Below are 55,520 nucleotides of genomic sequence, written 5' to 3' on the forward strand. Positions count from 1 at the left end.
GAAAGCTGAGCTTCAGGGGCAGCAGTCTGAAGGCAGGTAAAGCGTTCAGAGGAGAATATGAGGGACTGAAAGAGACGATGGAAGACGGATGTTATGAAGTGTGGTGGTACAGCACGAAAGTGGGGGTGATCGACCTGAAGAATAAGTCGATCACCATGGGTAAAGGATGTTAAAAAGTGTTCACCATGTCTGCGAACACCTGTCTACCATGTCCCCGGACTGTACATGGGGAGAGGGCCGGGGTGAGGGGCTGAAGGGCCACAGAAAATTTACTTAGCCTCGGCCAGCGCCTTAGCCCTCTCCTCTTCTTCCTTCTGCTGAAGCTCGGTTTCCAGCATCTTCTTCTCATACACCTTAAAGAACGGGTAATAGATCGCGAGCGAAATAAAGAAGCAGATAAACACCAGCCCACAGGCAATCAGGTTCCAGTTGGTGGTGATCAGCGCCCCTAGCGGCGCCGGAACGGTAAACGGTGGCTTCACCATCATCCGTGGGATCAGCCCGCTAATGGTGAACAGATACACCACCACGGTATTCACCATCGGCGCCAGAATAAACGGGATCGCGAGGATCGGATTCATTACGATCGGCGCGCCGAAAATCATCGGCTCATTGATGTTAAACAGCCCCGGGATAAACGACAGTTTACCCAACTGCTTCAGGTAGATAACCCGCGAGCGGATAAACAGCACCACCAGCGCAAGCGTTGAGCCGGTGCCACCCATCTGCGCATACCACTGGAAGAACTGCTCGGTGAAAATGTTCGGCAGCTCATAGGCGCTCACGCCGGACTGGAACAGCTCCATATTCTGCACAATGGCCTGATCCCACAGCGGGCGGATCAGCGGCCCCATCACCGCATGGCCGTGGATCCCCAGCACCCAGAACACATCGATAAAGAACTGGGTCACAATCCCGCCAAACAGGTTGGTGCCGGTCATGAAGCCCTTCAGCGGCATAATGATGTAGCTGATGATGGCGTTGATATCGATGTTCAGAAAATGACGAGGGATCCAGAACACCAGCACCACGGCAAGCGTCGGGAACAGCGCCGAAAACGAGCTGGCGACCACCGGCGGCACGCCCGCGGGCATTTTAATTTCAATATTGCGAACTTTGATAAACCGGTAGATCTCAATGGCAATCAGCGAAGAGATAATCGCGCCAAACAGCCCCTGAGAACTCAGCGAAGTGATGGGGATGTAGCGCCCCGCCACCGCCTCACCCGACACGGTTACGCCCTGCTTAATGTTCACCGGCACAATCATCAGCAGCGTCGCCAGCATCGCCAGCAGGCCGCTGGTAATGTCATTCAGCTTGTAGCTTTTGCCGAGGAACGAACCGATGGTAAACGCGGCATACAGCGACATCAGCCCGACGGTAAAGCGGAACGGCACGTCCAGCATATCGCGCCACGGCGCAATAAAATCCATGTAGCCCTTAATCGGGATGTTCAGCAAAATCACGAAGAAAGAGCCGACGATGGTCAACGGCAGAATCGAAATAAGCCCGTTGCGAATCGCCTGCATATGCCGCTGGTTGCCAATAGCGTTCGCCACCGGCATCAGCTTTTCAGCTAACTTATCGAAGCCCGACATGATCTGCCCCCTCAAACCCGTTGTGCTCAATCACGGCCCGGAACCAGCGCCCGGACTTTTTCAGCGAACGCTGTTGGGTGGCTAAATCCAGCCGGTAGAAGCCGTAGCGGTTTTTATAGGCGTTCTGCCACGACCAGCAATCGATGAAGGTCCACATCTGGTAGCCCAGGCACTGGCTGCCCTCCGCCATCGCTTTGTGCAGCCACGTCAAATGTTCCTGAAGAAACTCAATGCGGTAATCGTCCTGCACTTCGCCGTCCACCATGAACTGTTCTTCGTCCATGATGCCGATGCCGTTCTCGGAGACAAACCACGGCAGGTTGCCGTAACGCTCTTTCACCAGCATAGCGATGTCGTACAGCGCAGGCGGGTAAATCTCGATCCCGCGCGAGGTATTCATCCGCCGCCCCGGCATCACGTACTCTTCAAAAAAGCGCTCCGGCACAAAACCGTGGGGTTCTTCAAGCAGCGTCTCACGCGCTTTAACCCGGCGCGGGCGATAATAGTTGATGCCCAGCAAATCGATGCGGGTCGCGGCAATCAGCTCGCAATCCCCTGGCGCCGTCTTCGGCAGCACATCGTATTCTTTCAGCAACGCCACCAGCTCAGCAGGGTAGCGCCCAAGCAGCATCGGCTCGTTAATGCTGCGCGTATAGAACAGGTCAGCCATCTCCGCCGCCCGCAGATCTTCCGGGCTGTCGCTGCGCGGGTACACGGGAATGACATCCATGATGATGCCAATCTGCCCTTCAAGATCCAGCTCGCGCCAGGCGGCGACCGCTTTGCAGTGGGCGATAACAATGTGGTGCAGCACCTGAGCCGCACGGCGGAAATCCGTCACGTAAGGATAATGGCGAGGATGCAGATAGCCCGCTTCGGCGGGAATAAGCGGCTCGTTGAAGGTAAACCAGTAGCGCACCCGGTCACCGAACAGGCGGTAGCAAATCCCCGCGTAGCGAGCGAAAGCGTCCACCACTTCCCGGTTCTCAAACCCGCCCTTGGCCTGCAGCGCCAGCGGCATATCAAAATGGTAGAGATTGACAAAAGGCTCAATGCCCTGGCGAATCAGCTCATCAATCACATCGTTGTAAAACTGCACGGCAAAAGGATTAACTTCCCCGTCGCCGTCGGGGATCAGGCGAGACCAGGAAATCGACGTACGGAAAGCATTCAGGCCAATGTTTTTCGCCAGCTGAATATCTTCCCGCCAGCGCTGATAAAACGTGGAAGTCTCGTCGGAGGTGACGCCGTCATAAAAACGGGCGTTAAACTCATGCGAGGCGAAATCCCAGATATTATCCCCCTTACCATCGCCCTCAACTCGCCCCTCTGACTGCGTGGCGCTGGTCGCCGTACCCCACCAAAATTTTTCAGGAAAGCGGTATTTCATACGGCCCCCTAGTCAGCAGTTTTCAGCAGCGACAGTGCGTGATCCAACACCTTGTCACCCTGCATTGAGCCGTAATGCATCATGTCGATGGCCGCTACCGGAACGCCGTGGGGCGCTGCCGCCGCGCTCAGGTTTTGCAGTTGGAATTTCACCTGCGGCCCGAGGAGGATGACATCAGCCTCCTCGATAATTTGGTCAAAATCGGACACCGGCACGGCGGTGATTTCCACCGCCACATCACGGCTTTGCGCGGACTGCTTCATTCTTTCCACTAACATGCTGGTGGACATCCCCGCAGCACAGCATAAGAAGATTTTTTTCATCACTTTTCCCTCAGAGAATCAATGCAGTGTCCGCGGTATGCGGCCAAATATATTCTGGGTAGCGGTGAAAAAAGCCACAAGTGAGGGTGGGCACAGATTTGCTTTTAGCGGCTGGTACTTTTGGCGAATGAACGCCAGAACTTACATTAAAAGTAATAATAAACAGACGGATAAGAATGTTACTTTTCTGGTGGCGTTCGTCTTTTAGCGCGGTTTTATTCACGAGAATGGTGGGGCGGTCACAGGCAGACGTTCATCTTAGTATTGCACCATGCCCTCACCCCGGCCCTCTCCCAGAGGGAGAGGGGAAAACAAGTGCCAGATAACAAGGTTTATTCCCTCACTCCATCATCAAATGGGAACAGCAGCTTCAGCCTGTTTTATTTATCCCCTCTCCCTTCCAGGGAGAGGGTTAGGGTGAGGGTAAAGAGCTACAAACTCCCCACGCCACCGTCGACCAACAGATCGGTGCCGACCACGAAGGCTGATTCGTCAGACGCCAGGAACACAGCGGCTTTTGCCAGCTCCAGCACGGTGCCGAGACGCCCAATCGGCACAAGATCGCGGATAGCTTCCCGCAGCGTGTCGGCGGCTACGCCATTGCCCAGTTTGCCCAGCGCCGGGGTTTCCGTCGGGCCAAGGCTCAGGCCGTTCACCCGAATGCCACGCGGATGCAGCTCCCCGGAAAGCGTACGAGCCAGAGAAAGGATCCCTGCTTTGCTCGCCGCATAGGCGTTAGTCTGCGGCAGGCCGATACGAGCGCTGACCGAACCGCACAGAATCACCGAAGACGGGTTAGCCAGCAGCGGCAACAGCGCCTGGATCAGGAAGAACGGGCCTTTGAGATTGATGTTCATCAGTCGGTCATACGCCTGTTCGTCCCAGTCTTCCAGCGAATGGTGAGTCACATCCCCCGCATTAATGTAGAGCACATCCAGCCGCGGCCAGAGCTGCTTCAACTCTGCCGCCACCGTACGCTGCCCGGCGATATCGCCCGCATCGCTTTTCATCAGGTGCACATTGCCCAAAACCTCTTTGGCTGCCTGTAGCCCCTGTTCGCTCCGCCCGGTGATCGCCACCGTTGCGCCCTCGGCAATAAACTGCCGCGCCGTTTCAAGTCCAATTCCGCTGGTACCGCCGGTAATTAAGGCGTACTTGCCATTAAGTCTGCCCATTGTCGTGTCCTTATAAAGGGTTGGTGAGGGCATTATTTCCGCTATAGTATCCTTTAGATAGTAGGCACCAAATGGATACTAAGGAACCACAAGGGGCGCATTAGCGTGTGCCGGGAGCCAGCATGACAAAAAATTTTTCAGCCCTGCCACCGGCGGGCAGCGACTGCCCGATGGTGAATTTTGTGAACCTCATTTCAGGTAAATGGGCCATTCCGATTCTGTACCGCCTGATCCTGCTCAACGATCCGGTGCGGTTTAGCGACCTGCAGCGGGCGGTCAGCCCCATTACGCAGAAGGAGCTCACCCGCCAGCTTCGTCAATTTGAAGCTCGCGGCCTGGTGGTGAGGCAAGTTTTTGCGGAAGTCCCGCCGCGAGTGGAATATCAGATCACCGCGCTCGGTAAATCTCTGCGCCCAACGCTGGATTCACTCGCCGAATGGATGAGGGAGAATGCCGGTGAGATGGAACTGTCTCTTCCCTGAGAACGCTAAATCAGTTAGCCAAAAACTTCATCGACCAGCGCGCTGCCGAGGCGCATGGCCGAACAAATACGCGGCATCCCCAGCGCCACGCCCTGCCAGCTCTGGGTCACCGAGTAACAGATCGGCTGGCGTTCAATGTCGCAGCCGGCGCCGAGCCAGGTTAAAGCATCTTTATGCTCCAGCAACCCCGGAGACGTTGGCGTCGCCAGCCAGTCATGGAAATAGTGGCGGGTGCGGGGGGAAGCATTCACTTCTTCCGCCAGACGGCTGATGGCGAGGCTGCGCACATGCTCAATCAACGCCTCCGCCTGCTCGGGCGTCCCCAGACGAACAGCATCACCAAAGGTGCCCCAGCGCAGCTCTTCCAGCGCGACGTAGCAACGCGCCGCCGGAGAAAATGAAAAGTAGTGCCCGCTGCGCCAGCGGGAAAAAATCTGCTCGCTGTGGACCATGCCCTGATGAACAAGATCGCTGTGCTGAAACTCTTCTTCCAGCCGGGTAAGCCGCTGAGAAAAGTGCTCGCGCAGGGCCTGAAGCCGCTCGCGAGCCGCTGCCGAATGGTGTGCCGTGCGGGCGGAAACCGGCTCCAGCTGAGCAATTCTCTCGCTTATCTGGCTGTTGGCTAAGTAGCTTTTTGCCAGATCTGCCGACAGCTGGCCAAGGCTTATCAGCGACGCGTCAAGCTCGTCCTGCGGCGGTGTTCCAGCCATCCCGGCCTGTCGCCGGGCCACGACGACGAACAGCGCCAGAAGCTGCTCATAAAACGCCTGGCTTTGTGGGCTGCTCCACGGCTGGCGGGCAACATCAATCCCCATGGCAAAATCGACGACAAATTTTTCGCTAAGACAGCTAAGGGTTCTTATTGGCCCTTCCATTAATACACTGCTCATCATTGCTCCGCTGAGAAAAGCGTCTGGATATCATCGCGCAACAGGCGGGTATCCTCGTGAATGTAACGTGCCGTTCTGACACTCTGTTCCAGCTTGCTCTGGAGAGAAAACAGCACGCTGTCGTTCTGCTGCTTCGCGGAAAGACTCTGGCGTAAATTGCTGTGAATAGCGTCCAGTGCGCCGGCAAAATCGGCGAAAAACGTCGCCATCCCGGCCGTGACGGAAATATCCACCTGCGCGGTAATGGCCTGGTTTATCTGGCCCAGGAAAGTCGACACATGGTCATGCAGCTTTTGCTGTAACTTATCCAGATCAATCACGTAGCGACTATGGGTGGCTGCGTAATCTTCCCAGCCCCAGTCCACGCCGTTCAGCCAGCGCGCCAGCACGCCCCGCATCCCGTTTTGCGGCTGCATTTCCGACATCGCCACTTCCTGGTTTTCGATAACGTTGGTGAACGCCGAGTGGGTATTAAAATTAAGCTGGCTGGCCTGGAACGCAGGCAGGCTGATTTGGGCGCGGAAGCCGGCTACTTTCAGGCCGTCGCTTACCCGCTGTTCAATCGGTTTCAACGCCGACTGCAGCGTATAGCCCAGGCTCGCCTCAAGGTTGCTGAGCAGCGCCCCAAGCTCCCCGCTTAGCGTCTGCTGGGCGGCAAATAAAATGCTTTCACTGGACGCGCGAACCTTGTGCAGCAGGGTGCGGGCCGTCGCTTCATCTTCGCCCATCAGCTTGTCGCTGCCCGGCGAAAAATCCACGTTTCGCGTTAAGGTATGCGGGTATAACGGATGCAGCTTCTCAGCGCCCAGCCGCCCTTCCCGGAAATAAGTTTTCAGGTCGCTATGAATCTGCGTTTCAAAGCGCTGCACAAAATCGCCTATGCCGGCGAGGGCATCGCTGACCTGCCGCTGAATCACCGCACTCACCGACTGCTGAGTCTGCAGCAGCAGTTGAATATCCTGCTCCAGTTGCCGAATATTCTCCTGCAGGCTGTCGTTAGCCACCTGCAACCCCTGGCAGCGGAAACTCAGGTAACGTTCAGCGCCCTCGGCATAGTCCAGCAGCTTGTGGCACGCCGCGCGCAGCGTGTAGAGAGAAGCGTTGGCGTGCGCGGTATGCAGGATAGTCCCAATGGGTGACTCAAACATCGAGTCTTCCCACAGCAAGTCCGCCGCATGGCGCAGATGCTCAATATCCGCCAAATCCGCGCTGCGCCAGCGCCGGCCTAATGCCGCTTCCGCAAAGTCCTGCACCCAGCGCTGCTCTTCGGGGTCGGGCAAACGGCCATGCGTGGCCAGCTCATAGCGGGCGCGGTTGGCAAGGTAGCCCCACATGCTCGATACCGGGAACACGTTTTCCGGCGCAATGCTGTCCTTCATCAGCGTCCCGGCGATCATCGCCTTCACCTGAGCGGCATCGTCGCCGTTGCGGTCCTTCTGATCGAACTTGTTCACCAGCGCATACAGCGGCACCGATTTGCTGACGCCAAGCACCGCCTCACGGACTTCTTCGTCGGAGATGGACTTAAGCTGCGTATAGTCCATCACCGCCAGCACGGCAGAAGCCTGCGCCAGCTGCTCTTTAAGCATTTTTTGCAGGTGCGGCTGCCCCGCTTCGTTCGGCCCAGGCGTGTCCAGCAGCGTCAGCTGGCCGTGGCCGTTTTTGAGGCCGGCCAGATGCACAAACTCCACCTCAATCACCGGCACATGCTCAATAGCGGCGTAGGCTTTGAAGGGGAAAGCCACATCCAGCACCCGGCACAGGCGCACCAGATCGTTCAGGCTCTTCAGGCAATGGAAAATAGGCTGTGCGCCGAGATAATGGCGCTCAAAACCTTTTCCGTTGGCGATCCGGGCGATAAGCGCCTCCATATCCCGGTCCACTTCCAGCTTGCGCGCCAGCGCTTCCCGGCTGGTGATCAGCAGTTTCTCCTGCAACTCCCCCATCAGGCTCTCTATCGGCTGCACATAGGGAAAATGCAGCACCGGATCGCGCTGACCCGGCGTGTGGCGGATCAGCGTCGGCAGCGCCGTCATGGGCCGGTTGCGGTTAGGCAGAACCTCCGTGCCCACGATGGCATTAATGGTGGTCGACTTCCCCGCCTTCATGGTGCCGACAATCGCCAGAACCATTTCATGTTGGGTTATTTTACGCCTTTCGTTTTGCAGCATATCTTTCTGCAGTTCGATTCCGCGTGGGCTAAATTTCAATGGATGTACCGTCGCCACAGGGTTCGTTAAAGCGCTATTTTGTTCATTTTGCAAAGCCAGCGGAGCGACTTTTAAAGCGCTAAGGTTTTGCAACGCTAATTGCAAAAGCCGCTCGGCTTCCTGACTCAATTCAAAAATAGTTTGTGTGTGCATAAAAAATCTTTCCTTAACTCAAATTACCCGGCTTTATCACCGCCATCGTTTAGTTGTAATCATGGCAATACCGGTTTTTATAATTACGTGAGGGAAATAATTTATTAATTAACATTACACCATGCCGCGATCCTGGCTTTTAAGTCGCTCTGCCAGACCTGCGGAGATATAATGGTGAGATGCGGTATCCAATACTGCACCAGCGGAAACAATTGTTCTGGCGAAGCAATATGACTCGCCAGAAGTAACTCTCCGTTATCAAGCTCTCTGACGGTTTTTTGAAAAGGTAATAGCTTGCGCTGTTTAAAATGTTCAGCCGCCTGCGCCGAAACCTGTAACAGCACTTCCGTTTTTACCCTTTCCCCACCAGGATCATCCCGATCGTCAAATAATGGATAAAAAATAGCTTTACGCTGTGGGCTATTTTCATATTCATACCCTACAACCAATAAATCTGGAATAGCGCGCAGCGTAATATATTGATTATGGCTCTTTATGTCGTACCATGGATAAAACGCAGCAAGCCCTACGCGTTTAGTAATGCGTAACAGGTCGTTTACGTTAAACTGTCCTTTTAAATGCGAAGAGAGACGCTTTTTCCCCTCGCCGACGTCCTCCAGAATAGCACCAAGCCGGTTCAAATCACGATACGCAGTTCGCATATCTACATCAAAACGCTGGCGGATAATATCAGCGGAAAGGGTTTCCCCCTGATAAAGACTTAAGACGATTTCGGCCAGTCGATCTGCAACTTTTACTTTCGCGCCTTTCATTCTCATCGGTTCCTGCCTCTGTATCGGTACATCCATAGGCCCAACCATACCCCTGTCAAGTGACAGGAGGTGTCAGCGCAATACGCTTTTTTTTATTTTTTCAAACAGGTATAGCGCAGCAGCCCCTGCTGGCAGACTTGCTCGAAGCAAAGTGAAACTAAGTTAAATTAGCCTTATTTAACGGCAATTAAAGCCTGAACTTTAAGTTAAATTTGGTGCTTATTTCTTTGAATGAAAGGTTTTTTGCACTTTATGGCGGCCAGAAAGCCCGCCGGGCATAGGTTTACGGCAATAATCCCTGCAAATGTAGGGATTTGATGTATAATCTCAGCACTTTTTCGCGATTCAGCATATTTTTACGGCCAAATCGCTATTTTTCATTACTTTATCTCACCTTGAGGATCAGATAATGCAACTCCCTCATTGCCCGAAGTGCAATTCCGAATACACCTACGAAGACAACGGCATGCTGATTTGCCCGGAGTGCGCTCATGAATGGAACCCGGCCGCGGCGAGCGAAGAAGACGCCGCGCTGGTTGTAAAAGATGCCAACGGCAACCTGCTGGCCGACGGCGACAGCGTTACCGTCGTGAAAGATCTGAAGGTCAAAGGCAGCTCTTCGATGTTAAAGATCGGCACCAAAGTGAAGAATATTCGCCTGGTAGAGGGCGACCACAATATCGACTGTAAAATCGACGGTTTTGGCCCGATGAAGCTGAAGTCCGAGTTTGTGAAAAAGAACTAATCTCCCCCGGCAGGTGGTCTTGCCGCCTGCCCCGCCTGGCTTACCTGCCCCGCACAACCTACACTTCTTCTGCACTCTCCTTACAGAGGATTCGGTTATGCCTTTAGGACCCTACATCTCATTAAACGGTCGCTGCGCGGAGGCCATCGCCTTTTACCAACAGGCTTTGGGCGCCGAACTGACGTTCAAAATTACCTTCGGTGAAATGCCCAAAGAAGCAACCAATGCCGAGGGCTGTAGCGGCGCGGGCGTCTATTCTGACGACAGCGTTATGCACGCAAATTTGCGGGTAGCCGGTAACGATTTGATGATGACCGACGCCAGCATGAGCGGGGAAAAACCACAGCACAGCGGCTTTTCACTCTGCCTTGCCAGCCAGGATCCGGCAGAGGGTAAACGCTGGTTTGACGCACTCTCCGCTGGCGGCACCGTCACCATGCCCTGGAGCGAAACTTTTTGGGCAAAAGGCTATGGCTCACTGACGGATAAGTTCGGCATTCCGTGGATGGTCAACGTCGAAAGATAAAGAGGCATATTCTTTTATTCTTTTTGGGTCCGCTAATCCGGGCCCTTTATTTTTACCAATGGTTAAAAATTCAAGAAAATCAAAGCAGCTTATATATTCATTTTTTTGATGCCATTTCATTATTCCTTTTTAAAGAATTTATTCCTGACAAAAAGAGCCAACATGCCAGCACGCAATCGGTATAACCGGTAAATTAATCATTCCGAGTCTAAGCATATTATTTCAGGAATAAGACAATATATTTAAAGAGAACCATCACCAGGATATAGAATATATTAGATGATCAATTGCAAGCGCGCGTAAACATTGTTTGCTGACGATCGCTTTGACTTAACCTTTCCCCGCCATCTACCGGTTTTTTCGCTTTAACAAGGCAACTCCCTGATTCCACAAAAAACAGGGCAGCCAGCCAACCGCAAACTTCAACTCTTCATCGTACAGAAACCAATCATTAACAAAACCGTCACTTTCCCCCGGCACCATGAGGCAACTTTTGAAGGAGGCCCGTGATGCAAACGACTCTTCACCTCATCAAGCAAAACCTATGCACAGCCCAGCAGCCGTGCGTGCGCATTCGCTTTATCTGATTTGAGAGGCTTTGACTGTTATGCACTTGTCCAGACATCCGACCAGTTACCCCACGCGCTATCAGGAGATAGCCGCCCGGCTCGAGCAGGAGCTGCGCAACAACTACCGCTGTGGCGACTATCTGCCTGCCGAAACTCAGCTGGCCGCCTACTACGAAGTCAACCGCCACACGCTGCGCCGCGCCATTGACGAGCTGGTTAATAAAGGCTGGGTTCAGCGCCGCCAGGGCGTCGGCGTCCTGGTGCTGATGCGCCCATTTGACTACCCGCTGAACGCCCAGGCGCGCTTTAGCCAGAACCTGCTGGATCAGGGCAGCCATCCCACCAGCGAACGCCTGCTGGCGGTAATTCGCCCGGCCTCCCAGGACGTGGCGGATGCGCTGGGGCTGGCCGAAGGGGACAACGTTATTCACCTGCGCACCCTGCGCCGGGTGAACGGTATCGCGGTGTGCATCATCGACCACTACTTCGCCGAGCAGGCCTGGTGGCCCGCGCTGCAAACCTTCAGCCACGGATCGCTGCACGATTTCCTTCAGGCCGAGTTAGGTATTGCCCTGACCCGCGCCCAAACCCGCATCAGCGCCCGTCGTTCCCAGGCCAAAGAGAGCCGCCTGCTGGAAATTCCCAACATGGCGCCGTTGCTCTGTGTTCGCACCCTTAACCACCGTGAAGGCGAGGCCAAAGCGACGGAATACTCCGTCAGCCTGACCCGCGCCGACATGATTGAATTCACCATGGAGCACTAAATGGACACCAGCCATTTCAACAATGAGCAGCGCCGCGAGTGGATGGCGGTGCTGTCACACAGCCAGCCGCAGGAGCTTCTTGAGCGCTGGCGCAGCCTGAATATTCAGGCGGACTACACGCTTATTCGCGCACCGGAAATCGGCCTGGTTCAGGTGCAGGCACGCATGGGCGGCACCGGCCAACGCTTTTTCACCGGCGACGCCACGCTGACCCGCTCGGTGGTCAAGCTGGCGAGCGGCACCTACGGCTACAGCTACCTGCTTGGCCGCGACAAACAGCACGCCGAATGTTGCGCGGTGATCGACGCCCTGATGCAGGAAGCGACGCATTTTCACACGCTACAAGAAACCCTAATTGCACCGCTGGCGGCCAACCGTGAACAACGCCTTGCCGCTCGCCGTGCAGAAGTTAACAGCAGCCGCGTGGACTTCTTCACGCTGGTACGCGGAGACAACGCATGACTTTAATGACCGCTTTTACCCTTCCGGTGCAGGATGCCCAGCAGAGTTTTCGTCGCCTGCTCAAAGCGATGAGCGAGCCGGGCGTGATTGTCGCGCTGACTTCGCTGCAGCAGGGCTGGCTGCCGCTGAATGTGGCGACCACCAGCGTGCTGCTGACGCTGGCCGATAACGACACGCCGGTGTGGATCGACGCCACATTGGGCAACGATATTGCCGCGCAGAACATTCGTTTTCATACCAATGCGCCGCTGTGCGAACAGCCTGACCACGCGCAGTTCGCCGTGGCCAGCGACGCTATCTCTTCCGAACAGCTGAACCTGCTGGCTCAGGGCTGCGACATCGCCCCCGATACCAGCGCGACGCTGATTCTGCAGGTGTCCAGCCTGAGCGGTGGGCGCATGCTTCGCCTGACCGGCGCGGGCATCAACGAAGAGCGCATGATTGCCCCACAGCTGCCGGAATGCGTTCTGCACGAACTGACCGAACGCCCGCACCCGTTCCCGCTGGGCATTGACCTGATTTTGACCTGTGGCGATCGCCTGCTGGCTATCCCACGGACCACCCACGTGGAGGTGTGCTGATGTACGTTGCCGTCAAAGGGGGCGAGAAGGCAATCTCCGCCGCCCACGCCCTGCAGGAGCGCAACCGACGCGGCGATGAAACGCTAAAAGAGCTTAGCGTCGCGCAGATTGAGCAGCAGCTTGGCCTGGCCGTTGACCGCGTGATGACGGAAGGCGGCATCGCCGACCGGGAACTCGCCGCGCTGGCCATCAAGCAAGCCAGCGGCGACATGATCGAGGCGATTTTCCTGCTGCGTGCTTACCGCACCACGCTGCCTCGTCTTGCCGTCAGTGAGCCGCTGAACACCGCCGAAATGCGCCTCGAACGCCGTATCTCCGCCGTTTATAAAGACGTCCCTGGCGGCCAGCTGCTGGGCCCAACCTACGACTACACGCACCGCCTGCTGGACTTCACGCTGCTGGCTAACGGTGAAGTCCCTGACGCCGGACAGGCCGACGAGCAAAGCGCCCCTGCCCCGCATGTATTCAGCATGCTGGCGAAGCAGGGTCTGGCCAAAGTCGAAGAAGACGACGGCGCACAGCCGGACGACATCACCCGCAACCCGCCCGTTTACCCGTGCTCGCGCTCTTCTCGCTTACAGCAACTGGTGCGCGGCGACGAAGGCTACCTGCTGGCGCTCGCCTATTCCACCCAGCGCGGCTACGGGCGCAACCACCCGTTTGCCGCCGAGATCCGCAGCGGCTACGTAGACATCGAAATTGTGCCGGAAGAGCTAGGTTTTGCGGTGAACATCGGCGAACTGCTGATGACCGAATGCGAAATGGTGAACGGCTTTGTTGCCCCGGCAGACGAACCGCCGCACTTCACCCGCGGCTATGGCCTGGCGTTTGGCATGAGCGAGCGCAAAACCATGGCGATGGCGCTGGTTGACCGTGCGCTACAGGCCCCGGACTACGACGAAAACGTCGCCGGCCCCGCGCAGGACGAAGAGTTCGTGTTATCCCACGCGGATAACGTGGAAGCGGCAGGCTTTGTGTCCCACCTCAAACTGCCTCATTACGTGGATTTCCAGGCCGAACTGGAGCTGCTTAACCGCCTGATAAAGGAGCGAGCCAATGGCTAACCTGAGCGGCTATAACTTTGCCTATCTGGACGAGCAAACCAAACGCATGATCCGCCGCGCAATGCTAAAAGCGGTGGCGATTCCAGGTTACCAGGTGCCGTTTGGCGGCCGCGAAATGCCAATGCCTTACGGCTGGGGCACCGGCGGCATTCAGTTGACCGCCAGCCTGATTGGCGAGTCTGACGTGCTGAAAGTGATTGACCAGGGCGCGGACGACACCACCAACGCCGTCTCAATCCGCAACTTCTTCAAGCGGGTGACCGGCGTGAACACCACCGAACGCACCGAAGACGCGACGCTGGTGCAGACCCGCCACCGCATCCCGGAAACGCCGCTGGTAGAAGATCAGATCCTGATTTATCAGGTGCCGATCCCTGAACCGCTGCGCTTTATCGAACCACGCGAAACGGAAACCCGCACCATGCACGCGTTGGAAGAGTACGGCGTGATGCAGGTGAAACTGTACGAAGATATCGCCCGCTTCGGCCATATCTCTACCACCTACGCCTACCCGGTGAAGGTGAACGATCGCTACGTGATGGACCCGTCGCCGATCCCGAAATTCGATAACCCGAAAATGCACATGTCCCCTGCGCTACAGCTGTTCGGTGCCGGACGCGAAAAACGCATTTACGCCGTGCCGCCGTTTACCCGCGTAGAGAGCCTCGACTTCGACGACCATCCCTTCCAGGTGCAGGAATGGGAAGAGCCGTGCGCGATTTGTGGGTCACGCCACAGCTACCTTGATGAAGTGGTGCTCGACGACGCGGGCAACCGCATGTTCGTCTGCTCCGATACCGACTACTGCCGCCAGAACAGTGAGGCCTCTCAGTCATGACCAGCCCGTTACTTTCGGTGAATAACCTCACCCACCTCTATGCGCCCGGTAAAGGCTTTATGGACGTGTCGTTTGACCTCTGGCCCGGAGAAGTGCTGGGCATTGTGGGCGAGTCCGGCTCCGGCAAAACGACGCTGCTGAAAGCCATTTCCGCCCGCCTTGCGCCGCAGGAAGGGGAAGTGATTTACCTCGACCGTTCGCTGTATGACATGTCGGAAGGCGAACGCCGCCGCCTGCTGCGCACTGAATGGGGCGTGGTTCACCAGCATCCGATGGACGGCCTGCGCCGCCACGTTTCCGCCGGGGGCAACATCGGCGAACGGCTGATGGCCACCGGGGCGCGCCACTACGGTGACATTCGCGCCACCGCCCAGCGTTGGCTGGAAGAAGTTGAGATTCCGTCGGCCCGTATCGACGACCTGCCGACCACGTTTTCCGGCGGGATGCAGCAGCGCCTGCAGATCGCCCGCAACCTGGTCACCCATCCGAAGCTGGTGTTTATGGATGAACCGACCGGCGGGCTGGATGTGTCCGTGCAGGCGCGCCTGCTCGACCTGCTGCGTGGTTTGGTAGTGGAGCTGAACCTGGCCGTGGTGATAGTCACCCACGATCTGGGCGTGGCTCGCCTGCTGGCCGACCGCCTGCTGGTGATGAAACAGGGCAAAGTGGTGGAAAGTGGGCTGACCGACCGCGTGCTGGACGACCCGCATCACCCGTATACCCAGCTTTTGGTGTCCTCCGTCCTTCAGAATTAGGTACTCGCTATGACCAGAATACGGGTTGAAAACCTGAGCAAAACCTTTGTCCTGCACCATCAGCACGGCATTCGCCTGCCGGTGCTGGCCAACGCCTCGCTGGAAGTCAAAGGCGGTGAATGCGTGGTGCTGCACGGCCACTCCGGCAGCGGGAAATCCACCCTGCTGCGCTCGCTCTACGCCAACTATTTGCCGGATGAAGGACACATCTGGGTTAAGCACAACGACGAATGGATCGACATCGTGCAGGCCCCGGCGCGCGAAGTGCTGGCGGTACGTCGCCAGACCATCGGCTGGGTGAGCCAGTTCCTGCGCGTTATCCCGCGTATTTCCGCGCTCGAAGTCGTCATGCAGCCGCTGCTGGATTTGGGCGTGTCGCGCGAAGAGTGCGAGGAAAAAGCCGCCAGCCTGCTGACCCGGCTCAATGTACCAGAGCGCCTGTGGCACCTGGCCCCGTCGACCTTCTCCGGCGGCGAGCAGCAGCGCGTGAACATCGCCCGCGGCTTTATTGTTGATTACCCCATTTTACTGCTTGATGAGCCTACCGCCTCGCTGGACGCCAAAAACAGCGCCGCCGTGGTGGCTTTGATTCAGGAAGCAAAAGCGCGTGGAGCGGCCATTGTCGGCATCTTCCACGATGAAGCTGTACGTGAACAGGTGGCCGACCGCCTGCATACGATGTCCGCGATGGAGCCCCAACATGATTATCAATAATGTTCGCCTGGTGCTGGAAGAAGAAGTGGTCAGTGGCTCACTGGAAGTGGCCGACGGTGTGATTCGCAACTTTGCCGAGACCCAAAGCCAGCTGCCGGGCGCGCACGACGGCGGCGGCGGCTGGCTGCTGCCGGGGCTGATTGAACTGCACACCGACAACCTGGATAAATTCTTTACCCCACGGCCAAAGGTTGACTGGCCGGCGCACTCCGCCATGAGCAGCCACGACGCGCTGATGGTGGCGAGCGGCATCACCACCGTGCTGGACGCCGTTGCCATCGGCGACGTGCGCGACGGCGGCGACCGCCTGGAAAACCTCGAAAAAATGATCAACGCCGTGGAGGATACGCAAAAGCGCGGCCTCAACCGCGCCGAACATCGCCTGCATCTGCGCTGCGAACTGCCGCACCACACCACGCTGCCGCTGTTCGACAAGCTGGTTGACCGCGAACTGGTTTCCCTCGTTTCGCTGATGGACCACTCCCCGGGCCAGCGCCAGTACGCAGAGCTGTCCAAATACCGCGACTACTATCAGGGTAAATACCATCTCACCAACGAGCAGATGGATCGCTTTGAAGAAGAACAGCTGACGCTGGCGGCCCGCTGGTCGCAGCCAAACCGCCAGGCCATCGCCGCCCGCTGCCGCGACCGCAATATCGCCCTCGCCAGCCATGACGATGCGACGACCGCCCACGTGGTGGAGTCCCACGAAATCGGCAGCGTGATCGCCGAATTCCCGACCACGGAAGAAGCCGCCGAAGCCTCTCGTCGCCACGGCATGAGCGTGCTGATGGGCGCGCCAAACATCGTGCGCGGCGGCTCTCACTCCGGCAACGTGGCGGCCAGCCATCTTGCTCAGGCCGGGCTGCTGGATATCCTTTCCTCGGATTACTACCCCGCAAGCCTGCTGGATGCGGCCTTCCGCGTGGCGCACGACGACAGTAACAGCTTCACGCTGGCGCAGGCGATTCACCTGGTGACTCGCAACCCGGCACGGGCGCTGAACCTGGCCGACCGGGGCACGCTGGCAGAAGGGAAACGAGCGGATCTGGTGCTGGCGCACATGCACGGCGACCATATCCATGTCGATCACGTCTGGCGCCAGGGAATTCGGGTGTTCTGATGAGTAAACTAATCTGGCTGATGGGCCCGTCCGGCTCCGGCAAAGACAGCCTGCTGAGCGCCCTGCGCCAGCAGGAGCACGCACGGCTGCTGGTGGCGCACCGGTACATTACCCGCGCCGCCGACGCAGGCTGCGAGAACCACATTGCGCTAAGCGCAAACGAGTTTGAGCAGCGACAGCAGCTGGGGCTGTTTGCTCTGAGCTGGCAGGCGCATGAGCACTCCTACGGGGTCGGCGTGGAAATGGATATATGGCTCGAAGCCGGATTTGACGTGGTGGTGAACGGCTCGCGCCAGCACCTGAAACAGGCGCGGGAACGCTATGGCGATGGGCTGGTGCCCATCTGCCTGCAGGTTTCGTCGGACGTGCTGCGCCAGCGGCTGGAACAGCGCGGGCGGGAAAACGCAGAGCAAATCGAGCAGCGGCTGCAGCGGGCCGCGCTTTATTCGCCAGAGGGAGGCGATTGCCTGATACTCAACAACGACGGGAGTCTGCTACAGTCTGCCGCATTGTTTATGCGACTGTTAGCCCAGCACCGCTCGAACGTTATCCCTCTTCACCGCAAGGAGCCCCGCCATGTCTGATGTTGTTAAATTGAAAGCCGCCGCTATCGAAGACAGCGACACCGTTTACCGCATGATTTGCGAGCTGAAACAGGCTCAGGCCGACCGCCCCGGCTTTAACGCCTGCTTCACGGAGAACCTGCGCGATCCGAATATCTTTTATCAGCTGGCGTGGCTGGGGAATAAAGCCGTGGGGATGATCAGCCTGCACCTGCAATACCATCTGCATCACGCCCGCCGCATCGGCGAGATCCAGGAGCTGGTGGTGCTGGAAGAAGCCCGCGGCCACGGCGTAGGCAAACAGCTGCTTGCCTGGGCAGAAGCAAAAGCACGCAAAGCCGATGCGGAGCTGACGGAGCTTTCGACCAGCACCAGCCGCAAAGACGCCCATCGTTTTTACGAGCGTGAAGGCTACCGCGCCACCCATATCCGCTTTACCAAACCGGTGGAGACACCTGATGACGCTCACGCTAACGCTTAGCGGCACCGGCGGGGCGCAGCTTGTCCCGGCCTGGGGCTGCCGCTGCGCCGCCTGTTCACGAGCCAGAACCAATCCAGCCCACCGCCGCCGCCCGTGCAGCGCGGTACTCAAATATAACGATGCGATTACGCTGATAGACGCGGGGCTGCCCGACCTGATGGACAGCTGGCAGCCGGAGGATTTTCAGCAGTTTTTGCTCACCCATTACCATATGGATCATGTCCAGGGGCTGTTTCCGCTGCGCTGGGGCGTGGGCGGGAAAATCCCGGTTTACGGCCCGCCGGATGAGCAAGGCTGCGACGATCTGTTCAAGCACCCCGGCCTGCTGGACTTTAGCCATACCGTCGAGCCGTTTGTCGCCTTCACTCTGCAGGCGCTGCGCGTCACTCCGCTGCCGCTGCTGCACTCAAAGCTGACGTTTGGCTATCTGTTTGAAACGGCCTACAGCCGTCTTGCCTGGCTGAGCGATACGGCGGGGCTGCCGGACAAAACCCTGAAGTTTCTGGCCGCCAACCGCCCGGAAGTAGTGGTGATAGATTGCAGCCGCGAACCCCGGCCTGACACGCCCAAAAATCATTGCGACCTAACCACGGTGATCGCCCTGAACGAGCAGATTGGCAGCCCGCGAGTCGTGCTGACCCACATCAGCCACCAGTTTGATGCATGGCTGATGCACAACGTATTGCCTGAAGGGTTTGAAGCCGGTTTTGACGGCATGGAGATCGTGCTGGACTAGCGATCGTCGTCGTCCTGCAGGCGGCCCTCTTCGTCATCCAACTGCTGGCGCTCGCGGTCGAGCTGATTCTGCCGTTCATCAAGGCTGCGGCGTCTGTCCTCCAGCTGGCGATAGCGGGCTTCGTCCTGGCGGCTGAGCCGACGCTGATCTGCCGAATCATCACTGTCATCATGATAAACGCGGTCGCTGCCCGGCTTGTAGGCATCGCTAAACGCCTGCTGGATATTGCCAATCGCGTCATCAATCACGTCGGCCTGCGCGAACGGCGAGGCCAGGTACAGCGTGCCGAGCAGCAGCGCGGCGGCATAAGATTTCATCGGTCAGTCTCCAGGATGGACTGGCCTCAGCGTAATCAGGCGGCCTCATATGCAGTAGCGGAGGAATCTCAAATTCTCGGCGATTCCAGCGCGCCAATGGCCTCGACTCGCGCCTGATGCCGCCCGCCTTCAAACTCCCCGCTTAGCCATGCATCGACGATCATTTTAGCTAAATCCAGCCCCACCACGCGGGAGCCGAAAGCCAGCACGTTGGTATTGTTGTGCTGGCGGGAAAGCAGCGCGGAATAAGGTTCGCTGCAGACCACCGCCCGGATACCGGGAAATTTATTGGCGGTGATCGAGATCCCCACGCCGGTGCCGCAAATTAAAATGCCGCCCTCGACTTCGCCATTCACCACGGCTTCTGCCACCGCTCTGGCGTAGAGCGGATAATCGGTGCGCTCACCGGACCAGGTCCCCTTATCCAGCACCTCAATCCCTTTCTCCTGAAGATGCGCCACAATCTCCGCCTTCAGCAGGAAGCCTACGTGGTCACAGCCAAATGCAATTTTTTTCATTTTATCCTCACCGTTGCCGTTACTTTACGAACCCGACAGCTTTCGTGATTTAAGACCGGTTCACTGCCCAATTAATCGGCAAAACTGCCGGGTTCGTGGCCATTTCTACACCGATTCTCTTCACAACACAATGCATCAACTTGTCAACCTGGCGTCATAAAACGACTTCCACTAACGAGAAAAATTAAATTAATTCATTATTTTTCATGCAAATAAATAAATTTACGCATTCACCTTACTTCACAAAAAGTAAAACTTTATGAATTAATTATTTTTGTGAAGTATGCAGCATATTTTCTGCACATGCTGTGGTGTTATAGTGGCGTCTTCACTCTACGGACACGAGAGAACAGGATGAGTCAGTCAGATATTGATTCACAGCCGCCGTTCGGCATCGGCCTTGCCCCCTGGCTGCGCATGAAGCAGGAGGGGATGACGGACAACGAAAGCCGCATCGTCGACTGGTTGTTGAAGCCCGGTAATCTGAGCGATGCCCCGGCCATTAAAGACGTTGCCGAAGCCCTTGCGGTGTCGGAAGCGATGATCGTTAAAGTCTCGAAGCTGCTGGGGTTCAGCGGCTTCCGTAACTTGCGCAGCGCGCTGGTCACCTACTTTTCCGAGTCAGAGCAGGTATTGCCCACCGAGCTTGCCTTCGACGAAGCGCCGCAGGATGTGGTCAACAAGGTGTTTAACATCACCCTGCGCACCATTATGGAAGGGCAGTCGATCGTCAACGTGGACGAAATCCACCGCGCGGCGCGCTACTTCGCGAAGGCAAAACAGCGGGATTTGTACGGCGTGGGGGGTTCAAACGCCATTTGTAACGACATTCAGCATAAGTTTTTGCGCATCGGTGTGCGCTGCCAGGCTTACCAGGATGCCCACATCATGATGATGTCGGCCTCGCTGCTAAAAGAAGGTGATGTGGTGCTGGTGGTATCCCATTCGGGGCGAACCGGTGATTTAAAAGCGGCGGTGGAGCTGGCGAAAAAGAACGGCGCCAAAATAATTTGTATTACTCATAGCTATCATTCGCCGATTGCCCGGCTGGCTGACTTTATTATTTGTTCGCCCGCGCCGGAGACACCTTTATTGGGCCGTAACGCCTCGGCGCGTATATTACAATTAACGTTACTCGATGCATTTTTTGTTTCAGTCGCACAACAAAATATTGAACAGGCAACATTAAATATGCAAAAAACCGGCGCAATTGTGGATTTCTTTTCCCCAGGGGCGCTGAAATAAAAAAGAGATCCCGCCTCAGCGGGATCTGACTGTACCCTACACTGAGAATATTATTATGAATAAATATCTGAAAATATTCAGCGGCGCTGCTATGGGCCTGATGTTATCCACCAGCGCTTTTGCGGCTGCCGATTATGCGGTGGTATTAAAAACATTATCCAACCCTTATTGGGTGGATATGAAAAAAGGTATTGAAGATGAAGCCAAAACGCTGGGCGTTAGCGTAGATATTTTTGCTTCACCTTCGGAGGGGGATTTCCAGTCGCAATTACAGCTTTTTGAAGATTTAACCAATAAGAAATACAAAGGCATCGCTTTTGCGCCGCTCTCCTCGGTCAACCTCGTGGTGCCGGTCGCGAATGCCTGGAAAAAAGGCATTTACCTGGTCAACCTCGATGAAAAAATCGATATGGATAACCTGAAAAAAGCCGGCGGCAACGTCGAAGCCTTTGTCACCACCGATAACGTGGCGGTCGGCGCGAAGGGCGCAGGCTTCATCATCGATAAGCTCGGTGCCGCAGGCGGCGACGTCGCCATCATCGAAGGCAAAGCAGGTAACGCCTCCGGCGAAGCCCGCCGCGTAGGCGCCAGCGATGCCTTTAAGAAAGCCAGCCAGATTAAGCTGGTTGCCAGCCAGCCCGCCGACTGGGACCGCATCAAAGCGCTCGATGTAGCCACCAACGTGCTGCAGCGTAACCCGAATCTGAAAGCCTTCTACTGCGCGAACGACACCATGGCAATGGGTGCCGCTCAGGCGGTGGCTAACGCCGGGAAGACCGGGAAAATTCTGGTGGTCGGCACCGACGGTATCCCGGAAGCCCGCAAGATGGTGGCTGACGGGCAGATGACCGCCACCGTGGCGCAGAACCCGGCGGATATCGGCGCGACAGGCCTGAAGCTACTGGTAGATGCGGCGAAAACCGGCAAGGTGATTGCGCTGGATAAGGCCCCGCAGTTTAGCCTGGTGGATTCGGTGCTGGTGACGAAATAGTTAAGGTTTGAGTGGCTTTATCCCCTCACCCCAGCCCTCTCCCCAAAGGGGAGAGGGAGAAAGAATGAGTGGCCCTCTCCCATAGGGAGAAAGTGAAAAAAGGGGTAGCTCTCCCCCGCAGGCAAAGGGGCGAAAAGAGTACTAAAAGAAAAGCAGTGGCAGCAGTTATTCCCTCTCCCTTTCGGGATGAGAGAGAAAACCAACATCAGTTCGGTACCGTCCCCTCTCCCCTGTGGGGAGAGGGTTAGGGTGAGGGGAAACCTTCGCTAAAAATGATTGAGGCTCGTCATGGTCACGCCATACATTGCAATGGCGGGGATCGGCAAATCCTTTGGTCCGGTTCACGCATTAAAATCGGTTGATTTAACAATATTTCCCGGCGAAATTCACGCGCTGCTCGGGGAAAACGGTGCAGGTAAATCAACCCTGATGAAAGTCCTGTCGGGTATTCACGAACCGACCAAAGGCACCATTACGATTAATGACGTTAATTATGAAAAACTTGATCATAAATTAGCGGCACAGCTCGGCATTGGGATTATTTATCAAGAACTCAGCGTTATTGATGAATTAACAGTTTTAGAAAATCTTTATATTGGCCGTCATACCACTAAAAAAGTCTTCGGGATTAATATTGTTGACTGGAAAGAGATGCGCATTCGCGCCGCGATGATGCTTTTACGTGTCGGCTTAAAAGTTGATCTCGATGAAAAGGTGGGTAATTTATCCATCAGTCACAAGCAAATGTTAGAAATTGCCAAAACATTAATGCTGGACGCCAAAGTCATTATTATGGATGAGCCGACCTCTTCTTTAACCAATAAAGAAGTCGATTATCTGTTTCTCATCATGAACCAGCTGCGGAAAGAAGGCACGGCGATGGTGTACATCTCCCATAAACTCGCCGAAATCCGCCGCATCTGCGACCGCTACACGGTAATGAAAGACGGCAGCAGCGTCTGCAGCGGCCTGGTCAGCGACGTCTCCAACGATGACATTGTGCGCCTGATGGTTGGCCGCGAGCTGCAAAACCGCTTTAGCGCGATGAAAGAGAGCGCCGGGAACGTAGAGCCTGACGTGGTGTTTGAAGTGAAGAACGTCAGCAGCCGCGACCGAAAAAAAGTGAAAGATATTTCGTTCAGCGTCAACCGGGGCGAAATCCTGGGCTTCTCCGGCCTCGTCGGCTCCGGGCGTACCGAGCTGATGGACTGTTTGTTTGGCGTGGACAAACGTTCGTCCGGGGAAATTCTGCTTAACGGCAAAAATATCTCGCCGAGCTCACCGATGGACGCGCTGAAAAAAGGCATGGGCTACATCACCGAAAGCCGCCGCGATAATGGCTTTTTCGCCAACTTCTCCATCGCGCAGAACATGGCCGTCAGCCAGAGCCTCAAGCGCGGCGGTTACAAAGGCGCGATGGGCTTGTTTAACGAAGCCGAGGAGCGCCAGACCGCCGAAGCCCAGCGCCAGCTGCTGGCGCTGAAGTGCCACAGCGTCGACCAGAACATTACCGAGCTTTCCGGCGGCAACCAGCAGAAGGTGCTGATTTCTAAGTGGCTGTGCTGCAACCCGGAAGTGATCATTTTCGATGAGCCTACGCGCGGCATCGACGTCGGCGCGAAGGCCGAAATCTACAAAGTGATGCGCCAGCTGGCGGATGACGGAAAAGTCATCCTGATGGTGTCGTCTGAGCTTCCCGAAATTATCGCCGTCTGCGACCGCATTGCCGTGTTCTGCGAAGGGCGACTGACGCAAATCCTGACCAATCGCGACGATATCAGCGAAGAGGAGATTATGGCATGGGCATTACCACAAGAATGAAACGCGAAGAAAGCGAGAAAAAACCGTTCAATTTCGCCCAGTTTTGGGACAAATACGGCACCTTCTTTATCCTCGCGATTATCGTCGCCATCTTCGGCACGCTCTCCGCTGAGTACTTCCTGACGGCCAGCAACATCAGCGCCATCTTTGTGCAAAGCTCGGTGACGGTGCTTATCGGGATGGGGGAGTTCTTCGCCATTCTGGTGGCGGGGATCGATCTGTCGGTGGGCGCGATTCTGGCACTTTCCGGCATGGTCACCGCCAAACTGATGCTGGCGGGCGTCGATCCGTTCCTTGCGGCGCTGATTGGCGGCGTGATTGTCGGCGGGCTGCTGGGGGCGATTAACGGCTGCCTGGTGAACTGGACGGGGCTGCATCCGTCCATCATCACCCTCGGCACCAACGCCATTTTCCGCGGCATCACGCTGGTTATCTCTGATGCCAACTCGGTGTACGGCTTCTCGTTCGATTTCGTGAATTTCTTCGCCGCCACGCCGCTCGGCATTCCGGTGCCGGTGATCTTCTCGCTGATTGTCGCCGGGATACTGTGGTTCCTGACCACCCGCACGCGCCTGGGCCGCAATATTTACGCCCTCGGCGGCAATAAGAACTCGGCGTTCTACTCCGGCATCGACGTGAAGTTCCACATGCTGGTGGTGTTCATCATCTCCGGCATCTGCGCCGGGCTGGCGGGCGTGGTCTCAACCGCGCGTCTTGGTGCGGCAGAGCCGCTGGCAGGCATGGGGTTTGAAACCTACGCCATCGCCAGCGCCATCATCGGCGGCACTAGCTTCTTCGGCGGCAAGGGCCGGATTTTCTCGGTGGTGATTGGCGGCCTGATCATCGGCACCATCAACAACGGGCTCAATATTCTCCAGGTACAAACCTATTACCAACTGGTGGTGATGGGGGGGCTTATCATCGCTGCGGTGGCCCTGGATCGGTTAATCAGTAAATAAGAACGGCAGATGCGTTGGCCGCACCCGCTGTCAGAAATCCATAGATTTACAGGAGCTTGTAATGAAAATTTCCCCCTCGTTGATGTGCATGGATCTGGCAAAATTCCAGGAACAGATTGCGTTTATCGACCTGCACGCGGACTACTTCCATATCGACATTATGGACGGTCACTTTGTGCCGAACCTGACGCTGTCCCCGTTCTTCGTCGGCCAGGTCAGGAAGCTTGCCAGTAAGCCGCTGGACTGCCACTTAATGGTCACCCGTCCGCAGGATTACATCGTCCCACTGGCGGAGGCCGGGGCGGACATTATCACCCTGCACCCGGAAACCATTAACGGCCAGGCCTTCCGCCTCATCGAAGAGATTCGCCGCCACGGCATGAAAGTTGGCCTGATTTTGAACCCGGAAACGCCGGTTGAGGCGATGAAGTACTACATTCATAAGGCAGACAAGGTGACGGTGATGACCGTTGACCCAGGGTTTGCCGGCCAGCCGTTTATCCCGGAAATGCTGGACAAAGTGGCCGAGCTGAAAGCCTGGCGCGAGCGCGAAGGGCTGAGCTACGAGATTGAAATTGACGGTTCCTGCAACGCGGCAACCTATGAACGACTCATGGCCGCCGGGGCAGATGTGTTTATCGTCGGCACTTCCGGGCTGTTTAACCACGCCCGGGACATCGACGAGGCCTGGCAGGTGATGAGCGAGCAGATCCTGGCGGCCAAAGACGAGGTTATGCCCCATGCCAAAACCGCTTAACGTGGTGGCCGGAGTGGATATGGGCGCCACCCATATCCGCCTGTGTTTGCAGGACGAGTCCGGCACGGTGCTGCATTGTGAAAAACAGCGCACGGCAGACATTATCGCAGGGGGCGTGGTCTGCGGGATCGCCCATCTGCTGAACGAGCGGCTTGGCAGTCTTCACGCCCGCTGCCGCGGCATGGTGATGGGGTTCCCGGCGCTGGTGGGCAAAGACAAGCGGACGATCATCTCCACCCCAAATTTGCCGCTTTCCGCGCTGGAACTGAACGAGCTGGCAGGTAAGCTGGAGGATGCTCTCGGCTGCCCGGTCGAGTTTTCTCGGGATGTAAACCTGCAGCTCTCTTTCGATGTCGCGCAAAACGGCCTGCAGCATCAGCAGGTGCTGGGGGCTTATCTCGGCACCGGCATGGGCATTGCCGTCTGGCTGAACGGCGCCCCCTGGACCGGCGCCCACGGCGTTGCCGGGGAACTGGGCCATATTCCGCAGGGCGATATGCACCTGACCTGCGGCTGCGGCAATGCTGGCTGTCTGGAGACGGTATGCTCGGGGATAGCCCTGAAACGCTGGTACGACGCCAGCCCGAAAACGTATGAAATTGGCGAGCTGTTTACCTTTGCCGCCCAGGCGCCGTTTGTCGCTGCCCTGCTCGACCACGCGGCGCGCGCCATCGCCACCAGCATCAACCTGTTCGACCCGGATGCGGTGATCCTCGGCGGCGGAGTGATGGATATGGTCGATTTTCCGCGCGAGGCGCTGGTGGCACAGACGAAATGCTATCTGCGCCGTCCTTTGCCGCATGATGCCGTGCGCTTTATCGACGCGTCTTCCTCGGCCTTCAATGGCGCTCAGGGTGCGGCTACGCTTGCCCGCGCCTGTTTCCTGCCCGAGCTTTACGTAGCGCCTCAGCAAGCTGCGCTCGGGTAAACGGCTTACGCAGCAGCTCCACGTCGGGCAGGTGCTGTTCGCTGCGGCGAAGGTCCTGCCCGCTGATCAGCAGCAAATCCAGGTGAGGATGGTGGCGGCGAGCCTGCTGCAGCACATCCGCGCCGCTTAGCTCGCCGGGCAGCATCAGGTCGCTGATCACGAGGCCGATGTCCGAAGTGGTGGGCATGAGCGACCGGGTGTACGTCATGCGCGAAGGCAGCATTGCCGGCGAGCTGCTGCGCCACGACATTACACAAGAAAATATTATGACCCTGGCTACCGGCGTGACCGAGGCCCATAAGAAAGAGGTGCACCATGACTAACTCAGGCACGCAACCGGTGGCAAAATCCGCCTCGCTCAAAAAAGCCCTGTTCGGCGATTTGATGCAAACCGTCGGTATTTTGCCGATTCTGGTGCTCATCATTGCCGTCTTTGGCTTTGTCGCCCCTAACTTCTTCACCGAATCTAACCTGCTCAATATCGCTCGCCAGTCGTCCATTAACATCGTGCTGGCGGCAGGGATGACCTTCATCATTCTGACCGGCGGCATCGACCTGTCCGTCGGATCTATCCTCGGCACCACCGCCGTCACGGCGATGGTGGTGTCGCTGATGCCTGGCTGGGAAGGCCTGTCGATTCCGGCGGCGCTGTTGATGGGCACCGGGCTGGGGCTGTTTAACGGCATGTTGGTCGCCTGGGCCGGGCTACCGCCGTTTATCGTCACGCTCGGCACCTATACCGCGCTGCGCGGCGCGGCGTATCTGCTGGCCGACGGCACGACGGTGATTAACTCCAACATCAATTTCGAGTGGATTGGCAACGCCTATCTTGGCCCGGTGCCGTGGCTGGTGGTTATCGCCCTGCTGGTGATTGCGGTGTGCTGGTTCATTCTGCGCCGCACCACGCTGGGCGTTCATATCTACGCGGTGGGTGGCAACATGCAGGCGGCACGCCTGACCGGCATCAAAGTGTGGATGGTGCTGCTGTTCGTGTACGGCATGAGCGGGCTGCTTTCCGGCCTGGGCGGCATCATGAGTGCGTCACGGCTCTACAGCGCCAACGGTAACCTCGGCGTGGGCTACGAGCTGGACGCCATCGCCGCCGTTATCCTCGGCGGAACCAGCTTCGTGGGCGGGATTGGCACCATCACCGGCACGCTGGTGGGGGCGCTGATTATCGCCACGCTCAACAACGGCATGACGCTGATGGGCGTCTCCTATTTCTGGCAATTGGTGATCAAAGGGGCGGTGATCATCATAGCGGTGCTGATCGACAAATACCGTACCCGTCACAATCAAAGTGCATAACAACAAAACCCTACCCTACGAGTGAGGAAAACAGCATGCGTTTGAAACCTATAGTTACTGCGTTACTGGCTGGTGCAATGATCGCAGGCGCACCGTTTGCCCAGGCGAAAGAGTTAAAGTCGATCGGCGTGACGGTGGGCGACCTCGCCAACCCGTTCTTCGTGCAGATCACCAAAGGTGCCGAGCTGGAAGCCCGCAAGCTCGCCGGTGATAACGTGAAAGTGACGCTGGTCTCCAGCGGCTACGATCTCGGCCAGCAGGTGGCGCAGATCGATAACTTCATTGCCGCGAAGGTGGACATGATCATTCTTAACGCCGCGGATTCCAAAGGGATCGGCCCGGCGGTAAAACGCGCGAAAGACGCCGGGATCGTCGTTGTGGCGGTGGACGTTGCGGCAGACGGCGCCGATGCCACGATCACTTCCGATAACACCCAGGCCGGGCAAATGGCCTGTAAATACATTTCGGATCGCCTGAAAGACAAAGGCAATGTGGTGATCATTAACGGGCCGCCGGTTTCCGCCGTGCAGAACCGCGTTGAGGGCTGCGAAACCGAATTCAAAAAACACCCGGACATTAAGATCCTTTCGTCTAACCAGAATGCTAAGGGCAGCCGCGAAGGTGGCTTGGAAGTGATGACCTCGCTGCTGGCGGCAAATCCGAAGATCGACGGCGTGTTTGCGATCAACGATCCGACGGCGATCGGGGCCGATCTGGCGGCAAAACAAGCTCAACGTAACGAGTTCTTCATTGTCGGCGTGGACGGCAGCCCGGACGGTGAAGAAGCCCTGAAGCGCGGCGGCAGCTCGCTGTTTGTGGCGACCCCTGCTCAGGATCCGCAGGTGATGGCGGCGAAAGCGGTTGAGATTGGCTATGACATTTTGCAGGGTAAACCCGCGCCGAAAGGCCCGGTGCTGATCCCGGTGACGATGATCGATAAGAGCAATATCGGCAGCTACAAAGGGTGGACGGTGAAGTAATTTGCCCCTCACCCCGGCCCTCTCCCCAAAGGGGAGAGGGCGAAAATCGTTAGTCCTCTCTCCCTTCCAGGCTTAGGGTGAGAATTTATCCTCTCCGGTCGAGTCAGAACGCCGCCAGTCCCCTCTCCCTCCAGGAAGAGGGTTAGGGTGAGGGTCCACATCAAAGGAAGGCCAGATGAAACGCTCCGAGGTCAATCAGTACCTGAATGAAACCCGGCAGTTTTTTGCCCGCCACGGGGTGCAACTGCCCCCGTTCGCCAGCTTCTCGCCGCAAAAATGGCTGCAGGTTAACCCCCGCAGCTGGCAGGAGGTATTCGATCTGAAACTCGGGTGGGACATCACCGACTTCGGCGGCGGCGACTTCCTGACCATGGGCCTGACGCTGTTTACCCTGCGCAATGGCTCGCCGGAAGGCGCGCCCTACGCCAAATCCTACGCAGAGAAAGTCATGCACGTGCGTGATAACCAGATGACGCCGATGCATTTTCACTGGAGCAAACAGGAGGACATCATCAACCGCGGCGGCGGGAACTTGATTGTCGAACTGTGGCAGTCAGATCCCTTCGAACAGCCTGACGAAACAGACATCACGGTGGTGATTGACGGCTGCCGCCAGACGCACGCGGCGGGCAGCCAGCTGCGCTTATCGCCCGGAGAAAGCATCAGCCTGGTGCCGGAGATGTACCACAGCTTTTGGGGTGAGCCGGGCTACGGCGACGTGCTGGTCGGCGAAGTGTCGATGGTCAACGATGACGACCACGACAATCGCTTTTTAAAACCGCTTGAGCGCTTCAGCACCCTTACCGAAGATACCTCCCCGGACCTGCTTTTGTGCCATGAGTACCGGCAGTTTATCTAGCCGGAAAGCTTTGCGGCCGCCACGGCGGAATCTGCCACGGCCGCTTTGCCTCTGGCAAGCATCAGGCGTTCATATTCAGCTAAACCGGACAGGCCCTTGCCGTGAAGCGCGGTGGCAAGATCGGCAGCATCTCTCAACGCAGTATTAGCCCCTATGCCGCCGGCCGGACTCATGGCGTGGACGGCATCGCCCAGCAGGGTGACGTTTCCGGGCTGCCAGACAATATTCGAATTGCCGTAGCGGACCGGCAGCGGCGCAATATGTTCTGGCAAAGTCCGTTGTATAAGCTTTTGCAGCATCGGGGGAAGAGACAAGCTGTCGAAGGGAACAGCTAACCGTGAACCGGGGCCGATCAGCGCCCAGTAAAGATAATCTTCGGTCTGCGTGAGACTGCCGTTAAAACCCGCCTTTGCCGCGAGCGCTGTAAAATCCTGCCGAAAGCGCATTTCATCAATAATGGCGCTGAATCCGTCGCAAAACAGCACGTTAGTGCCTTCATACAACGCCTTCTCCACCGTTAAAGCGCTTTTGCCATACAGGCAGAGATAGCCCGAATCCGCCGGCACGGCATCAGGGGCAAGCTGTGCCCTGACCCGTGAATTGATGCCATCCGCGCCGACCAGAAGCTGGCAGCTTGCGTCAGCCGTATGAGCAAACCTTAGCCCTACCCGGCCTTCACTTTCCTGATGGTAACCCTCTAAGGCGTGGCCGTAGCGCAGAGCCCCCTCGAGGCCACACATCAGGATTTCCCGCAGGGTCTGGCGATGAATGCTTAAATCTGGGGCAAGATCGGCGTTTTGTTCAGCCCGATGCCAGCCTTCAGGCTGACGGCCATTAGCCTGTTGTCCGGTTCTATCCAAAAAACGCCCTTCCGTACTGGCTACCGAGGCCGTTTGTCGAAAGAGTTGATAAAGCGCAGGAGGCAACACCCTGGCAAGTGCCTGCTGCCCTTGGGCGTCGATTCTAATCCGGTAGCCCTGGATACGGCTGTCGGGCGCCGGATCTGCCTCGTAAACGGTGGCGCTGATTCCATGGCTTTTCAGGCCCTGAGCCAGCGCCAGCCCGCCCAGTCCCGCACCAATAATTGCAACGCCTGAAGTACTCATGAGGTTTCCTCTGTGGTTTGTTCTGGTTCCACAAAAGAGTTGCACGGCTCGACCGCGCAAGGATAACGTTATACGGACGATAAATAGTGAAAACCGGCCATGATAAAACATCCTCCTCAGCCACCAGCCCCCGATTACAGCGAATGGCTTAGCGGCCCGGCGCTGATTGCCCTTGAAGGCAGCGTCGCCCCTGAAAGTGAATATCTGCTCGGCACGCGGGAAGTGGCCTGGCACCAGCACCTGCGCGGCCAGGTTTTTTGCGTGGAGTCTGGTTTACTGCACGTTCACACCGCTGACGGAGCCTGGTTTTTGCCTCCCCATCGCGCCAGCTGGCTGCCGCCGGGCGTAATCCACAAGGTCAGCATCAGCGGAGCCGTAAAAGGCTGGACGCTGCTGATTACGCCTGAAAGCTGCTCGGGGTTGCCGGAAAAGCCCTGCGTGATTGCCGTTTCGGAGGTGCTTCACGCGCTCGCCCGTCGCGCCTGCGAATGGGATAAGCAGGCAAAACCCGAGCCGGAACATCAGCGTATGGCCGCCGTTATTTACGATGAGATTTGCCGCGCACCGCACGAGGCGCTGCATTTGCCAATGCCGACAGATCATCGGCTGAAAAAAGTGGCTTCTGCACTGCTCGCTAACCCCGGCGATGAGCGAACTTTTGAAGCCTGGGCGGCATTCGGCGCGCTTTCGCCCCGCACTCTGCGTCGCCTTTTTGTGGCAGAAACCGGCCTAAATTTTGCCCAATGGCGGAGGCAGGTCCGGCTGACCCACGGGCTGGATAAGCTGGCACAAGGCATGTCGGTATCGGAGGTTTCAGAATTACTGGGCTACGCCTCTCCGGGCAATTTTATCCATATGTTCAAAAATGCCTTTGGCACTTCACCGGCCCGCTACTTTTCGACCGGGAACTAGACGCTAAACCGCATTATTCTCTCCGTGAGTGATATCGGCGGCAAAAACGTAGCCCACGCCGCGGATGGTGCGAATCAGCGTGGGCTGGTGCGGGTTGACCTCAATTTTGCGCCGCAGCCGCATGATTAATACGTCGATAGTGCGGTCGAACACTTCCAGGCTTTCGCTGTGGGTGAGCTCGAGCAACTTTTCCCGCGACAGCACTTTCCTGGCGTTCTGCACCAGGGAAAGCAGCAGGCCATATTCGCCCTGAGTGAGATCAACCTGCTGTTGCTGAGCATTCATCAACTGGCAGCGGTCGGTGTCCAGCCGCCAGCCGTTAAACTGCAGCCCGCTGGTTTTGGTCGGGCTGCTTTCTACGGCCAGCGCCCCGCTGCGCCTCAGCACCGCTTTGACTCGGGCCACTACCACGCGCCCATTGAACGGTTTGGCGATGTAGTCATCGGCGCCCATTTCCAGACCCACGACGACGTCGGACTCGCTGCCCATGCCGGTCAGCATCACCACCGGCAAAGCGGGACGCAGTTTCTGCACCTGCTGAAGTACCAGCAGGCCGTTGGTATCCGGCAGCATCATATCCAGCAAAATCAGCGCAACAGAAGGCTCTGCCGCCACAATCTGCAGCGCTTCATTACCGCTATGGCACACAAGCACGTCAAAGACATGTTCACTGAGCACGTCGCGCAGCACGTCGCAAATGGCCTTGTCGTCATCCACCACCAGGATTGCAGGTTTCATTATTTTCTCCGGAGGGGAGGAGGTTCTTTTTAGTGTGAGCGATTGTTGATTGCGCGCCGCAGAAAGAACACAGATCCATGTAGAATTTTCTATCACTGTCACAAATGGCCGTCAGTTCGACACGTCATTTATGACGAAATCCTGCTTCTCTCGTCAGTGCTCCCGTCGGATCCCCCAGAACCCTGCGTCATTACCCATGCATTCTATGTGGCATAGATAATGCATTGAGTGGCTCAGCAAGGCGGTTTGCTTTTATCGCCGCACTTAAATGACAGCATTGACTGGAGCAACATGATGAAAAAAGTCGTCACGGTTTGCCCCTATTGCGCCTCGGGTTGCAAGATAAACCTGGTGGTGGATAACGGCAAAATCGTCAAGGCGGAAGGCGCACAGGGTACAACCAACCAGGGCGACCTGTGCCTGAAGGGGTATTACGGTTGGGATTTTATCACCGACACCAAAATCCTTACCCCGCGCTTGAAAACCCCGATGATTCGCCGCGAGCGCGGCGGCAAGCTGGAAGCCGTATCCTGGGACGAAGCGCTGGATTACGTCAGCTCACGCCTGAGCGAGATCAAAGCCAAGTATGGCCCGAACGCCATTCAAACCACCGGCTCTTCACGCGGAACAGGCAACGAAACCAACTATGTAATGCAAAAATTTGCGCGCGCCGTTATTGGAACCAATAACGTCGATTGCTGCGCACGTGTCTGACACGGCCCATCGGTTGCAGGTCTGCACCAGTCGGTCGGTAATGGCGCGATGAGTAACTCTATCGTCGAGATTGAGGATACTGATTTAGTCTTTGTGTTCGGGTACAACCCGGCGGATTCACACCCTATCGTGGCTAATCGCGTGATTAAGGCGAAGCAGAAAGGGGCTCAGATTATCGTTGTCGATCCGCGCAAAATTGAAACCGCGCGCATTGCCGATATGCATTTAAGGTTACGCAACGGCTCAAACATCGCGCTGCTGAATGCGATTGGCCACGTCATTATTGAAGAGAATCTTTACGACCACGCTTTCGTCGCTTCTCGTACCGAGGGCTTCGAGGAGTATCGCAAAATTGTTGAAGGCTACACGCCGGAATCCGTAGAGGAAATCACGGGCGTCAGCGCCGGGGAAATCCGTGCGGCGGCGCGCATGTACGCCAAAGCCAAAACGGCCACCATCCTGTGGGGCATGGGCGTGACCCAGTTCTATCAGGGCGTGGAAACCGTGCGCTCACTCACCAGCCTGGCGCTGATGACCGGCAACCTCGGCAAGCCTAACGTGGGCGTGAACCCGGTTCGCGGCCAGAACAACGTGCAGGGTGCCTGCGACATGGGCGCGCTGCCGGACATGTTCCCCGGCAACCAGTATGTTCGTGACGCGGAAACCCGCAGCAAATTTGCTGCAGCCTGGGGCGTTGACGCGCTGCCGGAAGCTAACGGCTACCGCATCAGCGAACTGCCTCACCGGGTTGAGCACGGGGAAGTTCGCGCGGCCTATATTATGGGGGAAGATCCGCTCCAGACCGACGCCGAGCTTTCCGCCGTGCGCAAAGCGTTTGCCGGGCTTGAGCTGGTGATTGTGCAGGACATCTTCATGACTAAAACCGCCGCCGAGGCCGACGTTATTTTACCGTCCACCTCATGGGGCGAGCATGAAGGCGTCTTCACCGCCGCCGACCGCGGTTTCCAGCGCTTCTTTAAAGCGGTTGAGCCGAAGTGGGATCTCAAAACGGACTGGCAGATTATCAGTGAAATCGCCACCCGCATGGGCTACCCGATGCACTACCGCAATACCCAGGAAATCTGGGACGAGCTGCGCCACCTGTGTCCGGACTTCTACGGGGCAACCTACGAGAAGATGGGCGAGCTGGGCTATATCCAGTGGCCTTGCCGGGACACATCTGACGCGGATCAGGGGACTTCTTACCTTTATGAAAGCAAGTTTGAGCGCCCTAACGGCCGGGGGCAGTTCTTCACCTGCGACTGGGCACCGCCTATCGATCGCGTCACCGACGAGTACCCGATGGTGCTTTCTACGGTGCGTGAAGTGGGCCACTACTCCTGCCGTTCAATGACCGGGAACTGTGCGGCACTGGCCGCGCTGGCCGATGAACCGGGTTATGCACAAATCCACGTCGAAGATGCCGCCCGGCTGGGCATTGAAGATGAGGCGCTGATTTGGGTGAATTCACGCAAAGGCCGGGTTATTACCCGGGCAGCGGTCAGCGAGCGTCCGAATAAAGGCGCGGTGTACATGACCTATCAGTGGTGGATTGGTGCCTGTAATGAGCTGGTGACCGAGAATCTGAGCCCGATAACCAAAACGCCGGAGTACAAGTACTGCGCCGTGCGCGTCGAGCCGATCGTCGACCAGCAGGCCGCCGAGCAGTATGTGATTGATGAGTACAATAAGCTGAAGGCCCGGCTGCGCGAAAGCGCGATGGGGTAAAACATCCCCTCACCCTAACCCTCTCCCCTTTGGGGAGAGGGCCGGGGTGAGGGGCTTTACTTAACTGCTCGCCTTACTGTCAAACTTCCCAAAAAGCTCACGCTCATAGGCCTGGGCTTTTTTATGGTCGAATTTATGTTCCCACTTGGCGATAACCAGCACCGCCAGCGCGTTGCCGACCACGTTCAGCGCGGTACGCGCCATATCCAGAATACGGTCAACCCCGGCAATAAACGCCAGCCCTTCCAGCGGAATACCGACGCTGCCAAGCGTGGCCAGCAGCACCACGAAAGAGACGCCCGGCACGCCGGCAATCCCCTTTGAGGTCACCATCAGCGTCAGCACCAGAATGATTTCCTGCCACAGCGACAGCTCAATGCCGTACAGCTGAGCGATAAAGATCGCCGCAATGCTCTGATAAAGCGTGGAACCGTCCAGGTTAAACGAGTAACCGGTCGGCACCACGAAGCTGGTGATCGACGCCGGAGCACCATAGGCTTCCATCTTCTCGATGATGCGCGGCAGCACGCTCTCGGAGCTGGCGGTAGAGAACGCCAGAATCAGTTCGTCTTTCAGGATGCGCATCAGGATGGTGATTTTCAGCCCGCACAGGCGTGCCACCGCGCCCAGCACCACCAGCGCAAAGAAGGCAATCGCCACATACACCAGCACCACCAGCTTCAGCAGCGGCCAGAGCGAGGCAAAGCCAAAGTTCGCAACGGTCACGGAAATCAGCGCGAAAACACCCACCGGCGCATAGCGCATCACCATGTGCGTCACTTTGAACATGGTTTCAGAGATGGAGCGGAAGACGGTCACCAGCGGCTCGCGGTGAGTCGCGGGCAGCGACGACAGCCCCAGGCCAAACAGCACCGAGAAGAAGATGATCGGCAGCATCTCGCCCTTCGCCATTGATGCCACAATGTTGGTAGGCACGAGCGACAGAATAGTCCCCATCAGGCCATGAGCATGGCTTTGTACGTCCTGCGCCGTGTGCTGGTATTTCGAAATATCCACGGTAGCAAGCTGTGACATATCTATGCCGTGGCCCGGCTGGAAAACATTCGCGAGCGTAATGCCCAGAATGATGGCAACCGTCGTGATCACTTCGAAATAAATGATGGTTTTAGCGCCGATGCGACCAAGCTGCTTGGCGTCGCCGACGCCCGCAATCCCGACCACCAGGGTGGAGATCACAATCGGCACGACGATCATTTTGATCAGGTGGATAAAGATATCACCCGCCGGTGACAGCAGGTTAGCGACCAGCCATTCACGGCTATCACTTTGATAATGAAGAAAACTTCCCAGGATAATGCCCAGCACCAGCGCCAGCAAGATTTGCCAGGCCAGGCTCATTTTAAAGTTTTTCATAACGACGACAGTTCCTCAAAAAAACGCCATTCCCATGCTGTTGACTCAGGAGAAGGTCACAAACTGAAAGGGGGTATGACAAACATCAGGTGTTAAGCGGGGTTTTTTAAAGCAACGTATCAGTACCATCCCGATAGCCTGCTGCGCAACCCTTCATTTTTAGGGTTATGCACTTACATTGCATAGATAAACAGGATTTTGCGGAGGAATATGAATATAACTTATTGTTATGGAAAAAAATTCATTATTTGTTTTTGGAAATAAGTACCAAAGGTAATTATTTCTTATGATTCATCTGTTTGAACAATTTTTGTGCAATTATTTTAATGCGTGATCTGCCGCCCAAAAAGTAAACAAAGCTGCCAATACCCCTACTATTAACGTTTGTGTGACATATTATTAACATCCTAAAGGAGAAAAAAAGCCATGAGCCAAGTACACAAACACGCTATTCCCGCAAACATTGCGGACCGTTGCCTGATAAACCCGGAGCAGTACCAGGCCATGTATCAACAGTCGATACAGGACCCGGATGCGTTTTGGGGCGAACAAGGGAAAATTCTCGACTGGATCAAACCGTACCAAAAGGTGAAAAACACCTCTTTTGCGCCGGGAAACATCTCTATCAAGTGGTATGAGGACGGGACGCTTAATTTAGCCGCAAACTGCCTCGACCGGCACCTAAAAGAACGGGGCGATCAAACCGCCATTATCTGGGAAGGAGATGACGCGACCCAGAGCAAAAACATCACTTATCGCGAGCTGCATCGCGATGTCTGCCGTTTTGCCAACACTTTGGTTGAACTGGGCATTAAGAAAGGCGATGTTGTCGCGATTTATATGCCAATGGTGCCGGAAGCCGCCGTTGCCATGCTGGCCTGCGCGCGCATTGGCGCCGTGCATTCCGTGATCTTTGGCGGTTTCTCGCCGGAAGCCGTAGCCGGACGCATCATCGACTCCAGCTCTCGCCTGGTGATCACCGCCGATGAAGGCGTGCGCGCCGGGCGCTCAATTCCGCTGAAAAAGAACGTGGATGACGCGCTTAAAAACCCAAATGTGAAAACCGTTGAGCACGTTATTGTCCTGAAGCGCACCGGCGGCAAAATCGACTGGCACCAGAACCGCGACCTGTGGTGGCACGAGCTGACAGAGAAAGCCAGCGACCAGCACCAGCCGGTGGAAATGAACGCTGAAGATCCGCTGTTCATCCTCTATACCTCCGGCTCCACCGGCAAGCCAAAAGGCGTGCTGCACACCACCGGCGGCTATCTGGTGTATGCCGCGACCACCTTTAAATATGTCTTCGACTACCATCCGGGCGATGTCTACTGGTGTACCGCCGACGTGGGCTGGGTGACCGGGCACAGCTACCTGCTTTACGGCCCGCTGGCCTGCGGCGCGATCACGCTGATGTTTGAGGGCGTGCCTAACTGGCCGAAGCCAAACCGCATGGCGCAGGTGGTCGACAAACATAAGGTGAATATTCTCTACACCGCGCCAACCGCCATTCGTGCGCTGATGGCCGAAGGGGATAAAGCCACCGAAGGTACCGACCGCACTTCGCTGCGTATTCTTGGTTCCGTGGGCGAGCCCATCAACCCGGAAGCCTGGGAGTGGTACTGGAAGCACATCGGCAATGAGAAATGCCCGGTGATGGACACCTGGTGGCAGACGGAAACCGGTGGCTTTATGATCACCCCGCTGCCCGGCGCGACCGAGCTGAAAGCGGGCTCCGCGACCCAGCCGTTCTTTGGCGTTCAGCCCGCGTTGGTCGATAACGAAGGCAATCCGCAGCTGGGTGCTACCGAAGGCAACCTGACCATTACCGATTCCTGGCCAGGCCAGGCACGCACGCTGTTCGGGGACCACGAGCGCTTCGAGCAGACCTACTTCTCCACTTTCAAAAACATGTACTTCAGCGGCGACGGCGCGCGCCGTGACGAAGACGGTTATTACTGGATCACCGGCCGCGTGGATGACGTGCTGAACGTGTCCGGCCATCGCCTGGGTACCGCCGAGATTGAATCAGCGCTGGTGTCGCATCCGAAGATTGCCGAAGCCGCGGTGGTGGGGATTCCGCACAACATTAAAGGCCAGGCGATTTACGCCTACGTGACGCTGAACCACGGCGAAGAGCCGACGCCGGAGCTGTACGCCGAGGTGCGCAATTGGGTGCGGAAAGAGATTGGCCCGCTTGCCACGCCGGACGTGCTGCACTGGACCGATTCGCTGCCGAAAACCCGCTCCGGCAAGATCATGCGCCGTATTTTGCGCAAGATTGCCTCCGGCGACACCAGCAACCTGGGCGATACCTCCACCCTCGCCGACCCGGGCGTAGTAGAAAAACTGCTGGAAGAAAAACAGGCTTTATCCATACCTTCGTAACCTTGTTCTACCCCTCTCCCGTTCAGGGAGAGGGTCGGGGTGAGGACATCTGACCGTACCTTTCCCCTCACCCTAGCCCGCTCCCCACAGGGGAGAGGGAATAAAAAAACCTACAAAAACCTCTGGAGATTCTGTGATGAATGACACCATTTATCAGCGGATAGAAAGCAGTGCGCATTTCAGGGAGTTGGTTTCCAAAAGGCAACGGTTTGCCGCCCTTCTGTCACTGATTATGTTAGTGATTTACGTTGGTTTTATTTTGCTGATTGCCTTCGCACCGGCGTGGCTTGGCACCCCGCTGCATGACGGCACCAGCGTCACGCGGGGCATCCCTATTGGCATCGGCGTGATCGTTATTTCCTTCCTGCTCACCGGGATTTATGTCTGGCGTGCTAACGGCGAATTTGACCGCCTGAATAACGAAGTGCTGCGTGAAGTGGGGGTTAAATGAAGCATTTTCTTACGGTCTTTGCCGCTCTGCTGCCGGCCGGTGCCTTTGCCGCCGATGCCATAACCGGCGACGTGCAGCGCCAGCCAACCAACTGGCAGGCGATCATCATGTTCCTGATTTTCGTCGCGCTGACGCTGTATATCACTTACTGGGCGTCCAAGCGCGTTCGCTCCCGCAGCGACTATTACACCGCGGGCGGCAACATTACCGGTTTCCAGAATGGCCTTGCGATTGCCGGTGACTTCATGTCGGCGGCCTCGTTCCTCGGAATTTCCGCGCTGGTGTACACCTCCGGCTACGACGGCCTGATTTACTCCCTGGGGTTCCTGGTCGGCTGGCCGATTATCCTGTTCCTGATTGCCGAGCGCCTGCGTAACCTGGGCCGCTATACCTTTGCCGATGTGGCGTCGTATCGCCTCAAGCAGGGGCCAATCCGCACGCTGTCGGCCTGCGGGTCGCTGGTGGTGGTCGCCCTTTATCTGATTGCCCAGATGGTTGGCGCCGGGAAGCTCATCGAGCTGCTGTTCGGCCTGAACTACCACGTCGCCGTGGTGCTGGTGGGCGTGCTGATGGTGATGTACGTGCTGTTTGGCGGCATGCTGGCGACGACCTGGGTGCAAATCATCAAGGCCGTGCTGCTGCTGTTCGGCGCAAGTTTCATGGCGTTTATGGTGATGAAGCACGTCGGCTTCAGCTTCAACAACCTGTTCAATGAGGCAATGGCGGTTCACCCTAAAGGCGCGGCGATCATGAGCCCTGGCGGGCTGGTGAAAGACCCTATTTCTGCGCTGTCTCTGGGCCTCGGCCTGATGTTTGGCACCGCTGGCCTGCCGCATATTCTGATGCGCTTCTTCACCGTGAGCGACGCCCGCGAAGCGCGTAAAAGCGTGTTTTACGCCACCGGCTTCATGGGTTACTTCTACATTCTGACCTTTATCATCGGTTTTGGCGCCATTATGTTAGTAGGTGCTAACCCAGCGTTTAAAGACGCGGCGGGCGCGCTGATTGGCGGCAACAATATGGCGGCGGTTCATCTTGCCGACGCGGTGGGCGGGAACCTGTTCCTCGGCTTTATCTCTGCGGTTGCCTTCGCCACCATCCTCGCGGTTGTGGCCGGGTTAACGCTGGCGGGCGCTTCGGCGGTATCTCACGACCTTTACGCCAACGTCTTCCGCAAAGGCGCGTCCGAACGCGATGAGCTGAAAGTGTCGAAAATCACCGTTCTGGTGCTGGGCGTGGTGGCTATCCTGCTGGGTATTCTGTTTGAAAAACAGAACATTGCTTTCATGGTGGGGCTGGCATTCTCCATTGCCGCGAGCTGTAACTTCCCGATTATCCTGCTGTCGATGTACTGGTCGAAGCTGACCACGCGCGGCGCAATGATTGGCGGCTGGCTCGGCCTGCTGACGGCGGTGGTGCTGATGATTCTGGGCCCGACTATCTGGGTGCAGATCCTCGGCCATGAAAAAGCGGTCTTCCCGTATGAATACCCGGCGCTGTTCTCTATTCTGATTGCGTTTGTCGGCATCTGGCTGTTCTCGATTACCGATAATACGCCGGAAGGTAAGCTGGAGCGGGAGAAGTTCCGCGCGCAGTTTATTCGCTCTCAAACCGGTATCGGCATCGATCAGGGGCGGGCTCACTAGTTAGTAAGTACTTACCGGGGCTATCTCTGCCCCGGTAGGTTAAAACATCAGCCAACTGACCAGCGGTGCGACCAAAACCGTCACCACGCCGGACAGCATCATCACCAGGCTGGCAATCACCCCTTCCTGCGGCCCCAGCTCATAAGAGCGAGCGGTACCCGCGCCGTGAGAAGCCGCGCCGAACCCCGCGCCTTTGGCTATCCCTTCCCTGATCGACAGGCGCAGAAACAGCACGTCCCCCACCGCCATGCCGAACACGCCGGTGATCACCACAAACAGCGCCACCAGTTCAGGCTCGCCGCCGATGGGCTTCGCGGCCGCCAGGGCAAAAGGCGTGGTAATTGAGCGCACGGCCAGGCTGCGCTGAATGCCGTCCGGCAGGGTAAATAAGCGGGCCAGCCAAATCGAGCTGGTTACCGCCACCACCATCGCCGTCAGCACGCCCGCAGAAAGCGACATCCAGTGGCGTTTTATCACCCGAAGGTTGTCATACACCGGCACCGCAAAAGCAATGGTGGCGGGCCCAAGCAGCCACAGCAGCCAGTGCGCCTCTCCCATGTAGTTGCTGTAGGAGATATGGCCGAAGACGAGCATCCCCACCAGCAGCACCGGCGTAAAGACCAGCGGCATCAGCGGCAGTTTGCGAAAACGGCGATACAGGCGTTTATTGGCGAAGTAGAAAACCAGCGTGACCACAAGGCACAGCACGCTGAGCTGGAAGTTAGTCATTGCGGGACTGCCTGAGAGCTTCGCGAGCCAGTTCAAAGCGGTAGACTTTTTCCACCACAAAGGCCGTGCTGCCGAGCACCAGCACGGTGCTGACCGCTATCACGGCAAAAATACGCCAGCCCTCCACCATCAGCAGCTGAGAGTAGTTCACCACGGCCACAACCGCCGGGACGAAAAACAGCAGCATCTCGGCCAGCAGCCATTTCGACCCTTCCCTGACCCATTTCAGCGGCACAATGCGGCACACAATCAGCGCCAGCAGGAGCAACATCCCCACCAGGTTCGCGGGCAGCGGCAGATGCCCCCACGTCACCAACTGTTCGGCAAAAACAAAAAGTCCGGCGTACAGCGCAACCTGCACGGGGACACGCAGGCTATGCATTACAGCAGGCGTAAAACGGCCTAACGCCAATGCCATGATCGGTGCTCCAGAAAAAATACCAGCCCCGATTATAGAGAGCGGTTCATCGCTACTGAAATGAATTAAAATCATTGCAGGTATAGTTAACAGGAATAGTTATGGACATCAGAACGCTGCGTTATTTCGTTGAAGTCGTCCGCCAGCAGAGCTTCACCCGGGCGGCGGAGAAGATGTTCGTCACGCAGCCCACCATCAGCAAAATGCTGCGTAACCTCGAGGATGAGCTGAACTGCACGCTGCTGATCCGCGACGGCCGCCGCCTGCTGCTGACCGACACCGGCCAGGTAGTATTCCAGCGCGGACTGGCCATCCTCGCCGAGTTTCGCCAGCTTGAGGCAGAGCTGAGCGATATCAAGCAGCTCACCAACGGCGTGCTGCGCCTCGGTATTCCGCCGATGGTTGGTACGCTGATGACCGGCCCGATAGGCGTGTATCAACACCGCTACCCCGGCGTGGAGTTCAAGATTTCCGAATTCGGCGGCCTGACGGTGCAGCAGGCGGTGCTTAACGGCGATCTGGATTTGGCGGTAACGGCCATCCCCGTAGAAGATGAAGACGCACTGACGGTAATGCCGCTGTTCCGCCATCCGCTCTGCGTGCTGGTGCCCCGCTCCGGCCCGTGGATTGGCCGCACCAGCGTTGACCCGGCGGAGCTCGCCGAGCACCCGCTGCTTATCTACAACGAAGATTTCTCCCTTAGCCGCCAGCTGATGCAGCTGTTTGCCGACCACGGTTTTACCCCGCGCATTGCGGTACGCAGCGGGCAGTGGGATTTCCTGGCGGCGATGGTACAGGGCGGCGTGGGGATTGCCGTGTTGCCGGAGCCGATTTGCCGCAAGCTCGACCACACCACGCTGATGTGGCTGCCGCTGAACAGCAACCTGAGCTGGCAGTTAGGGATGATTTGGCGTGAAGGGGTGTATATTTCGCAGAGCGCGCAGGCGTGGATTGATTGCTGCAGAGAGTTCTGGCCGGCAGTGGAAACCGGCCAGAACTAGCGGGATTACTCTTTTTCGATCAGCAGCGCTTCCAGCAGGTCGAGATCGTGCAGGAGTTTTTGCAGGGTCTCATTGCTGATTTGCTGGGTGGCGCGCAGATGGTAAAGCTCAGCACGCTCTGAACGCAGCGCCGTCAGGCGGAAGCGGCGCTCAAGGTTCTCTTCAAGCTCGCTGCTTTCTACGTCATTACGTCCGTCTGCGCGGCGGCGTAAATTCCCGATAACCCGCGAACTCACCTCTTTCAGTAGCTGGTCGTCGATGTTCTCTTCGCTGTCCGCGGCCAGGCGCTCCTCCATTTTCTGGATAGCGACAATCGCTACTTCGGCCGTGGCGGACCGGGCCAGCCGCTCCTCTTTGCGCGACAGAGATTTATCCCCAACCTCAACGTTTCGCAGCAGAATCGGCAGCATGATGACCCCGGCAAACAGCGAGAACAGGATCACGCCTGCGGAGAGGAAAATCAGCTCATAGCGCGCCGGAAAAGGCGTGCCATCGTTCAGCAGCAGCGGAATAGAAAGCACACCGGCCAGGGTGATGGCTCCGCGCACGCCGGCAAAAGAGGCAATACCCAGCTCGCGGGTGGTGAAAGAGCCAAACTCCAGCGGGCGCTTTTTCAAAAAACGCAGGCTGAGGCGCTTCATCGACCACAGCCACAGGAAACGCACCGCAATCAGGGCGAAATAGATCATCGCCACGTCGAGGAACAGCATCCACAGCTCAACATTCGGATCGGCATTAGCCGCCGCAACGGATGTTTCGAGAATGCCCGGCAGCTGCAGGCCCAGCAGCAGGAAGACCATGCCGTTGAACACAAATTCCAGCATCGCCCAGACGCTGTTCGCGCGCAGGCGCATGGTCAGCGGGGCGCTACGCAGCACGCCGGAACGGGTAATGGTCATCCCTGCGGCTACCGCCGCCAGAATGCCGGAAACGCCGATGTGTTCAGCAATCAGGTAAGAGGCGAACGGCAGCAGAAGCAGCAGCAGGATTTGGGTGGCGGGTTCGTCCCCGCTCCAGCGGCTCATCAGGCGCAGCGATTTGCCGTACAGCCAGCTGACTGCAATCCCCGCCAGCAGGCCGCCAATGGCAACCTTGAAGAACTCCAGTGAAGCCCCGCCGACGCTAAAGGCCATCGCCCCTACGGCGACCGCCACCGCAAGCTTCAGGGAAACCAGGCCAGAGGCGTCGTTCATCAATGCTTCGCCCTGCAATATCCCCATGATCTTCTTCGGAATCCGCCCTTCGCCGACAATCCCGGACAGCGCCACGGCGTCCGTCGGTGACAGCACGGCAGCCAGCGCAAAAGCAGGCACCAGCGGAATGCCCGGCACCAGGAAGTAAATCAGGAAGCCGATGCCAACCACGGTGACCAGCACCAGCACCAGCGCCAGGCCAATAATTTCGCGGCCATGATGGAGAAATTCATGAGTGGGCGTTTTCCAGCCGTCGGCAAACAGCAGCGGCGGAATGAACAGGACCAGGAATAGCTCAGGGTCGAATTCAACGTGTAAGCCAAAGTGCGGCCAGGCAAGCAGCGCCCCGATGGCGATTTGCATTAACGGCAGTGGGATCTGAAACGGCAACATACGTGTTACCACCCCAGATAGGGAGACCACGAGGGTCATAATCAAGATTGTGAAGAAAATTTCCATGTTTTCCCTGAACGTGATGTGTGATTTGAAGCGTCACTCTTAGCGGTTGTTTTTATAATAAAACAACTTTTTGCATCACATTGGAACCGGAAATGCCCGAAGTGGGTGAAAGCGGCGGGTTACAGAGCGCAACCCGCACGAATTGAAAATCAGATAGCCCAGCCGCCAGCGTAGAACGCCACCAGCGCAACGGCAATAACGACGGTGCCGATGTTCAGCTTGCGCCATTCACCGGATACTACGCGGCCAATCACCAGAGAAGCAAAGCCGATCATGATCCCGGTCACGATGTTGCAGGTCAGCACGATGAATACCGCGGTAATCAGCCCGGCCATCGCATCCACGAAGTCCGCAAAGTCAATTTTGGCGACGTTGCTCAGCATCAGCAGGCCAACATACATCAGCGCAGGTGCCGTGGCATATGCCGGTACCAGGTAAGAGAGCGGCGACAGGAACAGGATCAGCAGGAACAGCACGCCAACGGTGATGGCTGTCAGGCCGGTTTTGCCGCCTGCCGCGGTACCCGCTGCAGATTCGATGTAAACCGCCGCCGGGGCTGCGCCCACCAGGCCGGAGAACACGCTGCTCAGGGAGTCGGTGGTCAGCGCTTTGCCGCCGTCAATGATCTGGCCGTCTTTGTCCAGCAGGTTTGCCTGACCGGCTACCGCGCGGATAGTGCCGGTGGCGTCAAACACGGCGGTCATCACCAGCGCCAGCACGCTCGGCAGAATGATCGGGTTCAGCGCGCCCATGATATCCAGGCTGCCAATCAGCGAGTTGCCTTTATCATCGCTCAGCGACGGCATGGCGAAAACGCCGGAGAAATGCACGTTCGGATCGAAGATCAGGCCGACAATGGACACGCCGATAATGGTCAGCAGAATGCCGCCCGGCACCTTCAGTTTTTCCAGACCAATGATCACCGCCAGGCCAATCAGCGACATGATCACCGGGAAGCTGGCGAAATGCCCCAGCGCAACCGGCAGCCCGTCCAGCGGGTTTTTAATCACCAGCCCGACGCCGTTCGCGGCAATCAGCAGCAGGAACAGGCCGATACCGATCCCGGTGCCGTGCGCCACGCCCATCGGCAAATTGCGCAAAATCCAGCTACGAATGCCGGTGGCAGAGATAAGGGTGAACAGAACGCCCATCAGGAATACCGCGCCAAGGGCGACCGGCACGCTGATGTGCTGGCCAAGCACCAGGCTAAAGGCGGTGAAGGCGGTCAGCGAGATAGCGCAGCCGATGGCCAGCGGCAGGTTCGCCCACAGGCCCATCACGATGGAGCCCACGCCCGCTACCAGGCAGGTAGCCACAAAGACCGCCGCCGGTGGGAACCCGGCTTTGCCGAGCATTCCCGGCACAACGATCACCGAGTAAACCATAGCAAGGAAGGTTGTCAGACCGGCGACAACTTCCTGACGCACGGTGCTGCCGCGTGCAGAGATTTTGAACCAGGCGTCGAGCGAACCGCCGGCGCGCGGAGAAGGTGTAGACATAGTGAAAAATCCCCTGAGATTTTTAGAATGACGTTTGCCCGGGTGGTGGACAACCCGCTGCCAGTTAAACGTTGTCTCCCTGCGCTACGATTGTGACAAAGGGGTGTCACAAAAAAGCAATCGTTTAACTCCACACGGACAAATCGGTGTTACAGAATTAAGGCAAACGATTATCCTGCCTTCCTGACGGGATTTTCAACTTAACTTTTGCGATTTTCGCGGAAAATATGCTCAGCTGATTAATTATTCGCCTTAGGGTGCGCAAACGTTATCGTCAATGCGCAATTTCGCAACAAAAACGCAAAAAAGTTAGGCTCGTTTTCTCTCGCTTTACTTTTGCGGCGATCACGCCCCGGGGATTTCAAAAGGGCCGCCTTGATTTAATGCTCGCTGCCAGGCGGGGCGTGTTTGCACATTTTTCATCCACGCCTGGGTGTGCGGCATGTCGTTGACTTCACCTCTCGCCAGCAGCGCGGCCACCGGGAAACTCATCTGAATATCTGCCGCGCTGAACTGTTGCCCGGCGAACCACGGGTGCTGGCTCAGGTGATCCTCAATAAAACGGGCATGGGTGGTGAGTTGCTTATTCAGCCAGGCTTTCTGCACGCCCTGCCCCAGCGCTTTGCCCACCGGGCGCAGCGGCCAGGGCACCGGGGCTTTGCCGAGGCTACCAAACACCAGCTTCATTAACAGCAGCGACATCAGCGACCCTTCGGCGTAATGCAGCCAAAAGCGGTACTGGATTTTGTCGTTAATGTCCTGCGGCTTCAGGTGGTTTTCGCTGTCGTAGGTTTCCTGCAGGTACTCAAGAATGGCACCTGATTCCGCCAGGATATGGCCGCTATCTTCCACCACCGGGGATTTGCCCAGCGGATGGATTTTTTTTAGCGCTTCCGGGGCAAGCATGGAGGGCTCCCGCTGGTAACGCACGATCTGGTAGGGCTGCGCCAGTTCTTCCAGCATCCAGAGTACGCGCTGGGAACGGGAGTTATTGAGGTGATGGACCGTGAGCATGAGATAACCCTTTGTTTAGCCAGATGGAATAACTATAGGAAAGCCCTGCACGAATCACATGTCAAAAAAATGAACAAAAAAAGAACAATTGACCTTGCAAAGTGAAGGGACAGACCTACACTTAAATTGTCGGTGCAGACCGGAACCTCCAAAGTCAGTGAAGTGTGTACGTAGCTATGTGTAGGCGTTATCGAGGGGTGCCGACGTCGGGGGAAACCCTCCTGTCAGAACGGGATAGAGCGAAAGACAAAGACCGGAAAACAACTAAAGCGCCCTTGTGGCGCTTTAGTTTTATGTTTGAAAGATAATTTTCAATCTTCCAACAGCCTGGCGCCGGTGCCCTGCTCGCCCAGCTTATCGCCTGGGTTACGCAGCGGGCATTGCGCCCCCGATAAACAGCCGCAGCCAATGCAGCCATTCAGTTCGTCACGCAGCGCGGTCAGCGTGGCAATGCGGTGGTTCAGCTCCTCGCGCCATTGCGATGACAGCTTCTTCCAGTCGTTTTTGTTGATCGAATGGCCGTCGGGCAGCACGCCGAACGCATCCCCGACGGTGCTCAACGGAATGCCAATGCGCTGCGCAATTTTTATTATCGCCACCGTTCGCAACACATCACGCTGATAACGCCGCTGATTGCCTGCATTTCTCGTACTTTTAATCAAACCTTTGCTTTCGTAAAAGTGAAGCGCGGAGACGGCCACGCCGCTGCGCTTCGCCACTTCACCGGGCGTTAACAGCGTTTTTATTCGGGGCAATTTCTTTTCCATAATGCTCTTTACCTCAAGTTAACTTGAGGAATTATACTCCCTGGCAATGAAACTAGCTAACCCGGAAATGAGGACGACTCATGGCTCACCAGGACATCATTTATACGTTGACTGAATGGATTGATGAACATATTGACCAGCCGCTGAACATCGACGTGGTGGCGAAAAAATCAGGTTATTCAAAGTGGTACTTGCAGCGAATGTTCCGCACCGTCATGCACCAGACGCTGGGTGAGTACATCCGCCAGCGCCGCCTGTTGATGGCTGCCACCGCGCTACGCACTACCCAGCGCCCTATTTTTGATATCGCGATGGACTACGGGTATGTCTCGCAGCAAACCTTCTCCCGCGTGTTCCGCCGTGAGTTTGACCGCACCCCAACGGATTACCGCCATCAGGCCTAAGAAAACCAACAGGAGTTGGAGTGAAAAAGTTAAGTTTTGCCATTTTGGCCATCGGGCTTGCCTCAATGGCCGCTCAGGCGGCAACCATTTATACCGCGTTCCCTGACAGCGTTAATCCGAAACAGAAATACGTTTTTTATACGCACGGGAAAGTGTTAGAGGGAAATATTGACCGGCCGAGTAATCCAAATAAACCGCAGTGGGGCGTTTACGATTTCCCGGCGGTAAAAGAGAAGCTCAGCGATGATGGCTACAACCTGATTGCTTATCACAGAGCCAAAGATACTCAGCCAGATCAGTATGCCGAAAAGCTAAAGCAGGATGTGAACACGCTGATTGCAAAAGGCGTTCCGGCTAAGAATATTACGCTTGTCGGCTTCTCACGCGGCGGCGAAATTACCATTCTGGCGGCAAGTAAACTGCAGAATAAGGCGCTCAACGTTGCCATTCTGGCGGGATGTACTCATTCCATTCAGGATGACGCCCGCAATCGCCTGTACGGGAACGTGCTCTCCATTTATGAAGCCTCGGATGAAGTGGGTTCCTGCCAGACGATTGTGAACCACAGTCCGGGGATCACTCATTATAAAGAGATAAAAATCTCTACCGGCCAGCAGCACGGGGCATTTTTCCGCCCTAACCCAGAATGGGTTGTTCCTTTAAAGCAGTGGCTCGCGAGCCACTGAGGCCTTGCGTACGGGGATCCCGCCTGGGGTATAGAGCCAGGCGATAAACTCTTGCGGAGGCAGTGCCTTCGCAAAATACCAGCCCTGGCAATACTCCACGCCGTGATCCACCAGCCACGCCACCTGCGCTTCGGTTTCAACCCCTTCGGCAATTGTCGTTAACTTCAGGCTGTGGGCAATTTCAATGATGTGTTCCACCAGCAAGTGACTGGCCCGCTCGCTGGCGAGGGAATCAATAAAGCTTTTGTCGATTTTTAAAATATCGACGTTCAGGTACTGCAGATTGTGCAGATTCGAATACCCGGTGCCAAAGTCATCAATGGCGACTTTAAAGCCCGCGTTGCGAAACTCCTGGATAAACGGCCTGGTTTTTTCAACGTCAATAAACCCTCGCTCGGTCACTTCGATTTTTATCTGCTCTGGACGAATGTTGTAGGTTTTAATCCGTTCTGAAAGTACGGTGATTAAGCGTGAAGAGTGAAAATCAGATGCTGAAAGATTAATCGAAATATAGAGGCCAGGATGGTCGGCAAGAAATTCACCAAAATCTTTAAATACGGCATCAACCACATAGTCCGATATTTTGTGAATCAGACCTTCAGATTCTGCCAGCGGAATAAACGTCCCGGGGCTGATGGTTTGTCCATTAAAATTCACCCACCGCAGCAGCGCTTCCGCCCCCACGCAATAGCCATTTTGAATATCAATAATGGGCTGATAGTGAAGTTTGAGCTGTTTTCTGGCCAGCGCTCTTAAAAGCATCCGCCGCGGGGAATTTAATTGCTGACGGGTTCGGGACCACATAATTAATATCAGCAGGCTGCAAATAACGCCTAACGGAAGCGTCAGCGTCAGTTGGTGATACCACTGGCGGTTAAACAAGGTTTCTGACGTGGAAACAATCACCGCAATCGGTCTTTTAGCCGACTGGTCGACGGCGTAAAAACGGTTATCCTCGGTAAACGCTTTCTCTTTACGCAGAATAAAACTGTGCAGCAGGTCGCTGTCGGCCCCCGGACTTAAAGAGAAAAAACTGCGGGTGACGGTGTCGTAGACGCCATAAATCAGCGAGTCATCTTCGGACAAAACTTCTGACCAGGTGAGCGGGTTAATCACCGCCACATAATGCCCACGTTGCATGTAGGTCATTTTATGCCCGGCATAAAACGGCGTATCCAGATAATAATAAATCGCGACGTCCGGTTTACGGGTATAAGAAGGGCGCGGCGCTGGCAGCGCTTTTAACGGCTTATAGCTGGTCGAGCACAGCAGCTTATCGCCACTGACGTAAATTAAATCGGCGACAAAAAGTTTACCGCGCACAATATCCAGCATATTTGCCATATGCCGGGGACTGCATATTTCCCCGGAAAAACGTTCCGCCTCGCTGCGCGCCTCATTAACATGACTGATGACGATTTCCGTTTTTTCCATCACCAGTTTGCCAAAAGAGTGCAGGTGCTGCTGGATGTCACTGGTGGCGCGAACATGGGCAAAATAAATTGCCAGCATTATCGGCAGGCAAACGATCAGGACAAAACCTGAGGTACGCAACGCCTTAAGATAAATCCGTTTCACCATGATGCTCACACGTCTCTGCTTTTATGCGCCTGTTTTTATACTTTATTAGAACAACCTGATGACCGCCGATTACGTTGCATCATAAAGCCTGCTTTAGCAATAGCCTTCAGCCGTTAACTCTGCGGAAATTAATTTGCGCAACAAAGAGATAAGAGGAACCGGGATGCTGTTTAGCTTAAGATTTAACCCACCGTGTTAATATGAGTTTTTCTGGGGTTAAAGCAGCAGGGAATGATTATTTAAACGAAATTGTGGTAAACGTCAGATAAACAAAATGTTCACGCCTTCCACGTCCTGGTTTTCCTAAAAACCCCCGCCGACCAGGCCTCAAAACCGCGCAAAAAACCATCACAACGCTGGTGATTAAACACACAAAAGTGATACACTTCACATTATCAGTGCAACAGAAAATTAAATTGCAGCTTTTTGAGGAACAAGGTTCATGGCAACAATCACCACCGGCGTGATGCTCATACGCTGGCCGCTGCTTAGTGCGGTTTTGATGTTTTTGGCAAGCAGCCTGAATATTCAGTTTCGCCGCTCGGATTACCGGGCTTTAGCCATAATCAGCAGCGGGCTGGGGATTGCCGCATCCTGCTGGTTTGCCATGGGTTTATTGGGCCTGACGCTCGGTGACTTCCCGATTATCTGGGCGTCGTTTAAAACGGGGCTGGTCGAGATCATCGCCAGAATGCCGCCCGAATGGCCGACGATGATGCCTTAACAGGCTGAGAAGCATTAAAAAAAACCGCCTTCATCGGCGGTTTTTTACTTTCAGACGACAAAGCCGTAATCCCGCAGTATTTGCCGCGCAGCGTCCGAGACCAGGAACGCCCGCAGCGGCTCCGCCCGTTCGTCGCATACCGCCAGCCCATAATCGGCCTGAATATTGTAGGATGCCGGGATCTCGAACACCCGCAGTTCACGATGGGCCTGCAGCGCTGCGGCATAGCTTCGGTAACCAATCATAAGATCGGACTGCCCGCTGGCAATAAGCCACTGCGCCGCAAGCCTGCCGTCGGGCACGGCCTGCGTGTCCGGTCCGCCAACCAGAGCTAAGGCTCGCGGCTGCAGGGCGATGCCAAATTCAGCTTCAAATCTGCCAAAGAACTGCCAGGTATAATCCCCGGAAGGATCGCTGCCCGGCGTGGACGTGCCAATGCGTAAGGCCGGATTGCTCAATAGCGTTAGCCAGGTACTCTGCTCATCAACGCAGTGCGCCGCCGCCGTCAGGCAAAGGGCGTTCCCGGCAAACCGGTGAACCCCCCGAGCTTTGCCCCGCTCCAGCAGCGAGTGCGGGTGCGCCATGTTTGCCGACGCAAACAGCGAACAGTTTTCGCCGGCTTCTATACGGGCTCTTAGCAGGCCCGCAGGCCCAAATTGCGTCTCTGTCGGCAAGCTAGTTTCCTGCTCAAACTGGGCCATAAGCGGCTGCCAGACCCGCCGCAGGCTTCCCGCCGCCAGAATTTGCAGCGTCATTACTCAACGCCTTCATAGTGGGTGCGGTAAAAACGCTGATACCAGCTGTCGGCCACTTTCTTCATGTCGATGTCTTTGAATCTGGCGGGATACAGTTTTTTCGCCATCCACAGCTCACCGATCGCCATCGCTTCCGGCATCGGGTAGCCCCAGGCTTTGGCGTATTCCGGCATCAGCCAGACCTGATGGCTTTTCACCGCGTCGATCGGCTGCCACTCGGGCTTGCTGACGATCTCATCCACCACTTTGGGGTAACGATCCTGCACGAAGATCACCTGCGGATCCCAGGCGATCACCTGCTCCATCGACACCTGCTTGAAGCCTTTCACGGCGGACGCCGCCACGTTCAACGCGCCCGCGTGGGCCATCATCAGGCCGGTATATTTCCCGGAGCCGTAGGTGGCCAGGTCAGGATTGGCCATATAAGCCCGCACCCGCTGGTCTGCCGGGATGTCTTTCAGGCGGTCGCTGACCAGCTTGCGCTCGGCAAAAGTGGCGTCGATCAGCGCTTTGGCCTGCTTCTCTTTATTAACCACTTCACCAATCAGTTCGATGCCTTCTTTCAGGCCGAGATTATAGGCTTGCTCTTCGTCCTGCATCGACGGGTTCAGTTTGCCCTGCTCGCCCGGTGTATCGTGCCGCAGAGAAATCGCAATCACCGGGATGCCGAGTTTGCTAATGCTGTCGATCATCTCCTGCGGCGCATAGTTGGTGACGAACACCACCTGAGGGTGCAGCGCCACCAGCTTTTCGGTGTCCACGCTGGTTAAATCCCCTAACTGGGCCTTATGCTCAAGCTCCGGTGCCAGGCGCGCGTAGCCGCTGCCAAGCTGTTGCTTCCAGTTCGCCAGAATGCCAACCACTTTGTCGGTGGCGTTCATTTGCACCAGCAGGTTGAGCGTTTGGTGCTGAAGCACCACGACGCGGTTAACCTCGTCGGGGATCGTGACCTGGCGGCCAAGCTGGTCGGTGAGCGTGCGGTTCGCCAGCGCAGCGAGCGGGGAAAGTACTAATAGTGCGCCCAGCGTCAGGCGGCGGGTAAATCGGTTCACGGCGAGAGTCCTTATGATCGTTGTGTATGAAAATATACAGCGATGATTCCCCCGCGCCCAGCGCTTTTAAGGGGTAGATCTTACTCCGCGAGCAAACTCGCCTTGCCCCCACCAAACGACCAGTCCTCAGCCTTGTTATGGCGAATGACGACCATAACGTCGTTGGGCTGAATGCCCGGTGACTCGGCAAGTTGATCGGTAATGACCCGGTAAAAACGCTGCTTCATCTCAATACTTCGTGGCTTACCGGCCGTTATCTCAATCAGAAGCCAGTCATTGCTGCGCGGCCCCGCCATATAGTGACGATCAAACCGCAGCGCTGATTTATCTTGCTCATGAAAAACCTGAAACAGATCTGCCTCCGGCACATCAAATGCCTCCACCAGCGCCCGCTGTATGCTGGATGAAACCGCCGCCAGCCAGGCCTCCGTTTTTCCTTTTAATAAGGTGACATGAAGTACCGGCATTTATTGCTCCTCCCGACGACATCCGACGATCAGCTTATCCAGTACCTTTAGCGCACTGTGGGCGGCAGGCCAGCCCGCATAAAAAGCCAGATGGGTGATCAGCTCGCTTAACTCCTCATCGCTGACGCCATTTTTGCGCGCTAATTCGAGATGAATAGGCAGCTGTTCAAGCCGGTACAGCGCCAGCAGCGCCGCCACGGTGATCAGGCTGCGATCGCGTTTATTCAGTTCCGCTCTTTCCCAGATATCCATGAATAACAAGTCGTTGCTCATGCTGGCAAGTTTTGGCGCCCGGCTCAAAACCCGTTGAATGTCGTATGATGTTTCGCCCATGAAGCCTCCCGGCTGTTGTTGACAACCTGAGCATACTCATTGAGTATCATTCTAAAAATCAGATATTTTTTAACCAATAATCCTGATTTTCAGGACAATAACTATGACGAATTTAGATCTCGACGTTCTCCGCACCTTTGTGACCGGCATGGCGCTCGGCAGCTTTGCCCGGGCAGCGGACCGGCTGGGGCGATCGACCTCAGCGGTCAGCGCCCAGTTAAAGAAACTGGAAGATCAGGTCGGAACGCCGGTCGTCAAAAAATCAGGCCGGGGCCTGGCGCTGACACCAACCGGCGAAATTGTGTTGAGTTATGCGAAACGCCTGCTGGAGCTGAATGATGCCGCAATGGCTGCGGTGGGCGACACACAGCTGAGTGGGCTCTTACGGGTAGGGTTTCAGGAGGATTTCGGTGAGGGCTTGTTAACCGACGTTCTTGGGTCATTTAGTCGCGCCCACCCTGCCGTCATTCTTGAGGCACGTATCGCACGAAACGCAGAGCTGGAGTCCGCCCTCAACCATTCGCAGCTGGATTTGGCCTTACTCTGGCAAACGCCATCGGCCTCCGCAGAGAATGAGATCGGTAAAATTCCGCTGCACTGGATGGGCATCCCCGAGCAGGTAGAGGCATGCCTCGCCAATGGGCAGCCGCTACCTTTAGTGGTTTTTGACGCTCCCTGTATTTTACGCCGTCACGCCATTGAGGCACTGGATTGCGCAGGGATCCCCTGGCGGATAGCCTTTACCAGCAGCAGTCTGAACGGCCTATGGGCAGCGGCGCGCGCCGGATTAGGCGTGACGCCAAGAACGCAGGTAGGAAAACCAGCCGATCTCCCGATGATCCAGACGCTTCCCGCTCTCCCTTCATTAGGCATTTGTCTACCAAGAGCCTCATCTGAACCTAATCCGATTCGGGATTGCCTGGCAGACATTATTGAAAAACAGGTGGGCGTTTTTTGCCGTTGAAGCTGAACCAGCGCCAGATTTACGGGTAAAAAGTGCAACCCCAGTTGCCAATCAATGTCCTGGGGTAATTTTTTGTTGTTAATTATTTCTATCCAGCAAAACCTGGTCTGTCCAGACCGTTTTAATACGCAAAATTAGGCCTTTCAGGGGGCTTTTTTTCCTGCCATTGCCAATAGTTGAGAGATCGGATGTCTGGATACCCGTCAAAAGAGTCTTCAATTCATTGATTTTAAATTAAAAAAATCGAAAAAAATAAATGATTGAGCGGGGGGGTAAAAAGCCATATATTGGCGGCGTTTTATGCACCCTAACCGATACCTATACTCTGGATAATTCGAGTTTCAACTTGAAGCATGATGAGTATTGTTTACTTAATTCAGCCGCTGCGCTCATGCCGACGGTTGTAGGAGAGATATGATGACGGATAAAGTCCGTATTGATACTTTAGATGCAAAATCTGCAAACGCTACCAACGAAACCTATTTGGCACGACAGGCTGAATTCGAATCGAATGTCAGAAGTTACCCGCGCAAATTACCGTTCGCTATAGCCAAAGCCCAGGGCGCCTGGATCATCGACGTGGAAGGTAACCGCTACCTTGACTGTCTGGCCGGTGCGGGCACGTTGGCGCTTGGCCACAACCATCCTGACATCCTGCAAAGCATCCAAAACGTCATTACCAGCGGCTTGCCGTTACATACTTTGGATCTGACTACGCCGTTAAAAGACGAGTTCTCAGAATACCTGCTCTCTTTACTGCCGAGCCAGGGTAAAGAGTACTGCCTGCAGTTCTGCGGCCCATCCGGCGCGGACGCAGTAGAA

The 55,520-nt window shown here is 56.4% G+C and carries 57 protein-coding genes and 3 pseudogenes (1 of these 60 running past the window's edge); 36 read left to right on the forward strand and 24 right to left on the reverse strand.

Annotation, left to right across the window (positions count from 1 at the left end; all coding sequences use genetic code 11):
* Positions 1 to 173, forward strand: a pseudogene (locus A936_RS23420) (IS481 family transposase); the annotation flags it as partial.
* Positions 174 to 269: 96 nt separating this feature from the next.
* Here A936_RS23420 and A936_RS06125 read toward each other — a convergent pair.
* The 4 genes from A936_RS06125 to A936_RS06140 form a co-directional block, all read right to left on the reverse strand.
* On the reverse strand, positions 270 to 1,598 hold the full coding sequence (locus A936_RS06125; protein ID WP_008455697.1) for a PTS sugar transporter subunit IIC: 1,329 nt from the start codon (positions 1,596 to 1,598) through the stop codon (positions 270 to 272).
* Positions 1,582 to 2,988 (reverse strand): glycoside hydrolase family 1 protein, encoded by a 1,407-nt coding sequence (locus A936_RS06130; RefSeq protein WP_008455699.1) that lies wholly within the window; start codon positions 2,986 to 2,988, stop codon positions 1,582 to 1,584. Before A936_RS06130 ends, A936_RS06125 begins: the two co-directional genes overlap by 17 nt.
* 8 nt (positions 2,989 to 2,996) lie before the next feature.
* Complete coding sequence (locus A936_RS06135; RefSeq protein ID WP_008455701.1) at positions 2,997 to 3,311, reverse strand: PTS sugar transporter subunit IIB; 315 nt, start codon at positions 3,309 to 3,311, stop codon at positions 2,997 to 2,999.
* Between the two features lie 431 nt (positions 3,312 to 3,742).
* Positions 3,743 to 4,486 (reverse strand): SDR family oxidoreductase, encoded by a 744-nt coding sequence (locus tag A936_RS06140; RefSeq protein ID WP_008455702.1) that lies wholly within the window; start codon positions 4,484 to 4,486, stop codon positions 3,743 to 3,745.
* Positions 4,487 to 4,608: 122 nt separating this feature from the next.
* Between A936_RS06140 and A936_RS06145 the strand changes: the two genes are divergently transcribed.
* Positions 4,609 to 4,968: a winged helix-turn-helix transcriptional regulator gene (locus A936_RS06145; protein ID WP_008455703.1), complete on the forward strand. Its 360-nt coding sequence runs from the start codon at positions 4,609 to 4,611 to the stop codon at positions 4,966 to 4,968.
* A 14-nt stretch (positions 4,969 to 4,982) separates the two neighbouring features.
* Here A936_RS06145 and A936_RS06150 read toward each other — a convergent pair whose 3' ends face one another.
* The 3 genes from A936_RS06150 to A936_RS06160 all read right to left on the reverse strand — a co-directional run bounded on the left by A936_RS06150 (position 4,983) and on the right by A936_RS06160 (position 8,994).
* On the reverse strand, positions 4,983 to 5,858 hold the full coding sequence (locus A936_RS06150) for a diguanylate cyclase regulator RdcB family protein (protein ID WP_034808048.1): 876 nt from the start codon (positions 5,856 to 5,858) through the stop codon (positions 4,983 to 4,985).
* A complete protein-coding gene (gene crfC / locus A936_RS06155; protein WP_008455705.1) occupies positions 5,858 to 8,221 on the reverse strand; it encodes a clamp-binding protein CrfC in 2,364 nt (787 codons plus the stop codon). Before crfC ends, A936_RS06150 begins: the two co-directional genes overlap by 1 nt.
* A gap of 104 nt (positions 8,222 to 8,325) precedes the next feature.
* The gene (locus A936_RS06160) at positions 8,326 to 8,994 is read right to left on the reverse strand and encodes a WYL domain-containing protein (protein WP_008455708.1); all 669 of its coding nucleotides are present in this window, start codon (positions 8,992 to 8,994) and stop codon (positions 8,326 to 8,328) included.
* A 409-nt stretch (positions 8,995 to 9,403) separates the two neighbouring features.
* On the opposite strand from A936_RS06160, the gene A936_RS06165 reads away from it, so the two are divergent.
* The 13 genes from A936_RS06165 (at position 9,404) to phnP (ending at position 18,915) form a co-directional block, all read left to right on the forward strand.
* Positions 9,404 to 9,739, forward strand: coding sequence for a zinc ribbon domain-containing protein YjdM (locus A936_RS06165; protein WP_008455710.1), 336 nt, complete (start codon positions 9,404 to 9,406; stop codon positions 9,737 to 9,739).
* 97 nt (positions 9,740 to 9,836) lie between these two features.
* Positions 9,837 to 10,265 carry a VOC family metalloprotein YjdN gene (yjdN, locus tag A936_RS06170; RefSeq protein WP_008455712.1) on the forward strand — a complete coding sequence of 143 codons (429 nt, stop codon included), beginning with the start codon at positions 9,837 to 9,839 and terminating at the stop codon, positions 10,263 to 10,265.
* Between the two features lie 607 nt (positions 10,266 to 10,872).
* The gene (gene phnF, locus A936_RS06175) at positions 10,873 to 11,598 is read left to right on the forward strand and encodes a phosphonate metabolism transcriptional regulator PhnF (protein WP_008455715.1); all 726 of its coding nucleotides are present in this window, start codon (positions 10,873 to 10,875) and stop codon (positions 11,596 to 11,598) included.
* Positions 11,599 to 12,060 carry a phosphonate C-P lyase system protein PhnG gene (gene phnG, locus A936_RS06180; protein WP_008455717.1) on the forward strand — a complete coding sequence of 154 codons (462 nt, stop codon included), beginning with the start codon at positions 11,599 to 11,601 and terminating at the stop codon, positions 12,058 to 12,060.
* On the forward strand, positions 12,057 to 12,641 hold the full coding sequence (gene phnH / locus A936_RS06185) for a phosphonate C-P lyase system protein PhnH (RefSeq protein ID WP_008455719.1): 585 nt from the start codon (positions 12,057 to 12,059) through the stop codon (positions 12,639 to 12,641). The genes phnG and phnH overlap by 4 nt, the downstream gene beginning before the upstream one ends.
* Positions 12,641 to 13,705 carry a carbon-phosphorus lyase complex subunit gene (locus tag A936_RS06190; RefSeq protein WP_008455720.1) on the forward strand — a complete coding sequence of 355 codons (1,065 nt, stop codon included), beginning with the start codon at positions 12,641 to 12,643 and terminating at the stop codon, positions 13,703 to 13,705. The genes phnH and A936_RS06190 overlap by 1 nt, the downstream gene beginning before the upstream one ends.
* Positions 13,698 to 14,543: an alpha-D-ribose 1-methylphosphonate 5-phosphate C-P-lyase PhnJ gene (locus A936_RS06195; protein ID WP_008455722.1), complete on the forward strand. Its 846-nt coding sequence runs from the start codon at positions 13,698 to 13,700 to the stop codon at positions 14,541 to 14,543. The genes A936_RS06190 and A936_RS06195 overlap by 8 nt, the downstream gene beginning before the upstream one ends.
* Positions 14,540 to 15,298, forward strand: coding sequence for a phosphonate C-P lyase system protein PhnK (phnK, locus tag A936_RS06200; RefSeq protein ID WP_008455724.1), 759 nt, complete (start codon positions 14,540 to 14,542; stop codon positions 15,296 to 15,298). Before A936_RS06195 ends, phnK begins: the two co-directional genes overlap by 4 nt.
* Before the next feature lie 9 nt (positions 15,299 to 15,307).
* The gene (gene phnL, locus A936_RS06205) at positions 15,308 to 16,012 is read left to right on the forward strand and encodes a phosphonate C-P lyase system protein PhnL (protein ID WP_008455726.1); all 705 of its coding nucleotides are present in this window, start codon (positions 15,308 to 15,310) and stop codon (positions 16,010 to 16,012) included.
* Positions 15,999 to 17,135, forward strand: coding sequence for an alpha-D-ribose 1-methylphosphonate 5-triphosphate diphosphatase (gene phnM / locus A936_RS06210; RefSeq protein ID WP_008455728.1), 1,137 nt, complete (start codon positions 15,999 to 16,001; stop codon positions 17,133 to 17,135). The genes phnL and phnM overlap by 14 nt, the downstream gene beginning before the upstream one ends.
* Entirely contained in the window at positions 17,132 to 17,719 is a 588-nt protein-coding gene (phnN, locus tag A936_RS06215; protein ID WP_237717570.1) for a ribose 1,5-bisphosphokinase, read from the forward strand. The genes phnM and phnN overlap by 4 nt, the downstream gene beginning before the upstream one ends.
* Positions 17,712 to 18,179, forward strand: a complete 468-nt coding sequence (gene phnO / locus A936_RS06220) for an aminoalkylphosphonate N-acetyltransferase (protein ID WP_008455732.1) — start codon at positions 17,712 to 17,714, stop codon at positions 18,177 to 18,179. Before phnN ends, phnO begins: the two co-directional genes overlap by 8 nt.
* A complete protein-coding gene (gene phnP / locus A936_RS06225; protein ID WP_008455733.1) occupies positions 18,157 to 18,915 on the forward strand; it encodes a phosphonate metabolism protein PhnP in 759 nt (252 codons plus the stop codon). Before phnO ends, phnP begins: the two co-directional genes overlap by 23 nt.
* Here phnP and yjdP read toward each other — a convergent pair.
* Positions 18,912 to 19,232 (reverse strand): DDRRRQL repeat protein YjdP, encoded by a 321-nt coding sequence (gene yjdP / locus A936_RS06230; protein ID WP_008455735.1) that lies wholly within the window; start codon positions 19,230 to 19,232, stop codon positions 18,912 to 18,914. The genes phnP and yjdP overlap by 4 nt on opposite strands.
* Before the next feature lie 68 nt (positions 19,233 to 19,300).
* Complete coding sequence (rpiB, locus tag A936_RS06235; protein ID WP_008455737.1) at positions 19,301 to 19,750, reverse strand: bifunctional allose-6-phosphate isomerase/ribose-5-phosphate isomerase RpiB; 450 nt, start codon at positions 19,748 to 19,750, stop codon at positions 19,301 to 19,303.
* A gap of 354 nt (positions 19,751 to 20,104) precedes the next feature.
* On the opposite strand from rpiB, the gene A936_RS06240 reads away from it, so the two are divergent.
* From A936_RS06240 to alsK, 6 genes are all read left to right on the forward strand, one after another.
* Positions 20,105 to 20,995 carry a MurR/RpiR family transcriptional regulator gene (locus A936_RS06240; protein ID WP_008455739.1) on the forward strand — a complete coding sequence of 297 codons (891 nt, stop codon included), beginning with the start codon at positions 20,105 to 20,107 and terminating at the stop codon, positions 20,993 to 20,995.
* A 55-nt stretch (positions 20,996 to 21,050) separates the two neighbouring features.
* A complete protein-coding gene (gene alsB, locus A936_RS06245; protein ID WP_008455741.1) occupies positions 21,051 to 21,986 on the forward strand; it encodes a D-allose transporter substrate-binding protein in 936 nt (311 codons plus the stop codon).
* Between the two features lie 288 nt (positions 21,987 to 22,274).
* Positions 22,275 to 23,807, forward strand: coding sequence for a D-allose ABC transporter ATP-binding protein AlsA (alsA, locus tag A936_RS06250; RefSeq protein ID WP_008455742.1), 1,533 nt, complete (start codon positions 22,275 to 22,277; stop codon positions 23,805 to 23,807).
* Positions 23,786 to 24,766 (forward strand): D-allose ABC transporter permease, encoded by a 981-nt coding sequence (alsC, locus tag A936_RS06255; RefSeq protein WP_008455744.1) that lies wholly within the window; start codon positions 23,786 to 23,788, stop codon positions 24,764 to 24,766. Before alsA ends, alsC begins: the two co-directional genes overlap by 22 nt.
* 61 nt (positions 24,767 to 24,827) lie before the next feature.
* On the forward strand, positions 24,828 to 25,523 hold the full coding sequence (alsE, locus tag A936_RS06260) for a D-allulose 6-phosphate 3-epimerase (RefSeq protein WP_008455746.1): 696 nt from the start codon (positions 24,828 to 24,830) through the stop codon (positions 25,521 to 25,523).
* Complete coding sequence (alsK, locus tag A936_RS06265) at positions 25,507 to 26,451, forward strand: allose kinase (protein ID WP_008455748.1); 945 nt, start codon at positions 25,507 to 25,509, stop codon at positions 26,449 to 26,451. The genes alsE and alsK overlap by 17 nt, the downstream gene beginning before the upstream one ends.
* Here alsK and A936_RS22630 read toward each other — a convergent pair.
* Positions 26,384 to 26,644: pseudogene (locus tag A936_RS22630) on the reverse strand (response regulator); the annotation flags it as partial. The gene alsK and the pseudogene A936_RS22630 sit on opposite strands and share 68 nt — an antisense overlap.
* On the opposite strand from A936_RS22630, the pseudogene A936_RS23180 reads away from it, so the two are divergent.
* From A936_RS23180 to A936_RS06280, 4 genes and pseudogenes are all read left to right on the forward strand, one after another.
* A pseudogene (locus A936_RS23180) lies at positions 26,622 to 26,774 on the forward strand (ribonucleotide-diphosphate reductase subunit alpha); the annotation flags it as partial. The pseudogenes A936_RS22630 and A936_RS23180 overlap by 23 nt on opposite strands.
* Positions 26,767 to 27,759, forward strand: coding sequence for an ABC transporter permease subunit (locus A936_RS06270; RefSeq protein WP_008455753.1), 993 nt, complete (start codon positions 26,767 to 26,769; stop codon positions 27,757 to 27,759). The pseudogene A936_RS23180 and the gene A936_RS06270, both read left to right, overlap by 8 nt.
* A 35-nt stretch (positions 27,760 to 27,794) precedes the next feature.
* Complete coding sequence (locus A936_RS06275; RefSeq protein ID WP_008455755.1) at positions 27,795 to 28,739, forward strand: ABC transporter substrate-binding protein; 945 nt, start codon at positions 27,795 to 27,797, stop codon at positions 28,737 to 28,739.
* A 175-nt stretch (positions 28,740 to 28,914) separates the two neighbouring features.
* Positions 28,915 to 29,598, forward strand: coding sequence for a D-lyxose/D-mannose isomerase (locus A936_RS06280; protein ID WP_008455757.1), 684 nt, complete (start codon positions 28,915 to 28,917; stop codon positions 29,596 to 29,598).
* On the opposite strand, the gene A936_RS06285 is transcribed toward A936_RS06280, so the two are convergent.
* Positions 29,595 to 30,704, reverse strand: a complete 1,110-nt coding sequence (locus A936_RS06285; RefSeq protein ID WP_008455758.1) for an FAD-dependent oxidoreductase — start codon at positions 30,702 to 30,704, stop codon at positions 29,595 to 29,597. The genes A936_RS06280 and A936_RS06285 overlap by 4 nt on opposite strands.
* Positions 30,705 to 30,803: 99 nt before the next feature.
* On the opposite strand from A936_RS06285, the gene A936_RS06290 reads away from it, so the two are divergent.
* Positions 30,804 to 31,616 carry an AraC family transcriptional regulator gene (locus tag A936_RS06290; protein WP_008455760.1) on the forward strand — a complete coding sequence of 271 codons (813 nt, stop codon included), beginning with the start codon at positions 30,804 to 30,806 and terminating at the stop codon, positions 31,614 to 31,616.
* A gap of 3 nt (positions 31,617 to 31,619) precedes the next feature.
* On the opposite strand, the gene A936_RS06295 is transcribed toward A936_RS06290, so the two are convergent.
* Positions 31,620 to 32,354, reverse strand: a complete 735-nt coding sequence (locus A936_RS06295) for a response regulator (RefSeq protein ID WP_008455763.1) — start codon at positions 32,352 to 32,354, stop codon at positions 31,620 to 31,622.
* A 294-nt stretch (positions 32,355 to 32,648) separates the two neighbouring features.
* On the opposite strand from A936_RS06295, the gene fdhF reads away from it, so the two are divergent.
* Entirely contained in the window at positions 32,649 to 34,796 is a 2,148-nt protein-coding gene (fdhF, locus tag A936_RS06305) for a formate dehydrogenase subunit alpha (protein ID WP_083845843.1), read from the forward strand.
* 60 nt (positions 34,797 to 34,856) lie between these two features.
* On the opposite strand, the gene gltP is transcribed toward fdhF, so the two are convergent.
* Entirely contained in the window at positions 34,857 to 36,170 is a 1,314-nt protein-coding gene (gltP, locus tag A936_RS06310; protein WP_008455769.1) for a glutamate/aspartate:proton symporter GltP, read from the reverse strand.
* Between the two features lie 426 nt (positions 36,171 to 36,596).
* Here gltP and acs point away from each other — a divergent pair, with 426 nt between their 5' ends.
* The 3 genes from acs (at position 36,597) to actP (ending at position 40,652) form a co-directional block, all read left to right on the forward strand.
* Positions 36,597 to 38,555, forward strand: a complete 1,959-nt coding sequence (gene acs, locus A936_RS06315) for an acetate--CoA ligase (RefSeq protein WP_008455771.1) — start codon at positions 36,597 to 36,599, stop codon at positions 38,553 to 38,555.
* Between the two features lie 136 nt (positions 38,556 to 38,691).
* On the forward strand, positions 38,692 to 39,006 hold the full coding sequence (locus A936_RS06320) for a DUF485 domain-containing protein (RefSeq protein ID WP_008455772.1): 315 nt from the start codon (positions 38,692 to 38,694) through the stop codon (positions 39,004 to 39,006).
* On the forward strand, positions 39,003 to 40,652 hold the full coding sequence (actP, locus tag A936_RS06325) for a cation/acetate symporter ActP (RefSeq protein ID WP_008455775.1): 1,650 nt from the start codon (positions 39,003 to 39,005) through the stop codon (positions 40,650 to 40,652). Before A936_RS06320 ends, actP begins: the two co-directional genes overlap by 4 nt.
* A gap of 39 nt (positions 40,653 to 40,691) precedes the next feature.
* On the opposite strand, the gene A936_RS06330 is transcribed toward actP, so the two are convergent.
* Together A936_RS06330 and A936_RS06335 are read right to left on the reverse strand one after the other, a co-directional pair.
* The gene (locus tag A936_RS06330; protein WP_008455777.1) at positions 40,692 to 41,381 is read right to left on the reverse strand and encodes an LrgB family protein; all 690 of its coding nucleotides are present in this window, start codon (positions 41,379 to 41,381) and stop codon (positions 40,692 to 40,694) included.
* On the reverse strand, positions 41,374 to 41,799 hold the full coding sequence (locus tag A936_RS06335; protein ID WP_008455779.1) for a CidA/LrgA family protein: 426 nt from the start codon (positions 41,797 to 41,799) through the stop codon (positions 41,374 to 41,376). The genes A936_RS06330 and A936_RS06335 overlap by 8 nt, the downstream gene beginning before the upstream one ends.
* 101 nt (positions 41,800 to 41,900) lie before the next feature.
* Between A936_RS06335 and A936_RS06340 the strand changes: the two genes are divergently transcribed.
* The gene (locus tag A936_RS06340) at positions 41,901 to 42,800 is read left to right on the forward strand and encodes a LysR family transcriptional regulator (protein WP_008455780.1); all 900 of its coding nucleotides are present in this window, start codon (positions 41,901 to 41,903) and stop codon (positions 42,798 to 42,800) included.
* A gap of 5 nt (positions 42,801 to 42,805) precedes the next feature.
* Here A936_RS06340 and A936_RS06345 read toward each other — a convergent pair whose 3' ends face one another.
* From A936_RS06345 to soxR, 4 genes are all read right to left on the reverse strand, one after another.
* Positions 42,806 to 44,452, reverse strand: a complete 1,647-nt coding sequence (locus A936_RS06345) for a Na+/H+ antiporter (RefSeq protein ID WP_008455781.1) — start codon at positions 44,450 to 44,452, stop codon at positions 42,806 to 42,808.
* 149 nt (positions 44,453 to 44,601) lie between these two features.
* The gene (gene ghxP, locus A936_RS06350) at positions 44,602 to 45,951 is read right to left on the reverse strand and encodes a guanine/hypoxanthine transporter GhxP (RefSeq protein ID WP_008455782.1); all 1,350 of its coding nucleotides are present in this window, start codon (positions 45,949 to 45,951) and stop codon (positions 44,602 to 44,604) included.
* 345 nt (positions 45,952 to 46,296) lie between these two features.
* Positions 46,297 to 46,965 carry a glutathione S-transferase family protein gene (locus A936_RS06355; RefSeq protein WP_008455784.1) on the reverse strand — a complete coding sequence of 223 codons (669 nt, stop codon included), beginning with the start codon at positions 46,963 to 46,965 and terminating at the stop codon, positions 46,297 to 46,299.
* Positions 46,966 to 47,276: 311 nt separating this feature from the next.
* Positions 47,277 to 47,732: a redox-sensitive transcriptional activator SoxR gene (gene soxR / locus A936_RS06360; RefSeq protein ID WP_008455786.1), complete on the reverse strand. Its 456-nt coding sequence runs from the start codon at positions 47,730 to 47,732 to the stop codon at positions 47,277 to 47,279.
* Positions 47,733 to 47,812: 80 nt separating this feature from the next.
* Between soxR and soxS the strand changes: the two genes are divergently transcribed.
* Both soxS and A936_RS06370 read left to right on the forward strand, forming a co-directional pair.
* A complete protein-coding gene (soxS, locus tag A936_RS06365; RefSeq protein WP_008455787.1) occupies positions 47,813 to 48,136 on the forward strand; it encodes a superoxide response transcriptional regulator SoxS in 324 nt (107 codons plus the stop codon).
* Positions 48,137 to 48,156: 20 nt separating this feature from the next.
* Positions 48,157 to 48,822: an alpha/beta hydrolase family protein gene (locus tag A936_RS06370; protein ID WP_008455789.1), complete on the forward strand. Its 666-nt coding sequence runs from the start codon at positions 48,157 to 48,159 to the stop codon at positions 48,820 to 48,822.
* Here A936_RS06370 and pdeC read toward each other — a convergent pair.
* On the reverse strand, positions 48,796 to 50,403 hold the full coding sequence (gene pdeC, locus A936_RS06375) for a cyclic di-3',5'-guanosine monophosphate phosphodiesterase PdeC (RefSeq protein ID WP_034808085.1): 1,608 nt from the start codon (positions 50,401 to 50,403) through the stop codon (positions 48,796 to 48,798). The genes A936_RS06370 and pdeC overlap by 27 nt on opposite strands.
* Before the next feature lie 442 nt (positions 50,404 to 50,845).
* Here pdeC and A936_RS06380 point away from each other — a divergent pair, with 442 nt between their 5' ends.
* Entirely contained in the window at positions 50,846 to 51,127 is a 282-nt protein-coding gene (locus tag A936_RS06380) for a YjcB family protein (RefSeq protein ID WP_008455794.1), read from the forward strand.
* Between the two features lie 50 nt (positions 51,128 to 51,177).
* Here the strand turns inward: A936_RS06380 and modA are convergent, their stop codons facing one another.
* The 4 genes from modA to A936_RS06400 all read right to left on the reverse strand — a co-directional run bounded on the left by modA (position 51,178) and on the right by A936_RS06400 (position 53,734).
* On the reverse strand, positions 51,178 to 51,882 hold the full coding sequence (gene modA / locus A936_RS06385; protein ID WP_008455796.1) for a molybdate ABC transporter substrate-binding protein: 705 nt from the start codon (positions 51,880 to 51,882) through the stop codon (positions 51,178 to 51,180).
* Entirely contained in the window at positions 51,882 to 52,934 is a 1,053-nt protein-coding gene (locus A936_RS06390; protein ID WP_008455798.1) for an ABC transporter substrate-binding protein, read from the reverse strand. The genes modA and A936_RS06390 overlap by 1 nt, the downstream gene beginning before the upstream one ends.
* 80 nt (positions 52,935 to 53,014) lie before the next feature.
* Complete coding sequence (locus A936_RS06395; RefSeq protein ID WP_008455800.1) at positions 53,015 to 53,401, reverse strand: tautomerase family protein; 387 nt, start codon at positions 53,399 to 53,401, stop codon at positions 53,015 to 53,017.
* Positions 53,402 to 53,734, reverse strand: a complete 333-nt coding sequence (locus A936_RS06400; protein ID WP_008455802.1) for a carboxymuconolactone decarboxylase family protein — start codon at positions 53,732 to 53,734, stop codon at positions 53,402 to 53,404.
* 103 nt (positions 53,735 to 53,837) lie between these two features.
* Between A936_RS06400 and A936_RS06405 the strand changes: the two genes are divergently transcribed.
* Positions 53,838 to 54,698, forward strand: a complete 861-nt coding sequence (locus tag A936_RS06405) for a LysR substrate-binding domain-containing protein (protein WP_008455803.1) — start codon at positions 53,838 to 53,840, stop codon at positions 54,696 to 54,698.
* Positions 54,699 to 55,112: 414 nt separating this feature from the next.
* Positions 55,113 to 55,520: the beginning of a diaminobutyrate--2-oxoglutarate transaminase gene (locus A936_RS06410; RefSeq protein ID WP_008455804.1), read on the forward strand. The gene runs 978 nt beyond the window's last position; only the first 408 of its 1,386 coding nucleotides appear in the window; the start codon lies at positions 55,113 to 55,115; the stop codon falls past the right edge of the window.

Origin of the sequence: Enterobacter sp. Ag1, from assembly GCA_000277545.1 — a bacterium.
Classification (GTDB): Bacteria; Pseudomonadota; Gammaproteobacteria; order Enterobacterales; family Enterobacteriaceae; genus Cedecea.

Excerpts from the sequence above, each read along its gene's own strand:
- A936_RS06125 (WP_008455697.1), bottom strand. The coding sequence starts at position 1,598 with ATGTCGGGCTTCGATAAGTTAGCTGAAAAGCTGATGCCGGTGGCGAAC.
- A936_RS06130 (WP_008455699.1), bottom strand. The coding sequence starts at position 2,988 with ATGAAATACCGCTTTCCTGAAAAATTTTGGTGGGGTACGGCGACCAGC.
- A936_RS06135 (WP_008455701.1), bottom strand. The coding sequence starts at position 3,311 with ATGAAAAAAATCTTCTTATGCTGTGCTGCGGGGATGTCCACCAGCATG.
- A936_RS06140 (WP_008455702.1), bottom strand. The coding sequence starts at position 4,486 with ATGGGCAGACTTAATGGCAAGTACGCCTTAATTACCGGCGGTACCAGC.
- A936_RS06145 (WP_008455703.1), top strand. The coding sequence starts at position 4,609 with ATGACAAAAAATTTTTCAGCCCTGCCACCGGCGGGCAGCGACTGCCCG.
- A936_RS06150 (WP_034808048.1), bottom strand. The coding sequence starts at position 5,858 with ATGAGCAGTGTATTAATGGAAGGGCCAATAAGAACCCTTAGCTGTCTT.
- crfC (WP_008455705.1), bottom strand. The coding sequence starts at position 8,221 with ATGCACACACAAACTATTTTTGAATTGAGTCAGGAAGCCGAGCGGCTT.
- A936_RS06160 (WP_008455708.1), bottom strand. The coding sequence starts at position 8,994 with ATGAAAGGCGCGAAAGTAAAAGTTGCAGATCGACTGGCCGAAATCGTC.
- A936_RS06165 (WP_008455710.1), top strand. The coding sequence starts at position 9,404 with ATGCAACTCCCTCATTGCCCGAAGTGCAATTCCGAATACACCTACGAA.
- yjdN (WP_008455712.1), top strand. The coding sequence starts at position 9,837 with ATGCCTTTAGGACCCTACATCTCATTAAACGGTCGCTGCGCGGAGGCC.
- phnF (WP_008455715.1), top strand. The coding sequence starts at position 10,873 with ATGCACTTGTCCAGACATCCGACCAGTTACCCCACGCGCTATCAGGAG.
- phnG (WP_008455717.1), top strand. The coding sequence starts at position 11,599 with ATGGACACCAGCCATTTCAACAATGAGCAGCGCCGCGAGTGGATGGCG.
- phnH (WP_008455719.1), top strand. The coding sequence starts at position 12,057 with ATGACTTTAATGACCGCTTTTACCCTTCCGGTGCAGGATGCCCAGCAG.
- A936_RS06190 (WP_008455720.1), top strand. The coding sequence starts at position 12,641 with ATGTACGTTGCCGTCAAAGGGGGCGAGAAGGCAATCTCCGCCGCCCAC.
- A936_RS06195 (WP_008455722.1), top strand. The coding sequence starts at position 13,698 with ATGGCTAACCTGAGCGGCTATAACTTTGCCTATCTGGACGAGCAAACC.
- phnK (WP_008455724.1), top strand. The coding sequence starts at position 14,540 with ATGACCAGCCCGTTACTTTCGGTGAATAACCTCACCCACCTCTATGCG.
- phnL (WP_008455726.1), top strand. The coding sequence starts at position 15,308 with ATGACCAGAATACGGGTTGAAAACCTGAGCAAAACCTTTGTCCTGCAC.
- phnM (WP_008455728.1), top strand. The coding sequence starts at position 15,999 with ATGATTATCAATAATGTTCGCCTGGTGCTGGAAGAAGAAGTGGTCAGT.
- phnO (WP_008455732.1), top strand. The coding sequence starts at position 17,712 with ATGTCTGATGTTGTTAAATTGAAAGCCGCCGCTATCGAAGACAGCGAC.
- phnP (WP_008455733.1), top strand. The coding sequence starts at position 18,157 with ATGACGCTCACGCTAACGCTTAGCGGCACCGGCGGGGCGCAGCTTGTC.
- yjdP (WP_008455735.1), bottom strand. The coding sequence starts at position 19,232 with ATGAAATCTTATGCCGCCGCGCTGCTGCTCGGCACGCTGTACCTGGCC.
- rpiB (WP_008455737.1), bottom strand. The coding sequence starts at position 19,750 with ATGAAAAAAATTGCATTTGGCTGTGACCACGTAGGCTTCCTGCTGAAG.
- A936_RS06240 (WP_008455739.1), top strand. The coding sequence starts at position 20,105 with ATGAGTCAGTCAGATATTGATTCACAGCCGCCGTTCGGCATCGGCCTT.
- alsB (WP_008455741.1), top strand. The coding sequence starts at position 21,051 with ATGAATAAATATCTGAAAATATTCAGCGGCGCTGCTATGGGCCTGATG.
- alsA (WP_008455742.1), top strand. The coding sequence starts at position 22,275 with ATGGTCACGCCATACATTGCAATGGCGGGGATCGGCAAATCCTTTGGT.
- alsC (WP_008455744.1), top strand. The coding sequence starts at position 23,786 with ATGGGCATTACCACAAGAATGAAACGCGAAGAAAGCGAGAAAAAACCG.
- alsE (WP_008455746.1), top strand. The coding sequence starts at position 24,828 with ATGAAAATTTCCCCCTCGTTGATGTGCATGGATCTGGCAAAATTCCAG.
- alsK (WP_008455748.1), top strand. The coding sequence starts at position 25,507 with ATGCCAAAACCGCTTAACGTGGTGGCCGGAGTGGATATGGGCGCCACC.
- A936_RS06270 (WP_008455753.1), top strand. The coding sequence starts at position 26,767 with ATGACTAACTCAGGCACGCAACCGGTGGCAAAATCCGCCTCGCTCAAA.
- A936_RS06275 (WP_008455755.1), top strand. The coding sequence starts at position 27,795 with ATGCGTTTGAAACCTATAGTTACTGCGTTACTGGCTGGTGCAATGATC.
- A936_RS06280 (WP_008455757.1), top strand. The coding sequence starts at position 28,915 with ATGAAACGCTCCGAGGTCAATCAGTACCTGAATGAAACCCGGCAGTTT.
- A936_RS06285 (WP_008455758.1), bottom strand. The coding sequence starts at position 30,704 with ATGAGTACTTCAGGCGTTGCAATTATTGGTGCGGGACTGGGCGGGCTG.
- A936_RS06290 (WP_008455760.1), top strand. The coding sequence starts at position 30,804 with ATGATAAAACATCCTCCTCAGCCACCAGCCCCCGATTACAGCGAATGG.
- A936_RS06295 (WP_008455763.1), bottom strand. The coding sequence starts at position 32,354 with ATGAAACCTGCAATCCTGGTGGTGGATGACGACAAGGCCATTTGCGAC.
- gltP (WP_008455769.1), bottom strand. The coding sequence starts at position 36,170 with ATGAAAAACTTTAAAATGAGCCTGGCCTGGCAAATCTTGCTGGCGCTG.
- acs (WP_008455771.1), top strand. The coding sequence starts at position 36,597 with ATGAGCCAAGTACACAAACACGCTATTCCCGCAAACATTGCGGACCGT.
- A936_RS06320 (WP_008455772.1), top strand. The coding sequence starts at position 38,692 with ATGAATGACACCATTTATCAGCGGATAGAAAGCAGTGCGCATTTCAGG.
- actP (WP_008455775.1), top strand. The coding sequence starts at position 39,003 with ATGAAGCATTTTCTTACGGTCTTTGCCGCTCTGCTGCCGGCCGGTGCC.
- A936_RS06330 (WP_008455777.1), bottom strand. The coding sequence starts at position 41,381 with ATGACTAACTTCCAGCTCAGCGTGCTGTGCCTTGTGGTCACGCTGGTT.
- A936_RS06335 (WP_008455779.1), bottom strand. The coding sequence starts at position 41,799 with ATGGCATTGGCGTTAGGCCGTTTTACGCCTGCTGTAATGCATAGCCTG.
- A936_RS06340 (WP_008455780.1), top strand. The coding sequence starts at position 41,901 with ATGGACATCAGAACGCTGCGTTATTTCGTTGAAGTCGTCCGCCAGCAG.
- A936_RS06345 (WP_008455781.1), bottom strand. The coding sequence starts at position 44,452 with ATGGAAATTTTCTTCACAATCTTGATTATGACCCTCGTGGTCTCCCTA.
- ghxP (WP_008455782.1), bottom strand. The coding sequence starts at position 45,951 with ATGTCTACACCTTCTCCGCGCGCCGGCGGTTCGCTCGACGCCTGGTTC.
- A936_RS06355 (WP_008455784.1), bottom strand. The coding sequence starts at position 46,965 with ATGCTCACGGTCCATCACCTCAATAACTCCCGTTCCCAGCGCGTACTC.
- soxR (WP_008455786.1), bottom strand. The coding sequence starts at position 47,732 with ATGGAAAAGAAATTGCCCCGAATAAAAACGCTGTTAACGCCCGGTGAA.
- soxS (WP_008455787.1), top strand. The coding sequence starts at position 47,813 with ATGGCTCACCAGGACATCATTTATACGTTGACTGAATGGATTGATGAA.
- pdeC (WP_034808085.1), bottom strand. The coding sequence starts at position 50,403 with ATGGTGAAACGGATTTATCTTAAGGCGTTGCGTACCTCAGGTTTTGTC.
- A936_RS06380 (WP_008455794.1), top strand. The coding sequence starts at position 50,846 with ATGGCAACAATCACCACCGGCGTGATGCTCATACGCTGGCCGCTGCTT.
- modA (WP_008455796.1), bottom strand. The coding sequence starts at position 51,882 with ATGACGCTGCAAATTCTGGCGGCGGGAAGCCTGCGGCGGGTCTGGCAG.
- A936_RS06395 (WP_008455800.1), bottom strand. The coding sequence starts at position 53,401 with ATGCCGGTACTTCATGTCACCTTATTAAAAGGAAAAACGGAGGCCTGG.
- A936_RS06400 (WP_008455802.1), bottom strand. The coding sequence starts at position 53,734 with ATGGGCGAAACATCATACGACATTCAACGGGTTTTGAGCCGGGCGCCA.
- A936_RS06405 (WP_008455803.1), top strand. The coding sequence starts at position 53,838 with ATGACGAATTTAGATCTCGACGTTCTCCGCACCTTTGTGACCGGCATG.